General features: G+C 36.6%; 42 protein-coding genes. 29 read left to right on the plus strand and 13 right to left on the minus strand.

The features are described from left to right. The first annotated feature begins 544 nt into the window (after window positions 1–544). Both ACWIUX_RS06915 and ACWIUX_RS06920 read left to right on the plus strand, forming a co-directional pair. Window positions 545–1237: a response regulator transcription factor gene (locus tag ACWIUX_RS06915; RefSeq protein WP_448589996.1), complete on the plus strand. Its 693-nt coding sequence runs from the start codon at window positions 545–547 to the stop codon at window positions 1235–1237. Then, window positions 1224–2600 (plus strand): ATP-binding protein, encoded by a 1377-nt coding sequence (locus ACWIUX_RS06920; protein ID WP_448589997.1) that lies wholly within the window; start codon window positions 1224–1226, stop codon window positions 2598–2600. The genes ACWIUX_RS06915 and ACWIUX_RS06920 overlap by 14 nt, the downstream gene beginning before the upstream one ends. Here ACWIUX_RS06920 and ACWIUX_RS06925 read toward each other — a convergent pair. The 4 genes from ACWIUX_RS06925 to ACWIUX_RS06940 form a co-directional block, all read right to left on the minus strand. Beyond that, entirely contained in the window at window positions 2561–2803 is a 243-nt protein-coding gene (locus tag ACWIUX_RS06925; RefSeq protein ID WP_448589998.1) for a MoaD/ThiS family protein, read from the minus strand. The genes ACWIUX_RS06920 and ACWIUX_RS06925 overlap by 40 nt on opposite strands. Beyond that, window positions 2803–4536, minus strand: a complete 1734-nt coding sequence (locus ACWIUX_RS06930) for an aldehyde ferredoxin oxidoreductase family protein (RefSeq protein ID WP_448589999.1) — start codon at window positions 4534–4536, stop codon at window positions 2803–2805. The genes ACWIUX_RS06925 and ACWIUX_RS06930 overlap by 1 nt, the downstream gene beginning before the upstream one ends. A gap of 92 nt (window positions 4537–4628) precedes the next feature. Next, the gene (locus ACWIUX_RS06935) at window positions 4629–5789 is read right to left on the minus strand and encodes an EAL and HDOD domain-containing protein (RefSeq protein ID WP_448590000.1); all 1161 of its coding nucleotides are present in this window, start codon (window positions 5787–5789) and stop codon (window positions 4629–4631) included. 36 nt (window positions 5790–5825) lie between these two features. Continuing rightward, window positions 5826–7802, minus strand: a complete 1977-nt coding sequence (locus ACWIUX_RS06940) for a PAS domain S-box protein (RefSeq protein WP_448590037.1) — start codon at window positions 7800–7802, stop codon at window positions 5826–5828. Between the two features lie 186 nt (window positions 7803–7988). On the opposite strand from ACWIUX_RS06940, the gene ACWIUX_RS06945 reads away from it, so the two are divergent. The 22 genes from ACWIUX_RS06945 to ACWIUX_RS07050 all read left to right on the plus strand — a co-directional run bounded on the left by ACWIUX_RS06945 (window position 7989) and on the right by ACWIUX_RS07050 (window position 28023). Continuing rightward, the gene (locus ACWIUX_RS06945; protein WP_448590001.1) at window positions 7989–8744 is read left to right on the plus strand and encodes a flagellar hook-basal body protein; all 756 of its coding nucleotides are present in this window, start codon (window positions 7989–7991) and stop codon (window positions 8742–8744) included. Between the two features lie 60 nt (window positions 8745–8804). Next, entirely contained in the window at window positions 8805–9593 is a 789-nt protein-coding gene (flgG, locus tag ACWIUX_RS06950; protein WP_448590002.1) for a flagellar basal-body rod protein FlgG, read from the plus strand. A gap of 14 nt (window positions 9594–9607) precedes the next feature. Then, window positions 9608–10285: a flagellar basal body P-ring formation chaperone FlgA gene (flgA, locus tag ACWIUX_RS06955; protein WP_448590003.1), complete on the plus strand. Its 678-nt coding sequence runs from the start codon at window positions 9608–9610 to the stop codon at window positions 10283–10285. A gap of 1 nt (window position 10286) precedes the next feature. After that, complete coding sequence (locus tag ACWIUX_RS06960) at window positions 10287–10886, plus strand: flagellar basal body L-ring protein FlgH (RefSeq protein ID WP_448590004.1); 600 nt, start codon at window positions 10287–10289, stop codon at window positions 10884–10886. Between the two features lie 9 nt (window positions 10887–10895). Continuing rightward, complete coding sequence (locus ACWIUX_RS06965; RefSeq protein ID WP_448590005.1) at window positions 10896–11996, plus strand: flagellar basal body P-ring protein FlgI; 1101 nt, start codon at window positions 10896–10898, stop codon at window positions 11994–11996. 45 nt (window positions 11997–12041) lie between these two features. Then, window positions 12042–12425, plus strand: a complete 384-nt coding sequence (locus ACWIUX_RS06970; protein ID WP_448590006.1) for a hypothetical protein — start codon at window positions 12042–12044, stop codon at window positions 12423–12425. A gap of 22 nt (window positions 12426–12447) precedes the next feature. Next, window positions 12448–12714: a hypothetical protein gene (locus ACWIUX_RS06975; RefSeq protein ID WP_448590007.1), complete on the plus strand. Its 267-nt coding sequence runs from the start codon at window positions 12448–12450 to the stop codon at window positions 12712–12714. 46 nt (window positions 12715–12760) lie between these two features. Further along, the gene (locus tag ACWIUX_RS06980) at window positions 12761–13030 is read left to right on the plus strand and encodes a hypothetical protein (protein ID WP_448590008.1); all 270 of its coding nucleotides are present in this window, start codon (window positions 12761–12763) and stop codon (window positions 13028–13030) included. After that, complete coding sequence (locus tag ACWIUX_RS06985) at window positions 13027–13353, plus strand: hypothetical protein (protein WP_448590009.1); 327 nt, start codon at window positions 13027–13029, stop codon at window positions 13351–13353. The genes ACWIUX_RS06980 and ACWIUX_RS06985 overlap by 4 nt, the downstream gene beginning before the upstream one ends. Next, complete coding sequence (gene flgK / locus ACWIUX_RS06990; protein WP_448590010.1) at window positions 13353–16157, plus strand: flagellar hook-associated protein FlgK; 2805 nt, start codon at window positions 13353–13355, stop codon at window positions 16155–16157. The genes ACWIUX_RS06985 and flgK overlap by 1 nt, the downstream gene beginning before the upstream one ends. Window positions 16158–16172: 15 nt before the next feature. After that, a complete protein-coding gene (gene flgL, locus ACWIUX_RS06995; protein ID WP_448590011.1) occupies window positions 16173–17048 on the plus strand; it encodes a flagellar hook-associated protein FlgL in 876 nt (291 codons plus the stop codon). A gap of 23 nt (window positions 17049–17071) precedes the next feature. Then, complete coding sequence (gene fliW / locus ACWIUX_RS07000; protein ID WP_448590012.1) at window positions 17072–17494, plus strand: flagellar assembly protein FliW; 423 nt, start codon at window positions 17072–17074, stop codon at window positions 17492–17494. Window positions 17495–17569: 75 nt separating this feature from the next. Then, window positions 17570–17974 (plus strand): flagellar basal body rod protein FlgC, encoded by a 405-nt coding sequence (gene flgC / locus ACWIUX_RS07005; RefSeq protein WP_448590013.1) that lies wholly within the window; start codon window positions 17570–17572, stop codon window positions 17972–17974. Further along, the gene (fliE, locus tag ACWIUX_RS07010) at window positions 17971–18255 is read left to right on the plus strand and encodes a flagellar hook-basal body complex protein FliE (RefSeq protein WP_448590014.1); all 285 of its coding nucleotides are present in this window, start codon (window positions 17971–17973) and stop codon (window positions 18253–18255) included. Before flgC ends, fliE begins: the two co-directional genes overlap by 4 nt. Before the next feature lie 4 nt (window positions 18256–18259). After that, window positions 18260–19807 (plus strand): flagellar basal-body MS-ring/collar protein FliF, encoded by a 1548-nt coding sequence (gene fliF / locus ACWIUX_RS07015; protein WP_448590015.1) that lies wholly within the window; start codon window positions 18260–18262, stop codon window positions 19805–19807. Beyond that, window positions 19808–20815 (plus strand): flagellar motor switch protein FliG, encoded by a 1008-nt coding sequence (gene fliG / locus ACWIUX_RS07020; RefSeq protein WP_448590016.1) that lies wholly within the window; start codon window positions 19808–19810, stop codon window positions 20813–20815. Further along, entirely contained in the window at window positions 20815–21267 is a 453-nt protein-coding gene (locus ACWIUX_RS07025) for a flagellar export protein FliJ (RefSeq protein ID WP_448590017.1), read from the plus strand. Before fliG ends, ACWIUX_RS07025 begins: the two co-directional genes overlap by 1 nt. Further along, window positions 21268–23295: a flagellar biosynthesis protein FlhA gene (gene flhA, locus ACWIUX_RS07030; protein ID WP_448590018.1), complete on the plus strand. Its 2028-nt coding sequence runs from the start codon at window positions 21268–21270 to the stop codon at window positions 23293–23295. Then, window positions 23295–24536, plus strand: coding sequence for a class I SAM-dependent RNA methyltransferase (locus ACWIUX_RS07035; RefSeq protein WP_448590019.1), 1242 nt, complete (start codon window positions 23295–23297; stop codon window positions 24534–24536). Before flhA ends, ACWIUX_RS07035 begins: the two co-directional genes overlap by 1 nt. A 311-nt stretch (window positions 24537–24847) precedes the next feature. Then, window positions 24848–25192, plus strand: coding sequence for a P-II family nitrogen regulator (locus ACWIUX_RS07040; protein ID WP_448590020.1), 345 nt, complete (start codon window positions 24848–24850; stop codon window positions 25190–25192). 18 nt (window positions 25193–25210) lie between these two features. Beyond that, the gene (locus tag ACWIUX_RS07045) at window positions 25211–26629 is read left to right on the plus strand and encodes an ammonium transporter (RefSeq protein WP_448590021.1); all 1419 of its coding nucleotides are present in this window, start codon (window positions 25211–25213) and stop codon (window positions 26627–26629) included. A gap of 113 nt (window positions 26630–26742) precedes the next feature. Then, on the plus strand, window positions 26743–28023 hold the full coding sequence (locus ACWIUX_RS07050) for an ammonium transporter (RefSeq protein ID WP_448590022.1): 1281 nt from the start codon (window positions 26743–26745) through the stop codon (window positions 28021–28023). A gap of 79 nt (window positions 28024–28102) precedes the next feature. Here ACWIUX_RS07050 and ACWIUX_RS07055 read toward each other — a convergent pair whose 3' ends face one another. Further along, complete coding sequence (locus tag ACWIUX_RS07055; RefSeq protein WP_448590023.1) at window positions 28103–28891, minus strand: enoyl-ACP reductase FabI; 789 nt, start codon at window positions 28889–28891, stop codon at window positions 28103–28105. 29 nt (window positions 28892–28920) lie between these two features. After that, window positions 28921–29577: an HAD family hydrolase gene (locus ACWIUX_RS07060; RefSeq protein WP_448590024.1), complete on the minus strand. Its 657-nt coding sequence runs from the start codon at window positions 29575–29577 to the stop codon at window positions 28921–28923. Between the two features lie 95 nt (window positions 29578–29672). On the opposite strand from ACWIUX_RS07060, the gene ACWIUX_RS07065 reads away from it, so the two are divergent. From ACWIUX_RS07065 to ACWIUX_RS07075, 3 genes are all read left to right on the plus strand, one after another. Then, window positions 29673–30977 (plus strand): alpha/beta hydrolase family protein, encoded by a 1305-nt coding sequence (locus ACWIUX_RS07065; RefSeq protein ID WP_448590025.1) that lies wholly within the window; start codon window positions 29673–29675, stop codon window positions 30975–30977. A gap of 64 nt (window positions 30978–31041) precedes the next feature. Further along, entirely contained in the window at window positions 31042–31428 is a 387-nt protein-coding gene (locus ACWIUX_RS07070; protein ID WP_448590026.1) for a thioesterase family protein, read from the plus strand. A 65-nt stretch (window positions 31429–31493) separates the two neighbouring features. Continuing rightward, the gene (locus ACWIUX_RS07075; protein WP_448590027.1) at window positions 31494–34160 is read left to right on the plus strand and encodes a PAS domain S-box protein; all 2667 of its coding nucleotides are present in this window, start codon (window positions 31494–31496) and stop codon (window positions 34158–34160) included. Here ACWIUX_RS07075 and ACWIUX_RS07080 read toward each other — a convergent pair. The 7 genes from ACWIUX_RS07080 to ACWIUX_RS07110 all read right to left on the minus strand — a co-directional run bounded on the left by ACWIUX_RS07080 (window position 34157) and on the right by ACWIUX_RS07110 (window position 39923). After that, window positions 34157–34852 carry a response regulator transcription factor gene (locus ACWIUX_RS07080; protein WP_448590028.1) on the minus strand — a complete coding sequence of 232 codons (696 nt, stop codon included), beginning with the start codon at window positions 34850–34852 and terminating at the stop codon, window positions 34157–34159. The two genes, ACWIUX_RS07075 and ACWIUX_RS07080, sit on opposite strands and share 4 nt — an antisense overlap. After that, window positions 34812–36218, minus strand: coding sequence for a HAMP domain-containing protein (locus ACWIUX_RS07085; RefSeq protein ID WP_448590029.1), 1407 nt, complete (start codon window positions 36216–36218; stop codon window positions 34812–34814). The genes ACWIUX_RS07080 and ACWIUX_RS07085 overlap by 41 nt, the downstream gene beginning before the upstream one ends. Further along, complete coding sequence (locus ACWIUX_RS07090) at window positions 36202–37110, minus strand: PhnD/SsuA/transferrin family substrate-binding protein (protein ID WP_448590030.1); 909 nt, start codon at window positions 37108–37110, stop codon at window positions 36202–36204. The genes ACWIUX_RS07085 and ACWIUX_RS07090 overlap by 17 nt, the downstream gene beginning before the upstream one ends. A 63-nt stretch (window positions 37111–37173) precedes the next feature. Further along, window positions 37174–38118, minus strand: coding sequence for a universal stress protein (locus tag ACWIUX_RS07095; RefSeq protein ID WP_448590031.1), 945 nt, complete (start codon window positions 38116–38118; stop codon window positions 37174–37176). 9 nt (window positions 38119–38127) lie between these two features. Then, window positions 38128–39207, minus strand: coding sequence for a sulfite exporter TauE/SafE family protein (locus ACWIUX_RS07100; protein ID WP_448590032.1), 1080 nt, complete (start codon window positions 39205–39207; stop codon window positions 38128–38130). 1 nt (window position 39208) lies between these two features. Next, the gene (locus ACWIUX_RS07105) at window positions 39209–39451 is read right to left on the minus strand and encodes a hypothetical protein (RefSeq protein WP_448590033.1); all 243 of its coding nucleotides are present in this window, start codon (window positions 39449–39451) and stop codon (window positions 39209–39211) included. A gap of 43 nt (window positions 39452–39494) precedes the next feature. After that, entirely contained in the window at window positions 39495–39923 is a 429-nt protein-coding gene (locus ACWIUX_RS07110; protein WP_448590034.1) for a universal stress protein, read from the minus strand. Window positions 39924–40222: 299 nt separating this feature from the next. Here ACWIUX_RS07110 and ACWIUX_RS07115 point away from each other — a divergent pair, with 299 nt between their 5' ends. Both ACWIUX_RS07115 and ACWIUX_RS07120 read left to right on the plus strand, forming a co-directional pair. Next, on the plus strand, window positions 40223–41851 hold the full coding sequence (locus tag ACWIUX_RS07115; protein ID WP_448590035.1) for a SpoIVB peptidase S55 domain-containing protein: 1629 nt from the start codon (window positions 40223–40225) through the stop codon (window positions 41849–41851). 4 nt (window positions 41852–41855) lie between these two features. Next, window positions 41856–42830, plus strand: a complete 975-nt coding sequence (locus ACWIUX_RS07120; protein WP_448590036.1) for an ELM1/GtrOC1 family putative glycosyltransferase — start codon at window positions 41856–41858, stop codon at window positions 42828–42830. The last annotated feature ends 54 nt before the right edge of the window (window positions 42831–42884 follow it).

A 42884-nucleotide genomic window follows, 5' to 3' on the forward strand; every position in this document is an offset into this window, starting at 1 on the left:
ACTCAATAGTACCCTGAGCATATCACAGCGAAAAGTTCTTCATAGTACCCTGAGCATCCTGCTCGGGGCGTATTGCTTTAAAGTTTTTTAAAAGCTACCAAGCAGGATGCTTGGCTTACTATAAGTACCCTGGGCATCTCGCTCGCGAAGAAAAAACTACCTCAACAAGGATTTTTTGGCACGGAGTTTTATGAATAATTAAAACCTTTTTCCCTCCACTATCATAAATATGCTCATACTGGTTCCCAAAAAAAACAATATTAAAAGTATAATGTTAATAAATGGCTTTTTCTTTTTCATCTTTCCTCCCAGGTTCTAAATATGGTTAGCATCTCTCATTACGATATACCTTTGAGGTTTTAAAAGTTTTATAATAAAATTAAAGTTTTTTAATATTTGTTTAATGCTAATATAAAGCATAGGTGTTTAGATCTACTTTTAGTTGTAGGATTCTTATTCTAGTAGTTTGGATTTCAAGTTTAATTTGTTTTTAATATTTGTCGTATTAAAATTAATTAAAAATTCTTATAAATTGGTGGTGTTTATGGAAAAAGAGTGTAGAATTCTTGTGGTTGAAGATGAATATAATCTTGCAAGATACCTGCAATTAGAGCTTGAACATGAGGGGTATCTGGTAGACACTGCTGATAACGGTTATGAGGCAATAGGTTTGTTTTCGGAAAAGGATTTTGACTTAGTTTTATTGGATTTAATGATTCCTGGCATTGACGGATTTGAAGTTTGTAAGAGAATGAAAACACAAAAAGACGTTGCAATAATTATTTTGACTGCAAGAGATGCTGTGAAGGACAAGGTCAAAGGGCTTGATTTGGGTGCCGATGATTACGTAACCAAACCGTTTGTAATTGAAGAGTTAATAGCAAGAATAAGGGCAAGATTAAGGAAGGGGTCAAAGGACCTAGAACAGATAGTTGTTGGGGACTTAGTAATATCACCTCAGACTAGAGAAGTAAAAAGGGCAGACAAGTTAGTAAATCTTTCAAAAAAGGAGTTTGACTTACTTAAGTATTTAGCTGAAAATGTGGGGAAGGTGCTAAATAGGGATACCATTCTAAACCACGTTTGGGGTTATGACTACTATGGCAGCGAGAACGTTGTAGACGTTTATATCAGATATCTTAGGGCAAAAATAGACGATCCCTTTGAGAATAAAATTTTGCATACTGTAAGAGGAGTGGGATACGCCTTAAAGATAGACTCAAATGAAAAGACTTAAGGATTATATTGATAGCTCAATAGGGATAAGGCTTACATTATATTACTGTGCAATACTTTTGACAACGTTAGTCTTATGTGGGTTGGTTGTAATTTTTGGCATGAATTTTGCCCTCACAAAGGAGGCCAACTCGAAAATGAATTTGGCCATTTCAAATATCCAAAATTCTCTAGAAACTGAGGGGAAGACTAGTTTAAACGACCCGGAATTGGTAGATCAGGCCGGAAGCTTAGAGCTTTGGGTTGAGATTTATAAAGATGGCGAATTGATAAGCAAATCCCCAAATTTAGGAAATATCAATTTGCCCTATTATAACGGTCCCGTAAAGTCTATTTTGTTAAAAGGTCAAGAAGTCTTGATCTCTGGCAAGGATATTGGAGACGGTGTTTTTGTAGAGGTGGCACATCCCTTAAAAAGAGAAAAGCACTTTCTTGCAGTTTTATCCGGACTTTTGATCTTTCTAATGATGGGAGCTACTTTGTTTGCAATGGTAAGCGGATATATAAGCGTAACGAACACTTTAAAACCCCTTGCAACTTTGACTAGGAAAGTAAAGGAAATAAACACTGGTAAGCTAGATGAGAGGATACCTCTATCTGGGCCTAAGGATGAACTATACCTATTGGCTCAGGCTTTTAACGAAATGCTTGAAAGGCTTGAGAAGGGGTTTAGAAGCCAACAGGAATTTGTGGCTGCTGCTTCACACGATTTGAGAACTCCTCTTGCAGTAATAAAGAGCTATACCGATCTCTTAAAGAGATGGGGAAAAGACGATAAAAAAATACTTGAGGAGTCAATTCAGACTATTTCAGGTGCTACTCAAAGAATGGAAAGACTTGTAAATGATCTACTGTTTCTGGCAAGGGTAGAATCAAAGCCCAGATTAAACTTTGTGAAATTAAATATAAGAGAACTTATTGAAGAGATTGCTAAGGAGGCTCAGGCCCTTTCACAAAATATAAGCGTTACTTTTACATCATGCGATCTCTTTGTTAATGCTGATGAAGATTATCTTAGAAGGGCACTGTGGGCTTTAGTTGATAACGCCATAAAATACAATAAAGAAAACGGGGAAGTGAAAATAATTTCAAGACAAGAAGGTAATTTTGCTGTGATAGATATAATAGATACTGGAATAGGGATAAAAGAGGAGGCTTTGCCCAGGTTATTTGAAAAATTCTATAGGGTAGATTCATCCCGACAAAGTGCTGGATTTGGTTTGGGTCTTGCGCTTTCAAAAGAAATAATTCTATTACACCAAGGAAGTATAAAAGTAACTAGTAAATACAAAGAAGGTAGTACCTTTTCCGTTTATTTGCCGATTTATCCTCCTGCTATTAAAGGGAAGAACGCTAGCCGTTGACCATCCTTAATAAGGTATTCTTTATCTTTTAGCGTTCTGTCCACAAAAATATTCGCTATATCTTCTTCGGGCAGTTCTAAAAGCTTTATCACATCAGCTACTTTTGACCCTTCTGGTACTTCCATCTCAAATTCGCTCGCGCCCTGATAAGCTAGAGCGCGAGCTTTCAGACCTGCATAGAGAGCTACTGTGATTTTTGGCATTATTTCCAAATGGAATCTAATTCAGAATCGGCCATATCCCAAACCATATTGTGAGGGGGAACTGGCTCAAGCTTCATAAATTCAGGTGGTCTATCGTCATTAGATGTGAAGCCTGCAGATAGATTAAACTGATGTTCCATATTTAATATATTTAATCCTATATTGTAAGCGTCAGAGGTGGTCCAATTTGCGCCCGTTACTGCGTTGCACGCCTCTACCATTCCTTCAAAACCGCTGGGGATATCAAGTATAGCAAAGGCTGTAAACACACAGCATCCTGTGGAGTCTATAAAGCATGTTGTGGCCTGGAAGTCTTTTGACAACTTAACCTTGCCCTCGTTTGTATGTGGATCGAATTTGCCACCAACGCCAAGAATTTCTGGAGCAATTGAATATCCTGCTGTGTGGTCTGCACCCATTGGAGTAGTGATATACGTTACTCCAATACCCTTAACTACCCTTGGTTCATAAGCTGGCATGCCTTGATTCTTTACCGCAGGCACTCGCCTGACGCCAAAGACCTTTCCTACTGTACCACATCCAGATCCAATAATCTTTCCAAGTGGGCTGCCCTTTCTTACCTCTTCAAGAAGCGCTATAGCTCCCTTTGCATCTCCAAAAGGTAGCAAGCCTCCTTCCATTGCTACTGCGACTGCATCTCCAAATTCTATCGTGTCAAGGCCAATATCGTTGCACATGGAATTCATCTGCGCTATTGCGTCAAGGTCATCTATTCCGCAATTTGCGCCAATTGCCCAAAGCGTTTCGTATTCAACTGAAGTATGTGAATTCCCTTGTGCGTCTGGGTATATTACGCTACAACCTATCACACATCCCGGGTGGCACCTGTGTCCCATCATTCCTGCCTTAGGATTCTTGGCTGCTGCTTCTGCCATAGCTTCGCCAGATATCTTTTTTGCGCCCTCAAATGTCCCGCTTGAGAAGTTCCTTGTAGGGAGTGCTCCTGCTTCATTCATGATGTTGACTAACACAGCAGTACCATATGTATTTAGGGCACCTCCTGGTTTAGTTACTGCGTGTTCCTGGAGAGCAGAAAGGAGTTTTTTCCTGCCAGTTTCAAAGAGTTCATGATTTAAGATGTTAGCTTGTCCTGTTACTGCTTCGACGACTATTGCCTTTAATCCCTTGGATGCAAACACGGCGCCCACCCCGCCTCTTCCTGCATATCTGGCTGGCCTATTTTCAACGTCATTAAAGGCTACTCCTGTTCCAGCCAAAAGGTGTTCGGCTGCTGGACCCACAGAAGCAATTCCCACATCTTTGCCATATTTTGAGGCCAATTTTTCACTTAACTCATACAACCCCATAAATTTGTACTCGGTTGCATCAACCAATTCTACCTTTTCTTTGCCGACTGTTAATAGATACCTAGACTCTTTGTTCTTTGGCTGACCCTCAATGATGATGGCACTGTAACCCATTCTTTTGAGATATTGGCTAACTTTTGTTCCTGCGTTTGCCTCTTTTATGCCGCCTGTCAATGGCGACTTGGTGCCCACAGAAATCCTTCCTGAGGATGGAGCCGTAGTACCACTCAGAATACCAGGTGCTATTACTACTTTGTTTAAAGGACCCAGTGGGTGACAAGTGGCTGGCACTTCATCTGCTACAACAGAAGACGTTAGCCATCTACCTCCCATTTGTTCGTATTTCTTTGGTACATCTTCGACCTTTACTGAAAGGTCTGACATGTTAACGCGAATCCATTTCATTAAAATCCCCCCTTTAGGGATAGTTTTTTAAACAGTTAATTTATTATAACACGTTTAAAAGCAAATAGGTTAAGTTTAGGTTTTTATTTGCATTATGATCTGTCAATGTATAAAAGGGAATCATGAGCCCATTTTATGCTTTCATAAATGATTATTTCAATTTTATTTGGATTTATTCCTAATCCTTCAGCAATTTTTTTCATCTCTAGCCACTTAGCGTTTTCAATTGCAAGTCTTAAATTAAATAGATCAGTAAATATACCACGTCCTAGAAGCGATGTCCTTACATCTTCTGTAACGGGGATTTCTTTTACGAATTCTTCCATAGAAATATCAGTCATTGCAGGAGCTAGAGAAAAGAGACCAACCAGAAATGCCTCCTGAGACCTTTCGTAAAGGCCTACGTAATTAGCTGTTAATTCCATGAACCTTGCTCTTTCAGACGCACGATATACTATTTCTTCAGGCTTGCCTTCATTTAATTTTCCAAGAATAACGAGGGTTAGCCATCTGACAAACTCCTGTTGCCCTAGTATTACTAATGCTTGTCTTATAGAATTTATAGAGGTTTTAAAACTAAAAAAGGCAGAATTGATGAATTTTAGAAGCTTTATTGTTAGGTATGGATCCCTTTTTATCTTTTCTTCGATCTTTGAGAAGTCAAAGTCTTTTTGTCTTACATCTTGAAGTATACTTAAAATAACTGCTTTTTGTGGAGATAACTCCTTTCTTGCTATTATCTCGGGTTGAATAAAGAAGTCGCCTTCAAAGAGATCGAATCCAGAATTTACAGCCTTATTAAATATATCCTTTTCACCAACTTCAACTAGAAGTTTACCCCCTTTAAAGAGTTCTGGAATCTGTGTCCAGTCTCCTTGAAAGTTTGATGCGCAAATCTTTATGTAATCGAAGTCCTTCACATTGTCAAGTTCTAAAGTGCTAGAAATATTTGCGCAGAGCATTATCCCCTGGTTTTTCAGATTTTTAAATACTTCTTTGTTAGAAATTTGAGATGGATTAACAATAAAAACAGCTCTCTTAGGTGGGATCATATCCCTTAGATTGTCAAATTCAAATATCTCAGAAGGTACGTTCAAAAAAAGAATTTTTTCTTTGCTTAAAACGTCTAATCCGATAGAATTAAGGCATCCCTCAAGGCATGACATAAATGAGCCTTCATAATAACCCTTTATTTCATATCCAAAAAGCACAAGATCCTTTTTGAAAATTGGAATTCTGGTTATAAACGACATTTTGCCCCCGTTGATTTTTTTATTTGATAATTATAATTATAATACAATAATTGGGATTTTAAGTTGGAAGATATTATAACTTTGTTTTTTTGTGTATAACAGAATACCGTTAAGGTAAGTCATTGTTAAGGAAGACGCAGCTTCTATAAATTTTGTCATAGTTTCTTCAACATTTTCTCGGGGGTCTGCGCTATCAAAATTAGAAAGGTGGGCGTTATCGTAGATTTCTATGCTGGCGAAGTTGTTTTTTATTGTCATCAAAACTCTTAATTCAAAATTTTTACTCTTATCTTGCTTTGACGCTTCAATTATTCCCTTAGTAATAATAGAATAAATTGATAATATAAGATCCTTAAAAATTCCTTTATCCTTTGGATAAACTTTAATTTCATCTTCTAAGAAGAGATCGTATTTAATTTTTCTGTTTTGCCAGATTGGGACGTACATCTCAGTGCAGCTTTTAAGAACACTAGCAACATCACTGCCGTCATTAAACTTCGTTGATTTCAAGTCTTTGAATTTAGCTATGCTTTGATGAATTGAATCAAAGTACTTGTTGCACTCTTCAAAATGTTTTAATAGATCTTTTTCAAAGATATCTTCATCTTTTAATCTATTTTGAACCTTATTGATTATTTGATAGATATTTTCTAAATTAGATTCTACGTTTTCGCAGATAAAATCTGTAGAAAATTTCAAGGCTTCGTAACCAGTGCGAATCAAACTAGTTCTTTCTGACATTAATTTTTTTTCGCACTCCAGGCTTACTAACGATTGTAGGTTTTCTTTAAACTTATTGTTTTCTCTTTCTTTTTCAAATAGCTTTCTCAAAGACATATTTTTTTCCGTTTGATCTTCAATAATGCAAAGAACAAACTTTGTTTTGTCGCTTATTTGTAAAGAACAATTCATTAAAACGTCTTTTGTTTTTGAATTTTTACACCTTATGTGAGTTGAATATGTACCAAAGCTCCTAGTGCTGATCTCTTTAGAAATAATTGTTAACTTTTGACCTTCTACAGGAAATAACTCAAAGAGATACTTGTCCTTAAGCTCTTCGCTACAAAAACCCGTAAGTTTTAGAAAAGCTTTGTTAAAATCAAGTATTTTAAGGCTTTCTGGATCAAAGGTAAGCATTATGGAAGGATTTTTTCTGATAAGTTCTTTATATAAATCCTTATGTTCTGTTTCAAAGTCTTCGTCGCTCTCAATCTGAAACGTTACGCCGGATAATCTGATTACTCCGTCTTTCTTTGTAAACCTTGCCTTGGCAGCGCTGATTAATTCCCTTTTTTCTTGTGAGGTTTCAATGGTATATCTAATTTCTTTAATCCCGTCACCTTCAAATGAATTTATAAACCTGATTAGGGTCTGGCTAACAGATTTATCCAAGAACTTTTCAAGAGATTCAAGCGTGTCTATCTTGGCTCCCTTATCAATTGAGTGTAATTTTTTCCATTTACATGATGCGTGAAATCTTTTTGATTTGTAGTTGTAATTGAAAAAGGCACATGGAGTTTTTGAGGATATCAGTTCAATTTCTTGCTCTTGATTTAAAATTTGCTCTCTTTTTGTAATGATATCGCTAATATCTGTAATTACAGCGAAAATACCAAAAATTGATGAATTTTCAAGTTTTAGATAATTCCATCTTACCCATAAATTTACTATTTCTCCATTTGATTTCAAGCCTCGCATTGGAATTGAGTGAGGACTTTTCCCTTTTTTAACAATATTTTTAAATAGTGTTTGTGCGTAAGCTCTATCTTCTTCTGGAAGCAACTCATACCAATATTTTCCAATAAGGCTAGAGGCTTCATAACCAAACATGCTTTTGTGGGTTTCGTTGCAGAAGAAAAGTTTACCTTCAAGATCTATTACTTCTACGCAGTTAGGGGAAAGGTTTAATAGATGTAGGTACCACTCGCTATCCTTCTCGATAAGCTTTAGTATATTGCTTTTAATAATGTTTGAATCGAATTGTTCCAGTTTTTCTAAATACTCTCCTTCAATATGTTTTAATCATAGACGCAAAGGATATTATACTACATAATTTTTTATTTAGGTAAACTTGTATACTATTGAAAGAAGAGCAGCAACTAGTATAGAATGTTATAGTCTAAAAAAATCACTAACTTTTGTCGATCTAATTATTAGATTCGTATTAAAAATTGTCGATCTTAAAAAGGAGGTGGTGCAGTGGTTAGAGGAATAGAGTCAGCTGCAAGAGGAATGATTGCGCTCTCTGATAAACTTGATACCGTAGTCAACAATCTTGCAAACCTTTCAACTCCAGGTTTTAAACGATTAATACAGGATATTTCAGAAAGTAACAATCAACCCATAAATAGATTATTTTTGCAGACAGACAAAAATGAAACGCCATTTATGGGCTATTTGGGGAGTGGAGCAAAGATTTCTACTCAAGCACTAGACCTTTCTTCTGGGGGTCTAGAACACACTTCAGGGAAGCTTGATGTAGCGATTACGCTTAATAATAATGCCTTTTTTCAGGTACAGACCCCTAATGGCATTAGATATACAAGGGCTGGGAATTTTACGTTAAACAACAACGATGAACTGGTTACTCAGGATGGTTTTCCTGTTTTATCGAACGCTAATGCTCCTATTACTATAGATGGTCAAAATGTAGTTATATCTTCTGATGGTTCAATACAAGTTGATGGGCAACAAACCGATACACTTGGGATAGTGTCTCTTGATAATCCCTCTTTAATAGTTCCCCAAGGTTCAAACCTTTTTAATTATTTAGGACAAGCAACAAACACTTCTAATTTCAAGGTACTTCAAGGGTATTTAGAGACTTCTAACGTAAATACTGTGAGGGAGATGGCTGATATGATTGCTTTGGAAAGGGCATATGAGAGTGGTCAAAAGGCAATTGTTACTGAAGATAACGAAACTGGGCAGATGTTAAGTCAACTTAGAATTTAAAAGTAAAGATTAATTTTGGGCTGGACCGCATGTCGGGGGCCCTTAAAATGGGAGGTTGTAATGAGAGCTCTTTGGACAGCAGCGTCTGGTATGATTAGCCAGACTACTAATGTCGATGTTATCACTAACAATTTGGCCAACGTTAACACCACAGGTTTTAAAGACGCAAGAGCAGAATTTGAAGATCTTATGTATCAGGAGGTTAGACCAGCTGGTGCAACCAGCGCATCGGGCAACATGCTTCCTACAGGCTTAGAGATCGGTTTAGGTTCAAGACCTGTAGCTACTGTCAGGATTTTTACAGAAGGTCCACTCCAGCAGACTGGTAACCAGCTAGATCTTGCAATACAAGGAGACGGTTTCTTTCAAGTAACATTGCCTGATGGCTCTACCGCTTATACTAGAGCTGGTAACTTTTCATTGGATTCTGCAGGAGAAATAGTAACTCCAGAAGGCTATTTGCTTCAGCCCACTATTGTAGTTCCGACAAATGCTGTTTCTATAAGTGTTGGGAAGGACGGCTCTGTTTCGGCTAAGATGCAAGATGGGACAGTTCAAGATTTAGGGACGATTCAACTTGCAAGGTTTATAAATCCGTCAGGATTAACCTCGCTTGGTTCTAACCTGTATCAAAGTACACCTGCTTCTGGAGATGCCATACTTGGAACCCCTGGTACTCAGGGTCTTGGTTGGGTTGAGCAGGGTATGTTGGAAATGAGCAACGTACAGGTTGTGGAAGAGATGGTAAACCTGATTACAGCAGAAAGGGCTTACGAGTCATGTGCAAAAGGGATGACGGTTTGCGATCAGATGCTTAGTGACGCAAATAACGTCAAACAACTCCCCTAATTTTGGCCGTTAAAATGTTTAAGCTTTTAGTAAGATATCTAATATTTACTCTAATCTTTATATTGTTAAACTTAAGTTATAAAGCTATTGCAAGTAATCCCGACTCTTTAGTCCTTTTGGCTGTGAAGGACGCTCTTACCTTTCAACCATCAAAGATAGCAATAGAACCGATCTATACTCTTCCAGATTTAGACTATACAAAAGCAATGAATATGGGCGCCATTCATTCTGGAGTTAACAGGTTTGTATTATTTTATAACCAAGATGGGGAAACAAAATTCCTTGAAGCCGACTATTTAGTTAGAATATGGTTAGACGTTTATGTTGCAAAAATTCCGCTCAAAGCTGGCAGTATAATAAATATCAAAGATAACGTCGTAAAGGAGGAAAGGGAGCTTTCAACTCTACCAAAGGATTTTGCTATAGACGACAATATAAACGGTTCTACTGTTAACGCAAGCATTTCGATGGGGCAGGTAATAAGGCTGGGTTTAATTTCAAAACGAATTGATGTAAGATTAGGACAAAGGGTGATGGTAGTAGGTAAAGTGGGTAATGCTACATTTTCTTTGCCAGCTGTGGCTCTTAACTCAGGTTCAATCGGTGATAGTATAAAGGTTAGATGTACTACAAATAATAAGGTTTTCACTGGTAAAATTATATCCTCAAATGAGGTTCAAGCGGGTGATTAAAATGAAAAAAATCTTTTTGCTTTTTTTAGCTTTTATTTGTATGACTTCGGTTTCCTATGCTTCAGATGTATTTAAACCAGATCCAGCTTATGTAAATATTTATTCTGATGTCAAGGCACATGCAGTGGGCGATACTGTTATGGTTTTGTTATCTGAAAATCTTAACTCTTCGACATCTACCTCGACTAAAAAACAGGGTAGTTATTCCAGCTCGAATAGCAATACCCAGGTGCCATTTGTCAAGAATCCATTTAAAACAAACATGTCAGCATCTGGCAGCGGACAGTATTCCGATCAGGGCTCCAATGGAAGGTCTGCTACTATTACCGGAGATATTGAAGCAAGGGTTGTTGAGGTGCTACCAAGCGGTCTTTTGAGAATAGAGGGTACAAAGAATATTCAGGTCAATAAAGAAAAACAAAGTATTATAATAAGCGGTCTTATAAGGCCTGAAGATATTAGCAATAACAATACTATATATTCATATCAGATATCAGATGCTCAAATTACAATTAAAGGTACCTCTCCTACTGGGGCGAAAGGAATTTTGGGTGCTATAGGGAACTTTTTTAGCAACGTAATAGGTATTGTTTTTCCTTAGGGTGATCTTATGAAAAGTTTATTACTATCAACTCTAATAGCCTTATGTCTTGTAGCTTTTAATATATCCTTTGCCAGTGCCGAGACTAGAATAAAGGATATATGTTATACAGACGGCACGAATTCATTTCAGCTTGTAGGTTACGGATTGGTTGTAGGGCTGAATGGAACGGGAGATTCTGATAAAATTCAATCTACGATCAACTCTTTTGCAAATATGCTCAAAAGATTTGGGGTGAATTTCGATTATTCCCAACTAAAGGCTAAAAATGTAGCTGCAGTAATGGTAACAAGCAATGTATCGACACAAAGCATAGCAGGAGAAAGAACTGATGCAGTAGTATCGAGTATAGGCGATGCAAGTTCTATTGCAGGCGGAACTCTTTTAATGACTCCTATGTTTGGGCCTGATGGCGTGCAATATGGTTTTGCACAGGGTCCTATTTCGGTGGGAGGTGCATATTCAGTTGGAGGTGGAGGTACTAGAACGGTTAAAAACTTTCCGACTGTAGCCAATTTAAATAATGGTTTGGTGTTAATTAAAGATATCCCTGCAATGTTTCGCTCCACTAATGAAGTTAGATTTTTCCTCAGAAAAGCTGATTACACTACTGCTGAGAGAATTGTAAAAGCTATAAATTCTTCATATGGGGATATTGCAAAGGCTGTTGATGCAAAAACGGTAGAGGTTTCTATCCCGAGTGAATTTGCAAACAACAGCGTGGCCTTTATCTCCAGTATAGAGCAGCTCCCGATAAATCCTGATAACAAGGCAACTGTTGTTGTAAACGAAAGGACAGGGACTGTAGTTATCGGAGCAAACGTAACTCTAAAAAGTGCCGTTATTGCTCATGGTAATTTAACAGTTCAGATAAAGACTACCCCAACTGTTTCTCAACCAAATCCGCTTTCAGGTGGGGTTACAACAACTACGCCCAATACTCAAGTTACTACTACAGAGTCTGCAGGTTCTTTGGTTCTTGTAAACGGTACTGTAGACGATCTAGTTAAGGCTTTAAACAGTATAGGAGCAACGCCAAGAGATATAATAGCTATACTTCAAGCCCTTAAGGAAGCTGGCTCTCTTGAGGCAGATCTAATTGTTATGTAGTATTTTGGCTTAAATTAACTTTTTTAAGGTAGGTGATTCTTAACTTTGAATATGAATAAGATAGATGTAAGTAATTTTAGAGATGGACTAAATAAATTGAATCAATCGCAAAAAAATAAAGATATTAATGATAATAAAAAATCTGCCGGTTTACAAAAGGTGGCAGAAGGTTTTGAGTCTCTTTTCATTTATCAGCTTCTTGAAGAGATGAAAAGGACTATTCCAGGAGAGGATTCCTGGAAGCCAGATAAAAGTATAGAATATGATATGTTGTTCCAGAATATTGCTGATACTGTAAGCAAAGGTGGGGGTATTGGAATAGCAAATTACATAAAGGATAAACTTGTTGGAGGTGATGAAAGTGCCGTTGATAAATTGCGCGCGATGCAATCGACTGTTCAATTCTCTGGGTTACGACCTTTGCCCTGAGCACGTTAAAGAAGAGGATGAAATGTTTAGAAAAGTCAATGAATATTTAAGAAAACACCCGAATTCTAGCCCTCAAGAGGTTTCAGAGGGTGCTGGTGTGGATGAGTTTTGGATACTTAGGTTTATAAAACAAGGGAGGATAAAGACAGTAGCGTCTTCTGGTGAAATAGATAAAGAGGCCTTGCTTAGACATAAGCTTGGTAAAGACCTTGAAAAGGTTGCCAAAGAATTAAAGAAAGAGGTTGAGAGAAAAAAGGGATTTCATATCGATGAGGGATTTAAAAAATAAGGTTTTCCTGTCGATAAAATTTATAGCAGAATAGAGGAGGTAATCTGTGATGAAAATATATGGAATTTTTCCATCGAACTCATCCACACCAATTTCAAAATCAGGAAAACCAGATAAGACACAGTCATTTAAAGATAGTTTGACCCAAAGTGTAAGTATAGGAGAACTACAAAAAAGTGCAGTTGACGTATTGCCGCTTGTTAAAAGCAATGAAGAATTGGATGCTATAGCTTCAAGACTTAAATCGAGCGGAGTAAAATCAAATGTTGAGCTTTCTAACGCAATAAATTCTTATTTGGGAATTTTGAAACAATGAAACTTTTAGATGAAGCAGTTGATATTTTAGAACAGGAAAAAGAAATTCTGATTGCTGACAACGTAAAAGATCTAGTTGAAATTACCAAAAAAAAGGAAAAAATATTTAAGCTTTTGGAGAATGCGTTGAAAAATAGAAGATTTTTGCCTTCTGAGAAAAAACAGATCCTTTCCCGTTTGGAAGAAATTAGAAAATTAAACGAAAGGAATATGTACCTTTTGAGCGTTGCTAAGGCTTTAAATGAATATACTTTAAAAATTTGTGGCATTCCAATGTTAGAGGGAGAGCCTATACAAAATTACTCATTTGAGGCAAAGGTATAATGAGCACAATATCTTCATTTTTAGGGCTTCAAATTGCACGGAGTGCGCTTGCGGCTGACCAGCTCGCAATGGACGTTACAGGCCACAACGTAGCCAATGCAAATACTACTAGTTATTCTCGTCAATCTCCAGTTTTCGTCCAGAATACTCCTCTAAATTATCCTTCTTCTGGAGAAGTTGGAACAGGAGTTAATATATCAACAATAAAAAGATATAGAGATAGCTTTATAGACGCACAACTAAGAAGCGCTACCAGTTTGCAGTCGTATTATAATACTTCATCTACTCTATTACAGCAAGTCCAAACTATGTTAGCTGAGCCAAGTAACAGTGGACTGCAAACTAGCTTGCAAAATTTTTTCGGTGCTTTTCAATCTTTGGCAAACAATCCGTCTGATTTATCGACCAGACAGTTAGTGATATCTGATTCACAAAATCTTATATTTTCTTACCAAAGCATATACAATGGAATAATAGATTTGAGGAAACAGCTTAGTAACAGTCTTTCAACGCTTGCTACAAATGTCAATACAATTGCACAAAACATTTATACTTTGAACAAGCAAATAGCAATTGTTAGTGCAAGCGGACAACAACCTAACGATCTGATGGACCAAAGGGACAATTTGGTTAATCAGCTTGCACAATTAGTGGATGTAAGTTATACAACTGATCAGTCAGGGAATTTATTAGTCTCTATTGGTGGGCATTCTTTGGTTTCAACTGCGGGATATGATTCTTTGAGCGTTATTCCTGATACTACAAACCCATCCGATCCTAACGATCCTACCTCTTTGCCTATGTCAAAACTTATTTGGTCTAGCGATGGTATGAACGCTAACATTTCAGGAGGGCAAATTGGTGCGACATTGGACATGAGGGATGTTAATCTGGTTAGTTATCTTAATCAGCTAAATTCTCAAGCTCTTTCGCTTATGTCAGCAGTGAACTATTTGAATTCCCAAGGGTATCCCCTAAATTCTTCATATCTTGTTAGTGATATAAGCCCAACGCTCAACTTCTTTACAGGGAATAGTATTACAACTATGGGTATAGATTCAAGAATAATTAATAATCCTGGCCTTATAGGTGCATCTTCTACCGGTGGAAGTGGTGATGGGCAAATAGCCCAAGCAATTGCAAATTTGCAAAATGAAAATATCTATGGTTCTCCTGTGAATCAGAAAAGTGTTTCTGGATCCGTGCTGCCCGTGCAATATCTTGGTTCTACAGGATATAACCTCTCAAGCGCAAACGTAGATGTGGGATCAAGTGGGATTTATAATTTGGACTTTTCTAATGCAACTGCTGCTCAGAGAACGCTTACTGTACAATTAGGGGGACTGCCTTCTCAAAGTATTATAATAGATCAAACTAATTTCGGTAGTCTTGCAAACTTGATTAACGATATAAATTCTAAAATTATGGCAAATAGTGCACTGATATCTCCTCCTCATGCTATAGAAGATTCACCTGCAACTTTGAATCTTGCATTGAGTTCTGCAACTGCTGCTCAGAGGACGTTAACAATTAATGGAGTAAATATAACAGTTGATCAATCAAATTACAATTCTGTAAATGATTTAATCAGTGATATAAATACCCAAATAGCTGCAAGTTCTCTTTCAGGTCATGTACAAGCCTACAATGACGGCGGCCTTTTAGGATTTAAGGTTATAGATTCGACTACCTCAAATCTATCTGTTTCGGGGGATACAAGTGGTTATTTGGGTTTCAGTTCTACTGGAGTACAAAACGCAACTGCTACCCCTCTTATTCAGGCTTATCAGGATGGCAACCTTTTGGCTTTTAAGCTTGTTGATAATTTTCAGGGTTCTACCCCTATACAGGACTCTACTTTCCAGGGTTCATCCTTTATAACATCAGGACTTCAAGCGCTTGCATTTCCCACTGTAATTGGCACTGCATCTCCATCTTTAAATATTGTAACTACTTCAAATGCTACTTTGAATTTCTCGCTTAATGCGGGTTCTCCAGTTACCTTAAGTATTCCTACGGGGACTTATTCAAGCGTTGATAGTCTAGTGAGTGCATGGAATGCTGCTTTTAGCTCCTCTTCATTAAACGGTCGTGTTTATGCAGAAAACATAAACGGTAATCTCGCCTTTTACACTCCAAACCTTGGTATATCGTCGTTAACCGTTACAGGAGATGGTACACAGGGTTTTGACTCTACTGGGGTTACTAATTCGGCACAAGCTGACAGTGGCCTTTATAACTTTGCTATGTATGGGATTACAGCAAACGGTGTAGACCCTAGAGCGAGGACTTTGACTGTTATTACTACTAATACCTTGACAGGTCAGAGTATTGCCAGCAATATATATCTGCCATCGGGTGTTTATTCTAATTCTACTTCAATAGCAAGTGAATTAAATAATCTTTATGGTGGGCAAGGTGAACCTCTTTATGGTATTACTGTTGGAACAGATGGTGAGTCGTTAACCTTTACCTCAAATAACCCCAATCAATCATTAAGGGTTTTGGGAGAATATGCGTCGGCACTAGGTTTCAAAAATTACGATGGTTCATTTACAGTAGCCAACGCTTACATTGGAATGACTAGCAATATAGGTACACAGGGTCAACAGGCAACAACAAATTATAACAACCAAAGCAACGTGGTTACACTTTTGCAAAACCAGCAGCAAAGCGTTGAAGGTGTGAGTATGGATGAGGAAATGACTAATCTTATTCAATATCAAACAGCCTATGCTGCTAGTGCAAGGGTGATTAACGCAATTAATTCTATGTTAGACAAACTTATAAATGCAACTGGGTAGATTGGAGGATGAAAAATGGCTAGGGTAACTATGAATATGATGATTAATCAGTTCAATTTTGATTTGAACAATCAGCTTACTTCTATAGCAAAAGATTCTTACGAGTTATCTTCTGGAAATGCGATTCAGCTTCCTCAGGATAATCCTGTTTCAAATAATTATATTATGAATTTTAAAGAAAAGATTAACAAAATAAATGATTACCAAAATAATATTACTGCAGGCCAATCTATCTTAAATTCAACTGATTCTGCTCTTAACTCAATATCTACAATCCTAAACAATGCAAACACTATTGCTTTGCAAGGTGCAAATGTTACAAATTCGGATTCCTTAACCTCTTTGCAGAAAAGCGTAGAGGCGCTAAAACAGTCTCTTCTTTCTGTAGCAAATACTTCTGTGGGGAATACGTATATTTTTGCAGGTTCAAAAAGTTCAAACCCACCATTTTCTTTGGATTCAAACGGCAACGTGGTTTATTCTGGAGATGCAGCTTCAATACAATATTCGGTAGAACCTGGAGCGACTGCTACAGTAAATATAGATGGAACTCAATTGTTGCCCATTTTTAAAGCTCTTGATAATCTCGAGTTAGCTCTTAAATCGGGAAATCAGGAAACCATATCAAATACTATTGCCGACATTAAAAGTGCTATTGACACAGTAAACGATTTGCAATCAATTGTTGGTTCCAGACAAAATATGATGCAATATTTGGCTAATTATTATTCAAATGCGCTTACGAATTATAATTCTATCCTTTCCAGTTATCAGGATATAGATTTTCCAACTGTGGCAACTGATTATGCAACTCGTCGGACTGCTTATCAGGCAGCGTTGAAGGTAGGAGCTCAAATACTTCCCCAATCGCTTGTAAATTATTTGCAGTAATTAAAACATAGAAAGAGGTTGTCGTGCAAAGAGAAATTGGAATATACAATGAGATTTCAGATATAAGATTCCCAAGGGGGGTATACGGCTTTGAGGGGGAAAAGATTTTTAAGATAATAATTCCCGATAAGTCATCTCCATTAGCCTTTTTTCAGGAGATCTCTTCTAATTTGAGGTTTATAGTTGTTGATGCCTTTAGCGTATTTAAAAATTATGATGTGGTGATTGAAAAGTTCGATGCTGATGCAATAAACCTTGAAAAAGAAGAGGACGCAATAGTCCTTTGCATAGTAAATATGAAAAACCCTGTAGAGGATTCTACTGTTAACCTTCTTGCCCCGCTTGTTATTAATAAGAAAAATAAAATTGGCATCCAAATAATATTGGATAAGTCATCTTACTCTACTGAAGAACCGCTTTTCTCATTTACAAAAAGCAGTAAATAGTTTGTGTTGAGCAAATTAATTTTTTTTGTGTATAATGTTAGATGATTGTGATCCCTTTAGAAGGAGTGGTTCGGTGTGTTTTTGAGAACGCTGGAGATAGCTGGATCAGGTTTGACAGCACAAAGGCTTAAAATGGATGTAGCTGCAAATAACTTAGCTAATGCATATAGTACTGTTAAAGATAATCAAGGACAGATTTTTAAGAGACAAATAGTTGAATTGCAGGAATCACTTGGCGATGATGGTAAATTTCTCGGAGTAAAGGTAGCTGGAATTGTAAGCGATAATTCTCCACCGAGGATGGTATACGATCCTGGAAATCCAGAGGCAAACGCTGACGGATATGTAGAGTATCCAAATGTAAATCCTATTAGAGAGATGGTTTCTTTGATCAACGCTTCTCGCTCTTATGAGGCGGACCTGAACGTTATAAGTGCTACAAAATCTATGATAGGTCAGACTTTGGATCAACTGAAATGAAACCTATAGAGCCCATTAACTCAAATCTTAATCCTATCAGCCTGAGCAATCAAGCGAAGCCTACATCAAGCTTCAAAGATGCCCTACTGGATTTTTTAGGGAACGTAAACACGTCTCTTAAAGAAGGCGATCATGCTGCAGAGCAGCTTGCGGCAGGTCAAATTGATCTTCCTACGGCTCTTATAAAACAAGAAGATGCTGTTCTCTCCATGCAACTTTTAATGAGCTTGAGAAATGAACTTATAGGAGCATATCAGGATCTATCTAGAATAATTACATAAAATCATGGATAGGATTCGCACTCTATTTTTTGAACTGCGCGATCGATTTCTTGCGCTTTCTCCAGGAAAGCGTTTTTTGCTTTTATCAGGGGTATCATTTGCCTTTATTTTAGTTATTTTTCTATCTTTGTTTCTCTTTAGACCTCAGATGGCGCCGCTTTTTACTAATTTGTCTCCAGCTGATGGCGCCGCTATTGTAGCAAAGCTTAAAGAACAAAAGATCCCGTTTGAGTTAAAGGATTCGGGCACTACTATTTTGGTGCCAAAGGATAAGGTCTATGAATTAAGGTTATCTATGGCTGCTCAAGGGCTTCCAGAGGGGTCGGGCGTAGGTTTTGAGATTTTTGACAAAAATAATTTATTTACAACAGATTTTACCCAAAGGATTGATTATATTAGAGCGCTTCAAGGAGAGCTTGCGAGAACTATTTCCCAGATAAATGGTGTAGAGGGAGCAAGGGTACACATAGTATTGCCAAAAAAAGAAGTCTTTGTTTCCCAAGATATACCAGCTACCGCTTCAGTTATGTTGAGTCTAAAGCCTGGACAAAGTATTTCCGAGAAAGAAACTGAAGCGATAGCCTTTTTAGTTTCTAGAGCTGTTGAGGGATTAAAACCAGAAAACGTAACTATTATGGATACAAGGGGCGAGCTTCTTTCAGCTAACCTCTCTTTTAATAAGTCTGGTCTTTCCCAAAGGGAATTTGATATGAAGAGGAAGTATGAGAGCGAACTTCAAAGGAAGATCCAGACTATGCTAGATACAATGCTTGGTCCTGGGAAGTCAGTTGTTAGGGTATCGGTAGAATTGAATCTCGCTTCCTCAGAGGTTAAAAAGGTTACATATTCTCCTGTAGTGGGGCAAAACGGTATTGTTAGATCTAGTGAAATTACTACTGATACATCAAAGACTCAAAATACCACCTCTCAAGCCCCTTCAACATCAGTCCCTCAGGGTATACCTTCATATCAAACCCCACCTCCAACTTCCTATTCATCAAGCAGAAAGACAAAAGAAATTACAAATTATGAGATAAATCAGCAGGAAGAGATGATAAAAAATCCTGCAGGAGATATTAAAAGGTTAACCGTCTCGGTAATCGTTGATGGTACACCACAAACTGTAAACCTTCAGGCATTGGATACGGCAGTAGCTAATGCTGCGGGCATACTGCCTCAAAGGGGAGATAGCGTGGACGTTCAGGCGATACCGTTTGATAGAACTTATCAGCAAAAAGAGATACAGGCTATGCAGCAAGCTCAAATGATAGACATGATAAAGAGCATTGCTATGTGGGTTGCGCTTTTTATTGGTGCTATAATAGCTTTTATATTTATAAGAAGGACTATAGCTTCCATAAAAAAGAGCCAGGAAAAACCAGTTGCGCAAATTCTTGACGCAACTGTAGGTGCTGAGGGTATAATACATGAAAAACCGCTTACTCCGGAAGAGCTAGCAAGAAAGAAGGCGAGGGATGAGGTAGAGAGGCTTGCCAAAGAAAAGCCATCTGAAGTTGCTAATCTTATTAAAACCTGGTTAAGAGAGGATTAAATGAAAGGACAGCGTTTTACAAATAGGCAGAAAGCTGCTGCTTTGCTCTTGCAATTAGGACCAAATGAAGCGGCTAATGTATTGAAGCACCTTTCTGATGAAGATGTTGAGCTATTAACTCTTGAAATAGCTGGGTTAGGGAAAATAGATACTAGTGAAGTAGACGAAGTTTTAGAGGAAGCTTTTCAAACTATGTATGCTAGAGAAGCTGCGTCAAGAGGGGGAGTAAATTATGCAAAGGAACTTTTGGAAAAGGCATTTGGCCCTGAAAAGGCTCAAGAAATTTTAACTAGACTTTCTTCTTCTCTTCAGGTAAGACCATTTGAAATTGCAAGAAAAGCTGATGCAAGACAACTTTTGAATTTTTTACAAAACGAACACCCGCAAACTATCGCTCTTGTTCTTGCTCACTTAAAGCCAGAACAGGCTGGGACAATCTTGAGTGAACTGCCTCCAGCTATTCAAGCAGATGTATCTTTTAGATTGGCAACAATGGATAGAACTTCTCCAGATATTATACGAGAGGTCGAAAGCGTTTTAGAAAGAAAGCTTTCCACTATTGTTAGCCAAGATTTTACAGAAGTAGGTGGAGTTCAGACTTTGGCTCAGATTTTATCAAGATCGGGTAGAGCTGTCGAAAAATCAGTCCTGGAGGCATTAGATGAGAAGGATCCAGAATTGGCTGAAAACGTGAGAAAACTGATGTTTACGTTTGATGATATAGTAAACCTTGATGATCGCTCAATTCAGATAGTGTTAAGAGAGGTTGATTCTAAGGATCTTAGCATTGCTTTAAAGGGTAGCTCTGAAGAAGTAAAGGAGAGAATATTAAAAAATCTTTCTCAAAGGGCTGCGCAAATGTTAAAAGAAGAGCTAGAATACATGGGGCCTGTTAGACTAAAGCAGGTTGAAGAAGCTCAAGGAAAGATAGTAGCCATAATCAGAAGGCTAGAAGAGGCAGGCACAATAGTTATATCACGTGGCGGAGAAGATGAGATTATTTACTAATGAAGAAGTTTGCATTTAGATTTGAGAGATTGAAAAAACTTAGAGAACTAGAAAGGGATGTCTCTCTTAATGCCTTTTCAACTTCTTTGCAGGAATTTATGCACAAAGAAAAGGAATATAAGCTCATGTTTAAAAGGGTTTTGAATGCTAGAAATGAACTAAACGTTGCTTTGGAGAACGGTTCAAGCGTAGATAAAATTAACACCTTGTTAAATAACGTCTACATATTAGAGGGGCTACTCAAGGGGAAAAGGGATGAGTTGTATTCAGCTTATTTAAAGGCAAAAGAAGATAAAGCTGATTTTTTGGAAAAAGACATAAAAAGAAAGGTTATGGAAAAAATTAGAGATCAACACCTTAGGCTTTACTTGAAAAAACTTTTCAAAGAGGATCAATCAAATATTGATGAAGCTTCAAGCAATATTCGTGAATTAAAGCGGAAAATAACCTAAATGAGCGCAATCTTTTCACGAACTGAAACTGTTCTGGCTGGTTTGATTATGCTAATTTTAGGAATTATGATGATTCCTTTACCCCCAACTTTGATGGATATTTTGCTTTCTCTTAATATTTCACTTTCAATTGTGACGCTTATGGTAACGCTTAGTGTTAAAACTCCCTTAGATTTTTCTGTTTTTCCAACACTTATCTTGATAATGACAATATTTAGGATTTCCTTAGAGATAGCGGCTACTAGGCTGATACTCTTACATGCGTTTGCTGGAGAAGTAATTAATTCCTTTGGAACATTTGTGGTTGGCGGCAATTATGTAGTTGGCCTTATCATATTTCTAATACTTATAGTTATTCAGTATCTGGTTATAACAAGTGGGGCAACGCGTACAGCAGAAGTTGCAGCTAGATTTACTCTTGATTCTATGCCAGGAAAACAGATGGGAATAGATGCAGATCTAAATGCTGGATTGATCAACGAAGAGCAGGCAAGAGAGAGAAGAAAGAATATTCAAAGAGAGGCAGATTTCTATGGCAGTATGGACGGTGCATCAAAGTTTGTGAGGGGTGATGCAATATCAGCTATCGTGATTATGTTTATCAACATAATAGGCGGTTTTATAATAGGCATAGTACAACATAATATGAATATTGGTCAGGCACTTAGCACTTATACACTTTTGACGGTGGGAGAAGGTCTTGTTTCTCAAATTCCAGCTCTTCTTTTGTCCACCTCAACGGGGATAATAATCACAAGGGCGTCGAGCAAAGACGGTTTGGGAACTGATACATTTACGCAAATGGTAGCACAGCCATCTGCAATACTTTTTGCAGCTTTAATAATGCTAATAATGGGAATGATTCCAGGTTTGCCAAAGATACCATTTTTTATACTTGCAGTCCTTTTTGGTTTTGTTGGTTATTATTTTATACAAAGGGCTAGAAAAGAAGAGGAGGCCGTTGAGAAAACGAAGGTGGAAGTTCCCGTTACTTTGCCACCTGTAGAGATTGATCCATCAATACTTAAGGTTGAGACTTTGGAATTAGAGATGGGATATTCTTTGGTTCAATTAGCAGATGTAGGTAGGGGCGAAGGCATACTTCACAGACTTGCTCTTACTAGGAGAAAGCTTTCAGAGGAAATGGGGTTTATAATTCCACCAATTAGAGTGAGAGATAACTTACAGCTTAATTCTACTAGGTATCAAATTAAAATAAGAGGTAATGTTGTAGCTTTTGGAGATGCCTATCCGAATAAACTGCTTGCCATGCCTCCAGCAGGTCAGGAGATTACAATAAGCGGAATAAAGGTGAAAGAGCCAGTTTTTGGTCTTAATGCAGTTTGGATAGATTTAGAACAGAAAGAGGCTGCTGAATTGTCAGGTTACACTGTGGTAGATCCCTCTTCAGTAATTGTAACCCATATGACAGAGGTAATAAAATCCAATGCTGTTTCAATTCTTGGTAGACAAGAGACATCAGTTCTTATTGAAAATTTGAAAGCAACTCATCCTGTTCTTGTTGAAGAGGTAATTCCAGAATTGCTCTCAATTGGCGATGTTCAAAAGGTTTTACACGCGCTGCTAAGTGAAGGCGTGTCTATTAGGGATATGGTAACGATCTTTGAGGCTTTGGCTGATAATGCTAGACAGTTAAGAGATGTTACTACGCTTACTGAAGCAGTTAGAAAGAGGTTGGGGAAAGCAATTACCCAAATGTATGAGGATGCACCAGGAGAAATAAGCGCAATTGTTATAGACGCAAATCTTGAGAGCGAAATCTATTCTAGTTTGACGGAAAATAAGGTTTTGGATAACCAATTTGCACAAATTATCGTGAATAATATTACATCATCAGTTCAGGAGGCTCTCTCTCAGGGCAAGAGATTCGTTGTATTGACTACATCTAGAATAAGACCTCATATCAGAGCGCTTACCTTAAGAGCGCTACCTAGAATACCAATTATGTCTTTTGAAGAATTAGATCCAAATGTAAAACTCAAAGTTATTGCTACTGTTCGGAAATAGTGGACGTAAAACCTGTAAGGTTTGAAAAGGTAGTAAGTTCTGGTAAAACTCTTGGAAAAATTTCTGGCAAGGTTGTGTTCTGTTATGGTGTTTTGCCAAAAGAGATTGCTGAAGTAAAGTTTGTTAATGAAAAGAAGGATTATATTGAAGCAGAACTTGTAAGTGTAATTAAACCATCTAAATTTAGAATTCCACCGAAAGAAAGCCATTACTTAAATTGCTCACCATGGCAAACTATAAATTATGATTATCAGTTAGAATTGAAGAAAAGTATAACTGAAGAGGCTATATTTCAAACTGTTAAAAGAGATATTAAACTTGATTTTTTCTATAGGGCAAACAGCATATATGGTTACAGGACAAAAATCGAATATAAGTTAGAGGATAGTGACAAAAATTTACGATATGCCTTTTATAAAAGGGGAAGTAAAGAACTTGTTCCTCTTGAACGTGGGTGTGCGCTGATAGAAGATAAGGTAAATCGAGTTGCGTATAAACTTTTAGATTTCATTAATTCTTTAAATATAGATAAGAAGGTTTTTGACAGATTTATTTTTAGAAAGGGGAAAAATGGCGAAGTATTAGGAATAATTTACTTAAATTGTAAAATAGACAAAATCATTTTGCCTAAAGTAGAAAACCTAGTTGGTCTTGTTGTTATTGCTGGGGATGATAAGCAGATATATGGCCGGGAATTTATAGAACAAGATCTTTTAGGTGCTCAGATAAGGTATGGTTATGATTGTTTCTTCCAAAATAATATTGATCTATTTTCTAAGGTATTAGAGATCGTTAGAAGTGAGATTAATGGTGCTCGGAAGATAGTAGATCTGTATTCTGGGGTTGGATCCATAGGATTGAGCCTTAGAGATTTAGCTGACAAAATTGTATTAGTAGAGTCCTTTAGAAATTCATATCTTTATTCATTGAAAAATATAAAAGCACTTGGTGCAAGAAACGCCTTGTCAATCCTTTCTGAATCTGAACGAGTTAGTGAGGATGTTTTGAAAGAATCTGATGTTATTATCCTTGATCCGCCAAGGGCTGGCGTTGGAAAAATGCTCTTAGAGAAGATATTAAAAGCTTTGCCAGGAAAGATTGTCTACCTTTCGTGTAATCCTATTACTCTTGGCAGGGATTTATCTATTTTGCTCAAAAGATATACTATAAAAAAGATTTACGGGTTTGATTTTTATCCTAATACCGTTCATACAGAAACTTTAGTTTTTCTCGAGAGATAAGTGCAAAAGCAAAAAAGCATTTCGCGAGCAAGATGCTCGCGTTACTATGAGATGCCTGCGTTGAAACAATAGCTTGACAGACATAGTAAAAGATGATAGGATTTTCCTACTTCAGGAACAATGGCGTTCCTCTAAAGAGGGAAGCGTTTAAAATTCTTTTTCTATCTCCTATTTTTTCCTTTTTCCAGCCCTTTTTTGTATGCGAGATCTGTTATTTTTGTCGATCACATCACAAAACACAAATTTATTTCTGCTTTCTTTCGCATCCAAAAACCAATTTTTACAAAAAATTTTGAAAGGGGGTTCTTAATTTGTTTAAGTACATAATTGCGATTATTCGTCCTTACAAGTTAGACGAGATCAAAGAGGCGCTTATGGAGTCAGGATTTGTTAAGGGTATGAGCGTCTCTGAGATTAGAGGTTTCGGAAGGCAACGTGGCCACAAGGAGAGATATCGTGGCTCTGAATACGTTGTTGACTTCGTAGAGAAAATAAAGCTTGAGATTGCAGTAGAAGAAGAATATTTAGACAAGGTAATAGAAATTATCAGAGAGACTGCAAAAACTGGTGATGTCGGTGACGGCAAGATATTTGTTCTTCCGATGGAAAATGTTGTTAGGATAAGAACTGCTGAAGAAGGAAGAGAGGCACTATAAAATTTAAGGAGGAAAAATATGTTCGGAGTTCCTGAAGGCTTATCGTCTATTTTTATAATGTCTTTAATACTAATAATAAGAGTTTTTAACATGAAATCAAATCCGCTATTTAAAACACTTTCACCTTATCTAAGATATATTCTACTTACAGGATATTTTCTTCTTTTGCTAGTCATTATTCAAAGTATTGGTTCTGTTAGCTATGCAGATGATGCTACACCTACTCCTGAACTTAATGGTGCTGATACTGCCTGGATGATGGTTTCTACAGCACTCGTAATGCTTATGACTATGCCTGGTCTTGCGCTGTTTTACGGTGGCCTGGTAAAGAAGAGCAGTGCGTTAAATACGATGTTGATGTCAGTTGGCGCCTATGCCTTAGTTTCTGTAACATGGTTTGTTTTTGGATATCCACTGGCGTTTGGCAATGATGTAGGCGGTATAATTGGACAATTTGTTAGCCCATTTTTCTACAATATAGTTGAAACAAACTTCCTTACAGGGACAATACCTACAAGTGTATTTGCGGCCTTTCAGATGACATTTGCGGCTATTACCGTAGCTCTTATATCTGGTTCTGTGGTTGAGAGGATGAAATTTTCTTCTTGGATGCTGTTTGCTCTTATATGGTCAACTGTTGTTTACCTTCCTATTGCCCACTGGGTATGGGGAGGAGGATGGCTTATGAAGCTTGGAGCTCTTGATTTTGCTGGCGGTACTGTTGTACACATAAATGCAGGTTTAGCTGGTCTCGCACTGGCACTGCTCCTTGGAAAAAGGAAGGACACAAGACTTATGCCTCATCAACTTGGTATATCTATAATTGGTGCAGGGCTTTTATGGTTTGGTTGGTTTGGATTTAACGCGGGAAGCGCTCTTACCTCAGGACAATTAGCAGGTGCGGCATTTATTAACACAAATACTGCTACTGCAATGGCGCTTTTAACATGGATGGTTTTAGATGTTATAAAAGATCACAGAGCCACAGCTCTTGGCGCTATATCTGGCGCGGTAGCTGGTTTGGTTGCGATTACTCCTGCAGCTGGATTTGTAAATATAGGAGGAGCACTTGCTATAGGAGTTGGTGCATCGGTACTCTCATTTTTAGCTGTGTCATATGTAAAACCATTTTTCAAATATGACGATTCTCTTGACGTTTTTGGCGTTCACGGCATTTCTGGAATTTGGGGTGCTCTTGCAACAGGTATATTTGCTTGTCCTTGGATTAACAGCGCTGGAACTGGCCTCATATTTGGTAATCCATCTCAGGTTGGTATACAGGCTCTGGCTATAATTGCTACAGGAGGTTATTGTTTCGTAATGACTTTAATTATTGGCAAGCTTATAGATATGATCATAGGCCTAAGAGTAAAACCTGAAGATGAGATTAAGGGTCTCGACGCTAGCCTTCATGAGGAAAGCGCTTATGGTTTATAGCCTTTTTTAGAAAATAAGTTTTTAAAAAGTTAATCCAAAAAAGCAAAGGTAACCCCTAAGAAGGGTTGCCTTTGCTCTGTGTTTTCAAAAAAATTGTAAAGGAGTTGAAGAACTTGAAAAAAGGTTTTTGCATCTTGCTTTATTTTTTATTCATTGCTATTTTGTCCACACGTCCAGCTCTTGCTCAGGAATTAAATTCTATCAATAAGGCTGATACTGCCTGGATGATGGTTTCAACGGCACTCGTAATGCTTATGACATTTCCCGGGCTAATTCTTTTTTATAGCGGCCTGGTTAAAAAATTAAGTGCTCTTAACACGATGCTAATGTCTATAGTTTCATACGCAATTGTTTCGGTTATATGGTTTGCTTTTGGTTTTCCGCTAGCTTTTGGTAAAGATGTTTTTGGAATAATTGGTAGATTCTCAGACGTTTTTTTCTCTCACGTTACATCTCTTTCTGGTTCGATACCTACAATACTTTTTGCAGTTTATCAGATGACATTTGCAGCTATCACCGTTTCTCTTATTTCTGGTGCACTTGTAGAGAGAATAAAGTTTAAGAGCTGGATAATGTTTACAGTTTTATGGATTACCTTTGTTTACATTCCTCTTGCTCACTGGGTATGGGGAGGAGGATGGCTTGCCAAATTGGGAGTGTTAGATTTTGCCGGCGGTATTGTGGTTCACATTAGCGCTGGAGTCTCAGCACTTGCAATGTGTCTACTTCTTGGCAGTAGAAAAGATATGAGGATCTTACCTCATCAATTGGGTTACTCAGTTATTGGTGCAGGGCTTTTATGGTTTGGTTGGTTTGGTTTCAATGCAGGAAGTGCACTTTCCTCTGGACAGTTGGCAGTTGATGCCTTTGTAAATACAAATATGGCTGCCGCTACTGGTCTTTTGACCTGGATGATAATAGATCTAATAAAGGATAAGAAGGCAACCGTTTTAGGAGCAATATCGGGATCTATTGCAGGATTAGGGGCTATTACTCCAGCTGTGGGGTATGTAAATATTTCGAGTGCCTTTGTTATTGGGGTAGTATCCTCTTGCCTTTGCTATGTTGCAGTTTCATATGTAAAGCCTAGTTTCAAATATGACGATAGTCTTGACGTATTTGGGATTCATGGGATTTCAGGAACATGGGGAACTATTGCGCTGGGATTGTTTGCTAATCCAGTAATAAATGGGGCAAAAGGGCTTTTCTATGGTGGAACACATCAACTTGTTTCTCAGCTAATCGGGGTATCTGTAGCTATAATTTATTGCTTTACGGCAACTTTTTTAATTGGCCTAATTATCAAAAGATTTTATGGATTAAGGGTTTCAAGGGATTCTGAAATAAAGGGTCTTGATGAAAGCGAACACGAGGAATCAGCATATGAATTTTAATGTTGGATATTGAATTTGCCATCTGTGATCTATGAATGGTTTAGGCTTCTAGGCTTCATAGATCACAGATTAACCCCTTTTATAAATCCTCTGGAGCCCTGGGGGTTCCCATAACGTGGTATCCGGCATCCACATAAATTGTTTCTCCTGTAATATTTCTTGATCTATCTGATGCTAGAAAGGAAGCAAGGTTTCCTACGTCTTCGATCGTTACTGTTCTCATAAGCGGAGAATTTTGTTCGTTGTGTTTTAGTAGTTCGCTAAAACCCTTTATACCAAAGGCTGCAAGGGTTTTAATTGGTCCAGCTGATATTGCATTTATCCTAATCTTTTTGGGGCCAAGATCGTAGGCTAGAAATCTGACAGAAGCTTCAAGTGCAGCCTTACACACGGCCATTATATTATAATGAGGTACTACCTTTTCTGCTCCATAATATGTCATTGTTATAACTGAAGCTTCACGGCCTTCCATAAGAGGATAAAATGTGTTGCACATAGCTATTAGCGAATAACAACTTGTTTCCATAGCTATTTTGAATCCTTCTCTAGATGTCTGTAACAATCCTTCTTCAAATTCTTCTTTGGGTGCATATGCCACCGAGTGCACCAATATGTCAATTGAACCCCAGTCATTTTTTATTGAATTAAAAACCGCCTTAAGGTCCTCGTCTTTGTTTACATCACATGGTAAGACAATTTTTGCATTAAGCGCTTCAGCAAGTGGCATGATCCTTTTTTCCATTATTGGTAAATAAGTTAAAGCAATTTGGGCACCTTCATTTTTACATGCTTTTGAAATACCCCATGCAATGCTCTTGTCATTTGCAAGCCCAAATATAAGTGCTTTTTTACCTTCTAATATGCCCACTTTATACCTCCTCTTATTTTATTTAAAAATCATTGAATTTTATCATTATAACAAAAAACGAAATCTTTAACTTCTTTAAAGCTTTTTATTAAAAAGGAGTCCGAATCTTGATATAAATTTTCTGGTCTCGGTCCCCAAAGGGCTCCTAAAAATTTTACGTTGGCTCGTTTTGCAGCTATCTGATCATATTGACTATCTCCAACCATAAAAGACGTCTTTTTATTTGAATTTGTTTTTTTTAATACCTTTTCAATGGGTTCAGGATCAGGTTTTGTGTTTACTACGTCTTCGCTACAGACCACTTCTTGAATAAAATCCGAAATACCAATATATTTTATTCCTTCATACGTGGTGCGGCGTCTCCTTGAGGTTACAATTGCCTGTACTACTCCCTCTCTTGCAAGTTCTTCAATTATCTCTCTTGCGCCAGGGTAGGCCTTTATTCTATAGGCAAAGACAGATTCATGATATTGCCTATAATAATCAAGTAATTTGTCTATAATATCATTTTCAAAACCAAGAGCTATAAAGCTCTCTCTCATTGGAAGGGAAAACACGCTTAAGATCTTTTCTTTTGGAAATTCAAATCCAAAAAAGTGTTTAAAAGTTTCTTGATAAGATTCTATTATTAGTTCGGTAGTATCGGCAATTGTGCCGTCAAAATCCCACATTATTGTATACTTCATATCGCATTACCTCCGAAATCTACTTGTAAAATAGCTTTATTTGACATTATAATGAAACAATAACATAATATTTTACTACATCTAAGGAGGTTCCCTTGAACAGGAGAGATTTTTTAGGTATCCTGGCTTTAGGCGCGCTTCTTAACTTTGAATCCTTTAACGATCTTGCATTTGCGCAGGTTAACGGTTCATTACAAGGAAGTGAACTCTTTGCCAATAAAGAATTTTCTTATCAAGCACTTAGAGCGCTTTCAAAGACTTATTCTTCCTGCGCTGACATTAAGGAGTGCTTCCTAGCAATTAAGAGCATCAAGGATGGTGATACAAATAGTTGGTTTGAAGGTTGGAAGGCTCAAGGGGATAGACTATACTCCCTTGCAGAGGAGTATTACTCGGAAGGCTTTTTGGTAAGTGCAAGGGAGTCTTATCTAAGGGCTTCTAACTACCTTAGAACTTCAGGATTTTTTCTTGGTGCCAACCCAAAAGACCCAAGAATTTTTGATACATATGCTAAAAGCAGGTCTTCTTTTGTTAAGGCTGCCTCCCTTTTTGACCCAAAAATTGAATCTGTAGAAATCCAATATCAGGATACTACTATACCGCTTTATTTTGTAAAGGCATCGAACGATCAGACTCCAAGGCCTACTATTGTAATGGTTGGCGGTTTTGATTCCAATGCAGAAGAACTTGTTATGGATTGGGGTTTTGGCGCTATAAAAAGAGGGTTTAACTTCGTGGCTTTTGACGGGCCTGGCCAGGGAAGGGCACTCATACTTCAAGGGCTTTACTTTAGACCAGATTTTGAAAAGGTAAGTAAACCTATCATAAACTATATTGTTACCAGAAAAGACGTAAATCTTAAAAAGATAGCAATGTTTGGTGTAGACTTAGGTGGATATTTTGCACCAAGGGCGTGTGCTTTTGATAGCAGGATCGCTTTACTGGTAGCTGATGGAGGAGTTTTTGATTATTATAGTTCCTTAACTTCACTTTTGCCACCAGTTGCAAAAAATTTACTTGAAACCGATAAGGCTGCTTTTAATAAGGCTATGGCCGAAGCGCTAAAGGACAATATCACCTTTAGATGGGCAGTTCACCACGGTATGTGGGCATTTAACGCCCCTACTATTGCCGACTTTTTCTTGAAGACAAAGCCTTATAACTTAAAAAATATTATATCCAATATCAACTGTCCAACTCTGGTTGTGAATTCTACCAATACATTTTTCTTTAAGGGAGAGTCTAAGAAATTCTACGATCTGCTCGAGTGTCCAAGAGAGATGATTAATATGACTGCCAGCGAAGGTGCAGAAGAGGGTTCTCAAGTTGGAGCTCTTGGATTCGCACAGGGAGTCATATTTAACTGGTTAGAGTATCACTTGAACAAAATTGTCGGTTAGGCAAATAATTATTATTACTGTATAATGCTAATAATTGTTTTTAAATTTTAATTAGGGGGAATTTATGATAGAAGTTGGATTAAATGCAAAAATTGAGATTGTAGTTGAGGAAAAGGATACAGCAGCCTTTTATGGTAGCGGATTGGTTAATGTGCTCTCTACCCCAAGAGTTGTAAGTTTGATGGAAGGCGCCGCTGTAGAGGCAATTAAAAATGAACTAACTGGAGATGAGACCTCTGTTGGAACAAGGATCTGTATTGAACATATTGCGCCTACGCCTGTAGGGATGAAGGTTTTAGCGAGTGCAAAACTCGTTAAGGTTGATGGCAGAAAATTAACGTTTGAGGTTTTGGCACAAGATGAGAAGGAAATAATTGCAAGAGGAACTCACGAGAGATTTATTGTAAATTTCAACAGGTTTATGGAAAAGGCGGTGTCCAAAAAGAAGTGATTTACTGATAGTGCAATTTCATGTAATGATATACTAACCTTAAAGGGAATGGAGCGGTGGATAAAGTGAATTCTTATCTCATTCATAAGATTTCTTCTTTTAAGAAGCTAAGCCACTGCTTTGAAATATTTAAAAGATTTTTACTTTTTTTGCTCTTCTTTGTAATCCTAACTCATTCGAGCGCCTACTCTCAAGGCCTATCAGCTAAAAGGGTTTTGATACTTAATTCCTATAGCCCTGATTATATCTGGACTGCTGAGGAACAAAGAGGAATTTTGTCAGAGTTAGAAGATAAGTCTCCATCTCCCCAGATATTTATTGAAAATATGGACGCAAAGAGGTTTTACTCAAAAAGTTATCTTGAAGATTTTTCAAATTTTTTATTTAATAAGTATAAGGGACAAAAATTTGATGCAATAGTTGCTACAGATGACCCTGCTTTTTTATTCGCGCTCGAGAAAAGAGATCAATTTGGCAACCCTCCAATATTTTTTTGCGGCGTAAACACCTATGAAACTGATGTAAAGGGATTTATTCCCGATAGAGTTTACGGAGTAAAGGAAGAAGAGGATGTAGGACAAACCCTTTCTCTAATGCTAAAGCTTTTTCCTAAAACAAAAAAGATTTTGGGCATTACTGATAAAGGTGCAGCAACATATTTCAAAAAGCAATTTGATAATTTTTTTCTCTCGCACAAGGGAGTTTTGAGCGAGTATTTCGTTTCAGATGAGCTTGACAAGTTAGTCAACAAAGTCAACTCAGAACCTAATGATACCCTGGTGTTAGATCTAGTAACTCATAGTGTGGATAGATACGGTAGCGATCTGATAGGATCTGCCCCCCTGGGTAAACTGTCTCAAGAAGTTAAATTGCCAATTTTTGGAACATTTGATTACCAACTGGGTTATGGAATAATTGGAGGAATAATTACAAGCGGCACTGAACAGGGAAAGATTGTGGGCAAGATGGCATATAAATATCTTTCTGAAAACGGCTCTGGCTGGGAGGATTCTAAGATTTTAAGTAGCTCTGAGTCAAACTACCCTGCTTTTGATGAGAATTTGCTTAAAAGATTTAATATAAAAAGATATCAGTTGCCTCCTGATAGTAAGATAATAAATCATCACGAGAACTTTTTTGAAAGGCATGCAAGAGTTATAATTTACTTTTCTATAGTTGCCCTTTTACTATCGTTGGTAATTGGATTGCTTGTGATCGTTTTGATTCAAAAAAGACGCGAATATGAGAAACTTTCTGACAGTGAGAAGTATTTTAGGCTTCTTCTTGACTCTTCAAGTGATATGATAGTCGTTATAGATGAAAACGGAGAAATACTTTTTGAAAATGACTCTATGGCCATGTTATTTTCTGATAAAAACGACATCGAAGCAAAAAACTTTCTAAACTTTTTGGAAAAGGATGAAAGGGATAAATTCAGAGTATTACTTGAAAAGGTTATTTTAGCAGAGAAAGATTCTATTTTTGCGTTTAAATTTTACGTTAAAACCAAAAGTGGCGCGCAAATTGTCTTTGAAGGAAAGGCAAAAAAGATTTCCGATTATAAAGAAGATTTTATTCTTTTGACGTTTTCTGACGTTACAGACAGGGAGCGCCTTCACAGGGCTCTCAAAGAACGGGAAGAAGAATACAGTCTTTTATTCAATAACATAAACGATATTGTGTTAGTTCTTGATTCAGAATATAAAATTATCAGGGCAAACGGTGAACTTTTCAGACTTTTTGGGTACAAAGAGGATGAACTTTACAATAGACAGATTATCGATTTTGTCTATTTTGAAGATAGAGAATATGCTAAATCTCTTATTGAAAGAGCTCAAAATGAAGGTATCAAAAGGTTTTCGTTTGAAATTAGGGCAATTGATATCAATGGGGGTGTAAGGACCTTAGATGTGAAAACAACTTCAATAATTAAAGATTCAAAAAAGTTGATTTTTGTTGTTTGCAGAGATATAACAGAAAGGAAAAAAATCGAGGATGCCTTTATTCAAAAGCAAATGGAGCTAAACGTTCTTCTTGAGAATTTACCAGGATACATATATTACAAAAACAAAGATGGCATATATGTATTTGTAAACAATAACTTTTGCAATCTATTAGGGATGGATAGAAGAAGAATTATTGGTCATACAGATTATGAGATCTATAACAAAGATGAGGCTGAAAGGAATATTGAGTTGGACAGGTCTGCAATAAAACTTGGTATGGCGCACTTTCAGGAAGAAGAATTTCGAAAACTAAACGGCGATGTTGTAATCGTGCTTACACAAAAGGTACCAATTTTCGATGAAAAAAGAGAATTTCAAGGCATAATAAGTTTAAGTTACGACATTACTGAATTAAAGACTGCTTATGATCTTGTTGAAAAAGGTAAGGAGAAGTACTTAGAACTTATACAATTGCTTAGAGACGTGGTTTTCGAACTGGATTATTCTGGTAGATTTAGCTTTATAAGCGATAGGATATTTGATTATACCAATATTCAGCCTAAAGAATTACTTAATAAATTCTTTGCTGATCTCTCATCACCTGATGAAAAAGAAGATCTTACTCTTTTGTTTATGTCAATTCTAAGAGGGGAAAGAAAAAGGTATGTTTTTAAGATGAGTATTAGAAATTATAAAGACGAATATATATTGTTCGAGGCTAATCTTTTGGCAAAATATGAGAACAACATATTTAAAGGGGCAACTGGGGTTTTGAGAAAAATTTAGATCAATTCATCGTCTTTAGGGAAAACTATTCCCTTTATCTCCTCTTCCTTGAGGAGTCCTTTTGAGATGGCATACCTTACAATGTCCGATCTTCTTCTAAGATCCAACTTTGTAGTGATTCTTTGTCTATATGTTTGAACTGTTTTAGGGCTTATCTGAAGAGTTTGGGCTATCTCTTTAGCGCTATATCCGAGTGCTAGTAGCCTTAGTACTTGGTCTTCTCTTGAGCTTAGCGTTTTAGAGCTGTTGTCAGAAAGAAATCCTTTTAACACCACCCTTGAATATGATGCAGGCACGTAAAGATCTTCGCTGTCAGAAATAATTTTAAGTGCTTGAATACACTCTTCTGATACTTCGCTTTTTGGAATAAAACCTGATGCCCCCTCCTTTAGAGTTTGGACTATTACAGATTCGTCCTGATACATACTTAATACTAATATCTTGGTGTTTGGAGAAATCTTTTTTATTGGCCCAATTATATCTAAACCGCTTCCGTCTGATAGAGAAAGATCTAATATTACAATGTCAGGTTTTAGATTTTTTACTAAATTAAGGGCTTGGGTTGCACTTGGGGTTTCTCCAACAATCTCAAAGTTTTCGCCAGATTGACTTATTAGGAACTTTATTCCCTCTCTTAAAAGAGCGTGATCGTCAACTATTAGTATCTTCTTTTTTGAATGGGATGTTTGCATAAATTCTCGTACCACCTTCCCCTTTTCTTTCGATGATAAGCGAACCTCCAAGGCTCTCTGCTCTTTCTTTCATATCTATTAGTCCAAAGCTATTTATATATTTTTTGTCTTCATAATTTATTTCAAAGCCCGACCCGTTATCTTCAACTATCAATTCTATTCTATCATCAATTTCCTTCATAGTGACACTTACAAAGCTTGCTTTAGAGTGTTTTATAACGTTATTTATGGCTTCCTGAACTATTCTAAATAAAGATAATTCTAAGAAGTCCTGAAGTTTTGATTCTATTTCATAAACCAATTCTACATCGAGATTATTGCTTTGATGAGCTCTTTCGAGCAATATCTCTATAGACCTTTTTAGTCCAACCTCTTCTAAGATTCGGGGTCTAAGGTTTATAGTGAGATTTCTTAAGTCGTTTGTGGCATCCTTAAATATGTTGTATGAAATTTTTAATCTTTCTCGAAGATCCTCTGGAATCCTTTCACTGTTTATTACGTGAAAAAGGTTGATCTGGCCTGATGCAAGAGTTTGCATAACGCCATCGTGTATTTCCATAGATATCCTCTTTCTCTCTTTTTCTAAGGAAGATATCTCTCTTCTAAGAAGTTCTTTTCTCTTTTTTTCTTCTTCTTCCTTTTTTAACCTCTCTTCCATCTTTAACCTTTCAATTTTGTGAATCTTCAGGTCATTTGCCATAGAATTTAATGATTGTGCAAGGTGTTCAAGTTCGTCTTTAGATCTTATATCTACTCTTACATTAAAATCTCCAACAGATACCCTTTTTGCAAGGTAAATTAGTTTGTTAATGTTTTTAACTATTGATTGAGTCAAAAAGAGGAAAAACATTAAAGAAAGGACAACCACTATAAAACTAAAAAGCAGGGATTGAAGAATAAAGTTGTTGATTCGTTCTTCTATTAGGGTATGAGTGTATCCTATGTGTATTGTTCCAAAGCTACCTCCTAGTAGTGGATAGTTTAGGTCATATATAGTTCCTTCTTTGGTTTTGAATGCTCTAACAACCTTTTCATTTGAGCCTTTCAGGTTGAGTAGTTCTGTTGGAAATCCATCTTCAAAGGTAGATGCAAGAATTCTGCCAAAAGGTCTCTGAATGTATATATAGGCTATTTCTTTATTCTGTTGCTTAATATTTTTTAAAATTTTGTTGGCTTCAATACTGTTATTTGTTGCAATGCTATCAATAATTGCATACTCGAAATCTGAACAGGTACTTTGCATTCTCTTATTTAGATTTTCAAGCAAGTTTTGAGTTAAGGCATATTTCATAAAGAGCAAAAGTGCAAGTGTGCAGATGAGCGATGGTAGTATCACAGATATTGCAATTTTAAAACTTATTTTCATTGTCTTTTCCTAACCATTCTGAAATTGGTTCGAAGAAGTTGCTACTTACCTCTACATATTTATCGTAGCCTAATATATTTAGAACCTTTCTGCCTTCTACGCTTTTGTCCATGTCTAGAAAAAGTTTTTGAAATTGAAGTTTTGTTTTGTAATCCATATTCTTTATTGCTATTACTGGTGGATTTGGAATTTCTATTGGGGATTCCCATACTATGTGTAACGCATTGGATATATCAGGGTTTCTCTCCTTTATTTGTTCGTATGTATTACTATCAATCGTGATCGCATCGGCTAGCCCCTCTTTAAGAGCTTCAATTGAGGAGTTGATACTAAATGTAAAAAAATGTTTAGAAAAAAAATCTAAATTTAGGCCATTTTTTTTAAGATAATTTTCTAATACTATATAACCTGCAAAGGAATATGGATCAGTAAAGGCTATTGCCTTTTCCTTCAAATCAAATAAATTTTTTATATCATCCTTTATAGCTATTACGTATGATTTGTAAAAAGTTTTGTTGTTTATCATTGGTACAGCAAGCAAATCTAATTTATTTTTGTCTACATAGAAGGCTCCTGAACCTACTATGCCAATTTGTGCATCACCTGCAAGCATTGCATCTAAGGCTTCAGAGTAGGTTTTTCTTGTAAACAGGATAATATGTTTGTCTGTTGCTTTTGAGAGATATGTGATGAGTGGCTTGTAAATTAAGGTGACTTCCTCAATAGGTAAGGTAGAAGATATAACTATGCTTACCGTGTTTGATTCGTTTTCAGTAGGTAGAAGGATAGATTTTTTTGTTAAATCCAAATTTAAAGAAGGACTAGGAAAGAAGTTGATGTTTATGATCAAAAGAGCACCGGTAGCAAACAAAAAAATTATTAAAAATATCATAAAAAAAATATCTTTCTGGCTCAAAAAATTTTCTTTTATTTTATTTTTGTATTTCATGCTTTGTTATATTTTTCTTTTTTGGCTTTTTACTGGGATACAATAAACAGGAAAATCAGCTTCTGAAATAATTCTATAGGCAATGCTTCCTATTAAAACCTTTTTTACAGCACTTGGATTTTGTGTTCCGAGAACCACTAAATCATAATTTTCTTCTGTAGCATAATTAACGATATACTCTGCTGGATCTCCAAATCCCCCCGAGTGTGTATAAATAGGGTAGCCTTCTTTATAAGCTATTTCTCTAGCTCTTTCAAGAATATGTTTTGATGTTTGGAGTAGAACCTCTCTTGTGTGAACGCTTGAAAAAAGATTTATTTCTGTAAGAAGCGGATATACGTGAATTGCGGTAAGTTCCCAATTAAACCTTTTTGCTATGTTTATAGTTCTCTTTAATGCGTTTATGGAGGTTTCGGAACCGTCAAATGCAATCAGAATATTTTTGTACTTCTCTTCAAATCTGCCTTCCTTGTATGTCTTAATTGTTAAGACATCACAGGGTGCATCTCTTATTACGCCTACTGTAACGCTGCCAACGTTTATTACTCTGTTGTACCCCCTTGTTCCTATAATTATTAGATCTGGTTTTAGAAATTCAGAAAAGGCAACTATTGCGCTATCTGGTGAGCTTACCCTCTTCGGTATTTGAATTTTTTCGCTTGATTCAATATTGGTATAGGTTGCGCTATCTCCTGCAATTGTTGCAAAGTAGGCGGATACCATTTTATTTTTCTCTTTTGCCTGTTCAAATGCGTTTAAAAGCATCGTATATAATTCGGATTCGAACCTTTCTGATTCCAAAGAGGTAAAACCAAATATTTCGGTAGGTAGATCAAAAACGCTTATAATAGTTATGTATGAGTCAAAGGAGGCACTTATTTCTAGTGCCTCCTTTAGTGCGCTTTTGCTACTTAGTGAACCGTCATATGCAACTAGTAACTTTTTGTACATACATCTATTTTAATCGGTAACCTTTACCTGCGCAATAGTACTTGCCTTCTTTAGTTCTCTCTTTCCCCTGACCATGCTAAAGACTATTATTATTGCTCCAGCAAGAAGAGTTAGACTCATTATTATAAAACTAGTTTGATCAAGAGCGTTTAAAAGTTGCTTTTCTAAATGTAGTATATTTAATTCACTTAGATACTGAGGGACTGCAAGTACCCTTGAGCTTGCAACCATGATCATTATGAAGCCCATTACGAACTTTATAAGATATGGCTTTACGAATGTAGTGGCAGCAGCTCCTATTTGTACTCCTATCAGCGAGCCTGCAAGAATTATGAGAGTTAGTCTGATGTCTATCATCCCGCTCATCGCCCACTTCACAGAACCTACCAATCCCATTACAAATGCTATTACCAACTCTGTTGCAGTTCCTACAGTGCTAGTTGTGCCCAGTATATAGATCATTCCTGGAACTCCGATGAATCCTCCTACCGCTATTGTGGCCGCAAGAAGCCCTGTGAAAAATCCAATTGGGAAGGTAACCCAGAAGGATATCTTTGTCCCTATCTTGTCAAAGTATATCATTGGGGGTATATTTATGCTCTGTATCCTCTTTGCTAAAGCACTAGTCTCCTCCTTTGCGTTCTTTGACTTTGCCATATTTAATGCATCCTTAAATACATACGTACCGACTATTGTTAAGACGATTATGAACATAGTGCTCACATAAAGGTTTGACCCTGCATTTCCCCATGACTTTAATATTGCTTCTTGAATTTGTATTCCTACTTGAACTCCGAGAATAGCAGATATGGCCATAACAAGACCTAACTTTATATCTACCTGACCGTACTTCCACCTCTTATATGCTCCAACCATTGCCTTTGGGAACTTGTGGCACATATTGCTTGCGACTGCTACTGTTCCAGGAACTCCAATGCTCATCATTCCTGGCGTAAGAACAAATGCTCCACCAGAGCCTATAAAACCGCTAACCAATCCTCCAACAAAGCCGACAAATAATAGGAAAAGAATATTTGCTGGATCAAGTGTAATAAAGTTTGACAAAATTCCCATAGAATTTCCTTCCATTTTAGTGAGCCTCCTTCTTTATTATGGCTTCAACGCCAATAAATGGTAATAAATAACTTGCAAAAGCTCCATGTACAAAAGAAAAGTAAAAGGCAAAAAGTATTGGAACTACTGAAAATAATCCACCTCTTGTAGCATAAAATAAAACCTCATTCTGAAATAGGAAAATCATTAGATAAGAACTTAATGAAAGAGCACCCCACATAAGTAGAGGTATTATCTTTTTGTTATTTTCCTTCTTCATTTTTCTCCCTCCTCAAAATTGATTTATAAATTTTTTAAGTTTTTCAAGAGCCAACTACAATTACAGGACAATGTGCGTTGTTTATGACATCTGAAATAGAATTTCCAAGGAAGATTCTCTTTATTCCACTTAATTTGGAGCTTTGAACTATTATTACTTCTGGGTTATATTTCTTTGCCAATTCTTCAATTCTGTCATGGTATGATCCAACCTTTATAATTCCTTCTACTTGACAACCAACGTCAGTTAGGTTTGTCATAAACTTTGAAATATCATTTTCTGCTCTTGTAACAATAATTTCTTCGGCTTCAGGATTAAAGACTCCAAGATCTTCAGACCTATCTATAACTTTCAACAAATAAATTTTGTTGACATTATTCGCTGCTACATAATCTTTTACTTCTTTGATTAATTTTGTTTGATTTTGCCTATTCTCTTTAAGAACTACAAAGATATTCTTCTCTCTCGTCATTTTACTTACCACCTTTCATTAATAATTTTTATCTTTGATATTATTCTGACTTATTGATAACTGAGAAAAAAGTCGGAATAAGTAAATTTATTTGGTCATCAAAATAAAGTATTTTGTAGTGGTAATTTGAAAGGATTTGTAATGGATTTTTATACTACTCTTTGTAGGTTTATTACTTACTTTTTCATCAATAACAAAGAGTTTAATTTGATTTATGAATTAGACAGGTTTGGTATGTATTGACATTAATTAGGTTATAATTAAATCTTGTGATGTTAGCTAAATTATGGGAGGTAATTTTGAAAAGGTTAACTATTTTTTTTGTTACATTGTTTTTATTGATGAATTCTTATGCTTATGCTGTTCAAGTTGGGGATTTTGGTATTGCAAAGACTACCATCAAGGGTTCTGAGATTTCAACTTTTAATGTAGAAATAATAGGCATAATTGATAATCCTGGTTTGTATCCATCATATTTAGTAAAGGTTTGGGGCCCAGCTATTGATTTTACAGGTGGAATTGCTGAGGGTATGAGCGGAAGTCCTGTTTATATCAATGGAAAGTTGATCGGTGCTATCTCTGCTACATTTCAAAATGCAGATCCGCATATTGGTCTGGTTACACCAATAGAGGCTATGAGAACTCTCTGGAGTTATGAGAAAAGTTCTCCTAAAATAAGCAAACTCGAGAAACCAGTTGTTTTGGATAACAAGGTGTTTACTGCAGTTTCTAAAATACCGACAGATGAAAAAGGGGTTTTGATAGAAAGACCATGTGTTTTGTATTATGAAAAAGGTTTTACGGGAAGGGTTTTATCTATGTTGAAAAAGGAAATGCCCTTGGTTTCAAACGTTTCTTCTGAAACAGCTCATCAGTGGAAAGCAGAACCGGGCGCCTCAATTGCCGTCCAATTTGCAAGAGGCTCAGTAGAACTTGGAGCTGTAGGTACTCTTACTGAAATTGATGGGGATAAAGTTTTAGCATTTGGACATCCTGCTACGGATGCTGGAAATGTAGACTATTTTTTGTCTTCTGCTTATACTTACTATACTATAAAGAGTCAGGTATTACCATTTAAAGTAGCCTCTATAATATCTCCGATAGGAAAGGTTGTACAAGATAGAACTTATGGTATTGCGGCATATTTGGGAACTCTACCCTCTACTACAACAATTGACGTTAATGTCAATTCAAATGGTGAACACAGTTTCTTTGTTCAATTACCAGAAAGTGAAGATATGCTCTTAAAGTATGCCTCGAAGGTTGTGCTACAATGCCTTGATGATTCTCTTTTAAGCCAGCACGGTGGTTCAAGTATGGCTGATATAACTATAAGACTTTCTGATGGAACTACTATAGAAAGGAAGAATATGTATTCTGATCCTGACGATATCTCTTATAAAAGCGTGCTTGAGTTAGATGAGATATTATATAAATTATTAACAAATCCAATGAAAGATGTTGTTCCTGAGTATATTGGTTATAAAATAGATATGTCAAATAAGATTAAAAGCGCTCAAATTGATAAAATTAACATGGACAATTTAGTAAAAAAATCTAAGCCAATTAAATTTGAGGTTTCTTTAAGGCCATTCAGAGAAGAGATCTATAAAGAACAGATTTCAATTGATCCGAATCTTCCTAAGGGAAATTATACTATGATAGTAACAGGAAGCGACGAATCAAGCTCGCAAAGGTCAAAGACTTCTGAAAATGCTCCAAATAAACCAAAGGAAGAGGTTATTGAAACCTTTAGTCAGCTTATTAAATCCATTACTGATAAACCAAAGAACAATCAACTAGTTGTAGAAATTTACTCTTCACAAATACCTTCAGACGCAGAAAAACCTGAGGCTGTTTATAAGAAATATATAGACTTTCCTTGGGTGATTACTGGTGTTGCTACAAAATCCTTTGAGGTGAGATAGATATTTGAAAGTTATAATTATCTCAGAAGGTCGGCCAGGACACTTCAACCAGTCTGTATCTTTAGCAAGAGGAGTAGGTTTGGATTATGAAATAAAAAACATACCGTTCGTTGATTTTAGGACTGAACTGTTGAGGTTTTTTGATCACATAGTTAATAAAGATACTGCTAAAGAGTTATTTATAAAATTTTTCGGAGTAGATCCAGGAAATTATATGGGGGCGATTGGTACAGGGAATAGGGTTCATCCATTTTTAGCGCTTTTTAAAATTGCTACTGGTAAACCTACAATTTCTATATTTTACCCGAAACTCTTGCCTGATATCTTTGACATAATAATAGTGCCCTACCACGATAAAGCAAAAGATAGTCCAAAGGTTTACCGTATATTTGGAGCTATATATTTTAAAGAAAAATTGGAAAAGGAAGAGATTATTAACTTTAAATCAAAACTTGGATCGAGTGGTCCTTGGATATCAATCATAATTGGCGGCAATAGTAAGCATCATAGATTTAATTCTATTGAAATTATAAGGGGTTTAGAACTACTGTTTGAGAATAAAAACCTTAAAAATTACAGATATTTGCTTTCTACATCTAGACGAACCCCAGAGGATTTTGAAAGACTTCTCGAAAGCAAGAATTATCCGATAGATCTTTGTGTTTACTATCGTAAGGACAAGATAAATCCACTTAGATATTTTTTTGAGGTATCTGATTTTGCAATTGTTACTTCTGATTCTATCTCTATGATAACTGAGGCTATTAATTGTGGTTTGTTTTGTTATTGCATCAAAATTCCTGAAAAGGGCAAATTGAAGTTTGACACTTCACTTGAATTGCTTGAAAAACAAGGATTTATAAAATTTATAGATTGTGATAAATTGGGCAACATAACAAAGAGAGATAGAGTATGTTTTGAGAATAGCGATATCTTATTTGATAAGGTTAAGAGCCTATTTTCTGTGAAAAGAGTGTAATTTAAAAGCAGGATCTTTGTGTTATTATGTGCGGGTGAGAGGAACATTGCCATA

The organism is Thermodesulfobium sp. (assembly GCF_053498235.1).

Excerpts from the sequence above, each read along its gene's own strand:
- ACWIUX_RS07070 (WP_448590026.1), top strand. The coding sequence starts at position 31,042 with ATGATAGAAGTTGGATTAAATGCAAAAATTGAGATTGTAGTTGAGGAA.
- ACWIUX_RS07110 (WP_448590034.1), bottom strand. The coding sequence starts at position 39,923 with ATGACGAGAGAGAAGAATATCTTTGTAGTTCTTAAAGAGAATAGGCAA.
- ACWIUX_RS07045 (WP_448590021.1), top strand. The coding sequence starts at position 25,211 with ATGTTCGGAGTTCCTGAAGGCTTATCGTCTATTTTTATAATGTCTTTA.
- flgL (WP_448590011.1), top strand. The coding sequence starts at position 16,173 with ATGGCTAGGGTAACTATGAATATGATGATTAATCAGTTCAATTTTGAT.
- ACWIUX_RS07085 (WP_448590029.1), bottom strand. The coding sequence starts at position 36,218 with ATGAAAATAAGTTTTAAAATTGCAATATCTGTGATACTACCATCGCTC.
- ACWIUX_RS06935 (WP_448590000.1), bottom strand. The coding sequence starts at position 5,789 with ATGTCGTTTATAACCAGAATTCCAATTTTCAAAAAGGATCTTGTGCTT.
- ACWIUX_RS06985 (WP_448590009.1), top strand. The coding sequence starts at position 13,027 with ATGAAACTTTTAGATGAAGCAGTTGATATTTTAGAACAGGAAAAAGAA.
- ACWIUX_RS07095 (WP_448590031.1), bottom strand. The coding sequence starts at position 38,118 with ATGTACAAAAAGTTACTAGTTGCATATGACGGTTCACTAAGTAGCAAA.
- ACWIUX_RS07105 (WP_448590033.1), bottom strand. The coding sequence starts at position 39,451 with ATGAAGAAGGAAAATAACAAAAAGATAATACCTCTACTTATGTGGGGT.
- ACWIUX_RS07080 (WP_448590028.1), bottom strand. The coding sequence starts at position 34,852 with ATGCAAACATCCCATTCAAAAAAGAAGATACTAATAGTTGACGATCAC.
- ACWIUX_RS07090 (WP_448590030.1), bottom strand. The coding sequence starts at position 37,110 with ATGATATTTTTAATAATTTTTTTGTTTGCTACCGGTGCTCTTTTGATC.
- fliE (WP_448590014.1), top strand. The coding sequence starts at position 17,971 with ATGAAACCTATAGAGCCCATTAACTCAAATCTTAATCCTATCAGCCTG.
- fliF (WP_448590015.1), top strand. The coding sequence starts at position 18,260 with ATGGATAGGATTCGCACTCTATTTTTTGAACTGCGCGATCGATTTCTT.
- flgA (WP_448590003.1), top strand. The coding sequence starts at position 9,608 with ATGTTTAAGCTTTTAGTAAGATATCTAATATTTACTCTAATCTTTATA.
- ACWIUX_RS06920 (WP_448589997.1), top strand. The coding sequence starts at position 1,224 with ATGAAAAGACTTAAGGATTATATTGATAGCTCAATAGGGATAAGGCTT.
- ACWIUX_RS07060 (WP_448590024.1), bottom strand. The coding sequence starts at position 29,577 with ATGAAGTATACAATAATGTGGGATTTTGACGGCACAATTGCCGATACT.
- flgK (WP_448590010.1), top strand. The coding sequence starts at position 13,353 with ATGAGCACAATATCTTCATTTTTAGGGCTTCAAATTGCACGGAGTGCG.
- ACWIUX_RS06965 (WP_448590005.1), top strand. The coding sequence starts at position 10,896 with ATGAAAAGTTTATTACTATCAACTCTAATAGCCTTATGTCTTGTAGCT.
- ACWIUX_RS07025 (WP_448590017.1), top strand. The coding sequence starts at position 20,815 with ATGAAGAAGTTTGCATTTAGATTTGAGAGATTGAAAAAACTTAGAGAA.
- ACWIUX_RS06960 (WP_448590004.1), top strand. The coding sequence starts at position 10,287 with ATGAAAAAAATCTTTTTGCTTTTTTTAGCTTTTATTTGTATGACTTCG.
- ACWIUX_RS06915 (WP_448589996.1), top strand. The coding sequence starts at position 545 with ATGGAAAAAGAGTGTAGAATTCTTGTGGTTGAAGATGAATATAATCTT.
- ACWIUX_RS06975 (WP_448590007.1), top strand. The coding sequence starts at position 12,448 with ATGTTTAGAAAAGTCAATGAATATTTAAGAAAACACCCGAATTCTAGC.
- flgG (WP_448590002.1), top strand. The coding sequence starts at position 8,805 with ATGAGAGCTCTTTGGACAGCAGCGTCTGGTATGATTAGCCAGACTACT.
- ACWIUX_RS07100 (WP_448590032.1), bottom strand. The coding sequence starts at position 39,207 with ATGGAAGGAAATTCTATGGGAATTTTGTCAAACTTTATTACACTTGAT.
- ACWIUX_RS06925 (WP_448589998.1), bottom strand. The coding sequence starts at position 2,803 with ATGCCAAAAATCACAGTAGCTCTCTATGCAGGTCTGAAAGCTCGCGCT.
- flhA (WP_448590018.1), top strand. The coding sequence starts at position 21,268 with ATGAGCGCAATCTTTTCACGAACTGAAACTGTTCTGGCTGGTTTGATT.
- ACWIUX_RS06930 (WP_448589999.1), bottom strand. The coding sequence starts at position 4,536 with ATGAAATGGATTCGCGTTAACATGTCAGACCTTTCAGTAAAGGTCGAA.
- fliG (WP_448590016.1), top strand. The coding sequence starts at position 19,808 with ATGAAAGGACAGCGTTTTACAAATAGGCAGAAAGCTGCTGCTTTGCTC.